Here is a 46,107-nt window from a genome sequence, read left to right on the forward strand (position 1 = left end):
GATTCCCGCTGCAATCTGCCGCGCAGTCGTACGACGTAAAGGACATCGTCGAATTGTTCAGCGCTAAGTTCGCGATAGGGGTCTTCAAAGACCTGCGCGGACGGGTCAGGCAGGTCAGACCAGTCTAACGCGGTTCCTGGCGTCGCAATGACAGGATGAGCACACCAAACCAACCCTGCGAATACTACGGAGCGGAAGCAATGTCGCATAAATACTCTCCGGCTGTTCAGACTGGTCAATCCAGTGTGTTTTTATAGATGACGCCGTCCTTCATGATCAGGCGGATCGTATCTGGGCTTTCAGGCCTCGGGTCGGCACCGAACCATTGATCACCCGTGCCAACAACCGAGAAGTCTTCAAGTGGGTTACCATCGATGAGCAGGATATCCGCATAAGCTCCTTCCTCGATAACGCCCAGTTTTCCGGCGGTATACGGGTTCATAAAGTCACCTGACAAAGCGACCACCTCACCACCCGTCGATGTCAACGTCACCATCGACGTGTAGGGTCCAAAAAACTCATTGTTCAGGTGCTTCTCGTAGGCAATCTGGATATTGCATGCCTCGACCGAACCAACACAGTCGGTCTGGAACCCTCGCTTCACCGGGCATTCCTTCATATTGTCGATGTAGCCCGCAAATGTGGCCGAGGCGGATTTTGCCTTAGCAAGACTCGACGGGACATTTGCCACTGCCGGAATATCTAGCAATCCGGGATCGAAGGCCGTCAGGTTGGTGGTAATGTATGCCCCTTTTTCGTTCATGACTTGGGCAATTTCACAGTCAAACGAGAAGCCATGTTCGATCGACATCACACCCGCATCTAGCGCGCTCAGGATTGCTTCCTTCCGATAGGAATGCGCCATGACATAGCTGCCATACTCGTTTGCCACCTGCACCGCAGCTTTGATTTCCTCAGGCGATCCAGCCAGCAACTGCCACGGATCGAAGGCCGATACGACGCCACCAGATTGCATGAACTTCAACTGCGTCGCGCCCATGCGGAAATTGTTGCGTGCGAACTTGTAAACGTCATCAACACCGCTAATTTCCTGCGCCAAGTTCAGCCTGCTCATGTTTGTTTCAGACCCGGGCGGTGCGGTGAAATTCGCAAAGTCAGCGTGACCACCCCGCGTTCCGATAAATGCACCAGATGGAAAGTAACGCGGGCCGTCAATTTGGCCTGCGTCAATTGCGCGACGTAACCCGCCATTGGCGCCACCCGCATCCCTGACTGTGGTGAAGCCCTGCATCAAATACATCTCGGCCATCCGCGCACCGTGTATGGCAAAATCCTCCCACGTAGTGTTAGCCTCCATCGCAGGTAACGTCGGCCCCATCAGCATGAGGTGCGCGTGCAGTTCAATAAACCCGGGGGTCAGTGTCCGTCCCTCTCCGTCAATGACCGTGGCGTTGGGGGCATCGATCGCTTCGGTTGATACGGCCTTAATCAGATTACCCTCGACCAATACGCTGGCATTCTCGATACGCTGTTCATTCACGCCATCGAAGACATGCACGTTGGTAAACAACGTTTGAGGTTCTTCTTGATCCTGAGCATGCGCGGACGTTGAAAAAGAAAGAGCTGCAGCGACAATTACCGTCGAGCAAAGGGACATTCGTAGGCCGGACATAAGTACTCCCTTCATATTCGTGTTTTGCAAACTGTAGTCCGGAAAAACTTGGCTCGGTTGCCATTTTTGAATTAGAATGTTCGAATGTGATCGCAAAAATGGCCACATTGTAAAACTAATCCAAACGAGGGTGACGAGCTTGCCTTTCAACTCCACCTCTCAAGAGCATAGCGAGGGCTTTATTCGCCTCTCCTTAGCTGCTCCGTTCCTGCAATATCTCACCGAACGTAAGATCAATCCGCAACCAGCATTGGATCAGGTCGGCCTGAAAGCCGGACTGTTGTCTGACCCAGCCGTGTTCGTGCACTCAGAGTTGGTCTACGGTTTGGTAAACGCCTTCTCAGAAGTGTCAGGAGATCGATACCTTGGACTGAAAGTAGGGGAGACGTTTGACCTGCAAGAGTGGCCTCCGTTCGCTCAGGCCCTGCAATCGACAAAGACGCTGTTCGAGTTCTTTACCCGTTTCGTGGGGCTTGTACCGCAGGAATCCAATTCTGTGCGACACAGCCTTGTCGTAGAAGCGGACAAAGCGACTTATCGAATCGAAAGACAACAAGAGCCTACTGTACCGCCGATTCAGGTGACCGGTTTTGGTGCCGCAATCTATGTACGCCTATTGCAGACCGTCGTCGGAGATGCCTGGGATTCTTCGCGTGTGCGATGGGAAAGCAGATACATCAACGGTCTGCCTATCGACTACAAGGGGATCGAGGTCGGCCTTGGGACCGATCCCGGAATGCAGATTAGTTTCCCTGTAGAATGGTTGTTTTTGCACCATGTCTCTGAGGGCTCTGCCAAGCCCATCGCCTCACCGCGACAAGATGAAGAAGTAACCGTAGTAGCTGCTTTGCGATCTGTTTTACGCGATAAGCTGGATGAAACCGATTTGGGACCAGAGGTTGTGGCCGGGTTGTTGGGAATACAGCCGGAACGGTTTCTTAAGGCGCTTCAGCAGCAAGGCACAACGCTGCCCCGCGAAATCAAACGGCTGCGTGTCGATGTCGCCAAGGAACACCTCGGAGAAGACAAAATGACAATAGCTGAGATCGGTCTAATGCTCGGCTACTCCGACAAATCCCATTTCACACGCTTTTTCAGGGGCCAGACCGGAATGACACCGACCAAGTTCCGCCTTGGCTCGTAATTATGTTGCAAATGCTTGGATCAGCTGTGCGAACTTGATCTCGGAACAAAAGCAAAGGCGCGACCAGACTGCCGTCCCGACCGCGCCTTAAACCATTCTATTCGAACGCCATTATTGGCCCGTGGTCTCTACGCACGTTCCCTTGCCCCATCCTGACTTGCTGCCCGAGGCAGAGTAGTCGAACGTGCCCTTCTCAGGGTGAACGTTGTAATTCAGCGTGTAATCCTCACCGACATACAGATAGGTCAGGGTGTCGAGACCGGGAAACACATCCACATCCTTGTCGATATCCCCGATCGTGATGTGGCCCTTTTGCTGGCCATCATACTTCACAAGCCGAGCGGCCATTTCCGGGTGTTCCGCATCCGGTGCCTCACATTCAAACACCCGCTCCTCAGCAACTGCGGCTGCTGGCAATAGGGCAAGAAGAAGAGCTGCCTTTTTCATTGATTTCCAATCTGTATTCGATCTGTTGCACTGCGGCGGCTATTGACGATTCTGGGCGGAATTTTGTCCAAACTCGGGTCGTTCTGCGGTCTCGTTGCACGCATCTCGTTAGACCAATTCACGTTTGGGTTTCGCCTGCGTTTTGAGGTGAGCCCTAAGCACATTTCCATCGCGTTTTGGGGAGTATCCAACCCAGCATTGAGGGCTCGAAGACAGAGACAATGGGTCTATGCGCCCATCAGCTGCTGAGAAATTTCTTAGGGTTCATCATGGCAGCCATTTGGAACCTCAATTTGTGAATTCCAATGCTGAAGGGGGCAGCGCGGGACCGGGCCAACTCTGCCCTATAGCTTTGCCCATAGCGGGACGTGCGGTCGCAGTGGGGTGAAAATCCCTGCGCGCGCTCCCATCTGTTCAGGACAGAAAAAGGAGAGCGTCTGATGCAATGTCCGATTGATGGAACTCAGCTGGTAATCACCGAGCGGAGCGGGGTCGAGATTGATTATTGTCCGCAATGTCGTGGCGTGTGGCTGGACCGTGGAGAGCTGGACAAGATCATCGATCGCTCTGCCGACCATACGCCGCCGCCACCGCCGCAGCGGGGTTATGATGACCGATCTGATCACGGATACCGTAAAAAGAAGAAACGCGGCGGCTTTCTGGATGAGCTGTTTGACTTCTAAGACGTTGGCACCGTGATCTGAGAGGGTTTTATCGGTTGTTGTATGGTCACGGGTGAGATGGGTGCGAGCACCCATCCTGCGCTTGCTAAAAAATCTCGAAGGATGAGCCCAGCCTTAACCTGACTTGACAATACGCTTAATGGCAACAGCGCCATTAAAAATGGCGTTACTAAGGCCATTAGGAGACGGAGAAATCTTGGCAATAACTTCCACTCGATCACCAATATGAAGGATTTCAAGAGTATTGGCCGCACTCTCTTCCCAATTATCCGTCATGACTATGGCAAGGCCGTCTTTCGTCGTCAGTTTGAGGGATAGGTTATCCAAGTCAATGATTTCACCGGTTAATTTGCAAAAATGAGTGTCGACAAGTTTATTGATTTCTTCACTCTTTTGCAAACTTGTATATCCCTCCAAGGCATCAAGAACTCCCTTGCCCCAAGCTTTCGAAAAGACAGCGTAACCATTTCGACCAAAGCGGGGGTCGCCAGGTTCGACGACTAATTCAAGTGACTTTCCCTTTTGATAATCTTGAGTCTCGCTTACGTCCTGCTGATGAGGCCGTGGGGGGAGCATCTCCGGCTCAGCGCTGACAACAGGCTTTGATGCATGGGCTTCGATCTTCGAAGCTTTAGAAGACTTCGTGTAAGCAACAAGACCCCATAGAACCGAGACTGAAGTGCCCTGCTCGGCAGACGCGTGCGCAAGTATCCAGACAACACCAGCAAAGATAGCGACAATAATAAGCCCTAATACTCCAAATGATGAAATCACTTGAGTGAAAAACTCGTCCAAGTTGAATTCTCCGGCGATTTATTGGGCATACTATACAGAGAAGCTGTCTTGTCTACCGCTTCCGCCGCTTCACATTTCCGCCCCTTTGCCCCGGCCTGCCAGCCGTTGACCTCCCGCGCGATTTCACGGCGTCTTCCGAGGCTTTCTCTACCGCCCATTGGCGCGCCATGGGGTCGTCGGCGACGGCCAGATCGACCGCTTCCAGACGCTTGATCTCATCCCGGATGTTGGCGGCCTCTTCGAATTCCAGGTTCTCGGCGGCTTTGCGCATTTGGTCACGCAACCCGTCCAGGTGAGCCTCCAAATTCGCGCCGTGCATCGGTTTGTCGATGGTGGCGGTGACGCGGTTCATGTCGACATCGCCTTCGTAGAGACCGGCCAGAACGTCCTCGACGTTCTTCTTCACGGTCTCAGGCGTGATGCCGTGTTCTTCGTTATAGGCGAGCTGTTTGGCGCGGCGGCGGTTGGTTTCGCCCAAGGCGCGCTCCATCGAGCCGGTGATCTTGTCGGCATACATGATCACCCGGCCATCCGCGTTCCGCGCAGCACGGCCGATGGTCTGAATCAGGGATGTTTCCGAGCGCAGGAAACCCTCTTTATCCGCGTCCAGAATGGCGACCAGCCCGCATTCGGGGATATCCAATCCTTCGCGCAGCAGGTTGATGCCGACCAGTACGTCGAAGGCCCCCAAGCGAAGGTCGCGCAGGATTTCGATGCGTTCCAGCGTATCGATATCCGAATGCATGTAGCGGACTTTGATGCCCTGCTCGTGCAAGTATTCGGTCAGGTCCTCGGCCATGCGTTTGGTCAGCGTTGTCACCAGCGTGCGGAATCCGTTGGCGGCCACCTTGCGCACCTCGTCCAGCAGGTCGTCCACCTGCATCGACACCGGGCGGATTTCGACCTCGGGGTCCAAGAGGCCGGTGGGGCGGATGACCTGTTCGGTGAAGACACCGCCGGTCTGTTCGATCTCCCACTTCGCCGGGGTGGCCGAGACAAAGACGGATTGCGGGCGCATTGCGTCCCATTCCTCGAACTTCAAAGGTCGATTGTCCATGCAGGACGGCAGGCGGAACCCGTGTTCGGCCAGCGTGAACTTGCGCCGATAGTCGCCACGGTACATGCCGCCGATCTGCGGGACACTGACATGGGACTCGTCGGCGAAGACAATCGCGTTGTCCGGAATGAATTCGAACAGGGTTGGCGGCGGTTCGCCCGGCGCACGGCCCGTGAGGTAGCGTGAGTAGTTCTCGATCCCGTTACAAACGCCGGTGGCCTCAAGCATTTCCAGATCGAAGTTCGTACGCTGTTCCAGCCTTTGAGCTTCCAGCAGCTTGCCCTCGCCAACCAGCTGGTCCAACCGGATGCGGAGTTCCTTTTTGATCCCAATGATCGCTTGATTCATCGTTGGCTTCGGCGTGACGTAGTGCGAATTCGCATAGACCCGCACCTGCTCCATCGTTGCCGCGCGTTCGCCGGTCAGCGGGTCGAACTCGGTGATGGTTTCCAGTTCCTCGCCGAAGAACGAGAATTTCCAAGCACGGTCCTCAAGGTGGGCCGGCCAGATTTCCAGGGAATCGCCACGCACCCGGAAGGACCCGCGCTGGAAAGCCTGATCGTTGCGGCGGTACTGTTGGGCAACCAGATCAGCCATCACCTGCCTCTGGTCATACTCATGACCCACCTTCAGATCCTGTGTCATCGCTCCATAGGTCTCGACCGAACCGATACCGTAGATGCACGAGACCGAGGCGACGATGATCACGTCATCGCGTTCCAGCAGCGCCCGCGTGGCCGAGTGGCGCATCCGGTCGATCTGTTCGTTGATCTGCGATTCTTTCTCGATGTACGTGTCCGACCGCGGCACATAGGCTTCTGGCTGGTAATAGTCGTAGTAGGAAACGAAATACTCGACCGAGTTCTCTGGGAAGAAGCCCTTGAATTCCCCGTACAGCTGCGCTGCCAGCGTCTTATTTGGCGCCAGGATGATCGCAGGCCGCTGCGTTTCTTCAATCACCTTGGCCATGGTGAAGGTCTTGCCCGTCCCGGTCGCACCCAGCAGGACCTGATCTCGCTCACCATCATTCACACCGCCTGCCAGCTCTTTGATCGCCGTCGGCTGGTCGCCAGCCGGGGCGAACTCGGTGTGCATGACGAACTCCTTGCCGCCCTCCAGTTTCAGGCGCGCGCGCACGTCGTCTGCGGTCAGTTGAGTCTTGTCGGAATGGGCATAAGGCATGGGCGGGCTCCGGGTCAGGCCCCTACATTTGTTCTTATTTTGTCCATCTGCAAGGGCTGATCTGGATTCATTTTCAGCTAAGCGGTCCGGGGTTGGGCGTCGGGGTGCGTTTGAACCTTCGCCGCCAAGGCCGACAGGTTCTCGGCCAGCACGCGGCCCATCATGATCTTCAACAGGGTTTGTCCCATTAACCAGCCCAACGGTCCATATTTCATACGAAAATCCATACTCCAGATAACACGGCTGCGCGTGTCGGACAGCCGTGTGATGGCAATCGCCGCCTGTGCTTCGCGCAGAGGCATCGCCATCTGCGACAACCGCACGGTGTAGCCGCGGTCAACCTGCCAATCCGTCACCTCTTCGACCAATGATGTGCCGTTCGCGAAGTGACACCGGCGCTGTGACCCAACACCATCCGATCCGGCAGTCAAAGCATCAACCGATGTCACCTGCGGGGCAAACTCATCGATATGCATAAAGCGGCGGAGGATGGCCCAAATCTCATTGGGTCGGGCGTTGATGTCGAGGTGGCGTTCTTGGTGAAGCATCCTGCTGTCCTTATAAGTCTGCGCGCTTTCTACCCCGAACTAATGACAATACCTGTCATTAGGCAGTCCATGCGACCCGCGACAATTGTCATCTTGTCCCGGCGCGCGCTCTGACGCATAAACAGCTTCAGCCAAGTGAGTAGGGAGAGGCGACATGCGCGCACGGATTTACCAGCCTTCGCGAAACGCGATGACCTCGGGGATGGCCAAAACCCGCAAATGGGTTCTGGAATACGCCCCGGCTTCTGCGCGTGAGGTCGATCCGCTGATGGGCTGGACCTCGTCCAATGACACCCAAACGCAGGTGCGTCTGAAGTTCGATAGCAAGGAAGAGGCGCTGGACTATGCCAAAGACAACGGCATCGACGCGCAGGTAAGCGAGCCGCACAAGCGCAAGCCGAACCTGCGGGCGCGCGGCTATGGTGAGAATTTCGCCACTGACCGGCGCGCTCCCTGGACCCACTGACAAGGCCCTGTGAATGATCGACATCCGCCAAGCAGACCCCGGCGCCAAGGATCTGCGCCCGATCATTCAAGCGCATCTCGCCCATAGCTGGGGCGCGACACCGCAAACCTCAAATCATACGCTGGACATTGATGCCCTGCGCGAGCCGGGCATTCGCTTTTGGGCTATTTATGAGGCGGGTAAGCCCTTGGGTTGTGGTGCGCTTAAGGCGCTGCCGGATGGCACTGCCGAAGTTAAATCGGTGCACGTGGTTGCTGCTGCGCGCGGCCGAGGATTGGCGCGTGTGATCATGAACCATCTTGCCGATCTGGCCCGAGCCGAGGGCGTTTCCGCACTTGTCCTGGAAACTGGCGCAAATCATCTCTCGGAATATGACGCAGCACGCAAGCTATATGAAACATTGGGATATTCCTATTGCGGTCCGATCTACGGCTATGACGCCGATCCAAACAGCGCGTTTATGCGGTTGGACCTTACGTCCAGCCCAAAACGCTGAGGGAAAAGCTGAATGCACCCGCTTGGTGCAGTCTGACCGACCGCTTTGAATTCAGATATAAGGGCCGTACCCTTGCCCCGTTTCGAAAAACATCTGAAAAAATGGCGAGCCGTGGAGGACTCGAACCCCCGACCTGAGAATTAGAAGTTCCCTGCTCTAATCCAGCTGAGCTAACGGCCCGGTCTTGTTCCGTTTGTATCAGTCAATCCATTAGGATTGTCAACTTGATAGGGGGCAAGCTTGTTCTTTCAAAAAGGTTATTTCCATCAGGGTATTGGCCGAATCTGGCAGACCTCTCGGCAAGAGACATCGAACCTACCTGCAGTTCAAACTTGCAGCCCAGCGCGCCCTGCGTCACGTTTGAAATCACAAATTGTGATTCCAAACGGATATGATGACGAACCCGGAAAACCTGCCCAGCCCTCAAGAGGTCCAAAACGCCATTCATCGGGTGCGCGGTGTACGCGTGGTTCTGGCAGAAGATCTGGCGCAGTTTTACGGAAAATCCGTCAGCGCCTTCAATCAGGCCGTCTCGCGCAATAAGGATCTGTTCGAAGGCTACCGCTTTCAGCTTTCCGACGCAGAGGTCGCGGATTTGCAATCACAGAATGTGATCTCAAAACCCGAAGGCCGCGGTGGCCGACGGGTCAATCCGTGGGTCTATACCGACTACGGCGTAGCTATTGCCTCGACTTTGTTTAAAGATCCGCGCGCGATCAGGATCACGCGGATGATCACCGAAGCCTTTGTTGACGGCACCAATGCGCTAGCGGAAACCCCGCGCAACCCGCCTGAGATTCTGCCACCGCAAAATGCCCCTACGCCGTTGCTTCCAAATGGGGATCAACTGCGTGATCTGGCAGAAAACATCCTTGATTCCGGACAGCAAAGCCTTGTGGACTACATCGCCAATCCCACCACCAAACGGCAGCAGGCGGTGGCAGTGATCATGAAGACCCTCGCGGAAACGGCGGGCGAAGAGGTTCGCACACAACGTGACCGTCTGCGCCTCAGCATCGCCGAACGGCTGGCCCGCGGAGACTATGCCGACGATGATGACCGGAAAAAACTGCTTGAGCTGCTGCACGCCATGAAAGACTGACCGCCTTAAAGGCCCAGCTCTGCCCGCGCCTTTCTGGTCAGCTTAGCTACGACCAGATCGTATGAGATTACAATATGATCTCGCAGCGACGCGTCGCTCATGCCACGTTCATCGTAAACCTGCAGCCATTTCATACCTCGCGATGCCAGATAGGGCGCTGGGCGGATACCTGGCTCATCTCCGAGGACCTCAAAGGCAAGATCGGTAGCCTTGAAGGTAAACGCATCCTTTCCGTCGTTCCAACCACAGATGGCAAAGACTTTGCCGCCTACTTTCCAGACATCTGCGTTGCCCCACTGCACGACATGGCTGGTGGCTTTGAGGTCCGAGCAAAAGGCATTGAATTCATCACGAGTCATCGCGGCGACTGTGGCGCTCTGGTCAGGACAAGGCAAGACCCGCTTTGCGGGCGCAACTTTCTTTACCCGGCATTAACCTAGCTGCGCCAAATCATAGATGATGTATAACTGCAATTCTCCCCTCTCGCCTGAGGTCTGGCTCAGTGATCTATTCGCCTCAAAGGCGGTGCAGCAAGGTGGCGTAATCCGTCGCAAGGCGCGCGATATAGAGCGATTTGCCGGGATGGAGCGTTTTATGGCCGAAATCAATCGTCGCGGTTATCAAGTGGCGGAAAACTCGGGCCAGATCGTAATCTTCTGCAACCGCGCACCCGTGCGTTGGCTCACCTGAGCCACGCAACGCTTTCTTGAAAAGAAAGCGCCCCGAAATCTTTTCAAGATTTCGCCCCCCACCGATTCAAGGCTTCAAAAACTTTGCCGTTCCGACAGTGCGCTGTTTCGGGGTCTGAAGATTCCGGGGATTGGCTTGGATATCTCCCGGCATCGCGACATTGCGTGGTTTCTGCAAGGCAAACGAGCCACAGGCGACACCATCGCCATCGGGGTCATTGCGCTTATGATATCCGGGCCTTCCTTCGCGAAAAGGCCCGAATCCCAGCATCTCCACAGCATCACACCCGGCCAGTGCCATCAGATGGATCACCGCTTCATGACGTTCGTAGTCTGAAACGCGCAGGTAGACACCGATTGCGATCATTCCTGTGGTTAAGGGCAAGGCCAGCACCATCAGTAGAATACGCACCGGAGACAGGGCCTGCCTGCGCAACGCGTCTGCCCGCCGTTGCCGCCGTGTAAGACGAGGGTTCGGATCGGTGTCTTTCGTTTGTTTCCCGGTTGTCATGCCATAGGTCTTACACGCGGTATGTGGCAAAGCCATGGCCGCAATCGGGGTCGGCTTGGAAAAAGCTCGACCTTATCGCACCACATGCACGGCACATTTGGCGTGGCGCACCACATGGGTCGCGGTTGAACCCAACAACAGGTCCTGCATCCCCGGGCGGTGCGAAGCCAAGATGATCAGGTCAGGCTTATTCACTTCGGCCCAGTCCAGAATCGTTCGCCCGGAATGGCCTTCAACCACCAGCCCCTTCGCATTCGGGACGCGCGCCGCCAGAGCATCAAGCTCGGTCTGGATGGCCTTGCGGGCTTCGGACAGATACTCGGCGGGCATGTACGAGATCGCATAATCCGGAATGTGCTCTACCACATGCAGCAGCGTAACCGCAGCCTCGGGCGTCGACAGTAGTTCTGCCAGCTTCAACGCTGCCGAGCTGTCCCGTTCGGCATCAAAGGAAATGGGAACAAGAATGTTATGATACATGGCTCGCGCCTCCGTAGTTGTGCCGCTATACTGCGCGACCGGTGGTGGCCGTGCATTGACTCAGATCAGGTCTCACCGAATGTCTCGGCGACGTCGTACATCACGGGTTCAAAGCTCTTGCACAGCTCGTTAACCCTGCGATTCCGCTCTCGCATTTCCGGTGTGCGCAACATCGCCAGGAAATCCTCCCGACGCTCCCATTGTGAATAATTGGCAATCCGCGTCTGGGCATCATTCACATGCAATCCGGCTGAAATGAAACCTGGCTGTTTCGAAATGAACTCGGCATACGCATCGGTCAGCGCCTCAAGAAGGTCCTGGCAGGTTCCGGGGGTCATCTCGAAGGTGGTGATGACAGTCTGATAGCTGTTGGTTTTGGAAATCTGCGGCATAAGGCTCCTCCTTTATAGCTGACCCGAGCCTAGCACAGCTTTTGAAAACGCCACCCTTTTCCTGCACATAGACAATGTTTTTGGATCAAAAAATCTTTCTCAAAGATGAACAAGAAACTAACCATCCTTTAACCATGTCTGCCGATGCTGCCCCCATGGCTCGTCTGGTTCTCGTCATTCCGCTGCTTTTTATGGTGTGCACTCCGGCATGGTCCGGTGCGTGGCTCCGCGAGAAGGGGTCAAGCTTCACCGCGTTATCTGTGACCGCTTTCAAAGAGGAAGACGTCTACAAGTACAAAACCTCGCTTTATACCGAGTGGGGATTGCGGCCGAAACTCACGATCGGACTGGATGCCGAGGAGCATCAGGATTTGTATGGGCACGCGCTGGTCTTTGCACGCGTGCCGGTTGCAGACATGGGGTCAGCAGGGCGTCTGGCGGCCGAGTTCGGCGTTGGCGCGCACCATCGCCAGTACAGTAGTTGGGCAATGTACAAAGCAACACTTTCATACGGCAAAAGCATTCAAACCGGATTGGGAGGTGGATGGATCAATGTCGACGCAGCGCTCGAAAACCGCACCCATGAGGCAGTGATCCGCAAATTGGATTTCACGGCCGGTCTGTCCTCGGGTCGACGGTTTGACCCGCTCCTGCAGATCGAAACTTCTTATGTTTCGGACCGACCATGGTACTGGAGGGTGCGACCTTCGCTGATGTATCGCCCAAAGACGGGCAGACTCACCTGGATTCTGGGTGCCGAGCGCAATTCGGCTGATGATAACATCGGGATCAAATTTGGATTGTGGCGCAGCTATTAAAGATGGGCCGCCTACATTCAGGCGGCCCACCGCATCAATCAGGTATCAATCCGCAGAATGGTCGAAACCGCACCACGCAAGCCTTCGGACCAGCGCAGGCGGATATCGCTCTGGCCCGATCCCTGTCGCAACTCGACATTTGGCGCGGTATAGCGCACCGCATTCAACGATGTCCTGAGGCTTCCCAGGGCAACAACCGCATCACACCCGCGCGCCCTGCCCCCGAACGGCAATTGGCCCTGCGAACTGACGGTCCAGGCTGATGACGGTGAGCTTTGCGTGTGCTGCAGCCGCAATGGATTGGCGCAAGGCGTATCGATGCCGTGAAACGTATTGTTCTCGAAACACACCCTCTTGTGCCTTTCCGGGTCGAGATCGGCAAAACTGGTATCGACCCGGTCCACTCGGTCGATCCGCACGTTGTTGACACGGAACTTGTTGCCGGTGACGGTCAGCCCGTTCAAGAAATGCCCTGTGCCATGGGGGCGGATCACCAGATAGCTGAACCAGGGGGCAACATCGCTGGCATAAAAGATGTTATCCGTGATGCTCAGCGCGCTGAACGAGAAGCTGGTGAAGTAATCCGGGTTGGCATCGTGCTCGTTGGTCCATTCGATAAAACAGTTATCGACATAGTTCTCGGCGATGGACGAACTGTTATAGCCGCCGATGATCACCAACCCGGCGTTGCGCACCCCGTTCGCGACGTTGTCGCCCTGGAAGAAGTGGTTGCCCAGCACCAGATTGTTGTCGCCGCTCAGCACCGCGAAATGATGGAACCGCGTGGCCCGGTTGTGGCGCAGCTTGACGTCGTTGGCATTGGCGTTCAGCGCGATTGAGCTTCGGTCCGGCACGTCCAGACTTTCCTCGGTCGATAGGAACTGACAGCCATCGATCAGCATCCCCTGACATCCGCGCCCGATTGATGTGATACCCCGGTCCTTCGGGCGACTGATGAAACAGTCTTTCAGTACAAAAGTGTTCCCGCCCGGAGACAGCCGGATCGCGCTGCACCGACCGTTACACTGGAACTCGATCCCTTCCATGTTGAACTTCTGCAGCGCACTGAAACCGCTGAAATCTAGCAGGTACTTGAACGATGTGAAGGTGAAGGTCTGCGTCCCTGCGGCATCATAAGTCGGCGCACTCAGCGTGATTTCACCGGTGCTTTCGTTTTTCGACCGCACATAAACCTCACGCCCGACCCCGCTGCCGGTGACCAGCGAACCCACCGGTATATTCGCCACATTGGCCACGTTGGTCAGCGTATCAGGATCAGACGGGCTGTAGGTCGCGATCGAGGTGAAGGTCTCGGTATCCCAATTCGAGCTACTTTTGACGTCAAACTGCCCGTTGCGCACCACTCGACGGGTGGCATAGCCCGTCCGGTTCGGCACTGCTGCCGCCATATCGATGGGCTCGGTTACTGCGATCTTGCGCCCGCCCAGATCCAGCGATTCATGGTCCGAGCTGTTCAGCAACGCCTGAAACGCCTTTTTAAACGCCAGCATTTCATCACCAAAGGCGGTGATATAGGTGGGCAGATCGAAATTCTTGGTCAGCAGCAGCATCTTGTCGACCGGCATCGTGACGGTCCCGTCAAACGAGACCTCGGACGCCATGTTGGTGTTCTCTTCCAGCCGGAACACTCCTCGCGGAATATAAACCTTGCGCCCATTCGCTGCCTGATCCGCTGCCTCAAACGCTGCCGAGTCATCGGTGACACCATCCCCGACTGCCCCAAAATCACGCACGTCGACCAGACCAATCAAATCGCGCAGGAAGACCGAGGTCACATCGGTGATCTCGATATCATCCACCCGCACCACCGCACCGTTGGTGCCTTCGATATCCAATCCAAAATGGCCATAAAGCACCGCATTGCCCCAGGGCATGTCCACGCCGGGCCGCAGGCCTGTGCCCACGATGGCCGTCACCTCATGCACAGTGCCATAGCCGGTCAGCTGCACCGCCGGACCCTGCTCGGCCAATCCGTCCACATGCGCATCTCCGGCTCCTCCGGCCCAGCCGGCAATCCGCACCTCGGGAAGCGGCCCGCTGATCGCCTTCACCCGCGCCTTGATCTGCAGATAGCAGCCCGGCAACAAAGGTGTTTGCCCCATATAGCGCAGCCGCTGCGGTTCTGCCGTCTTATAAATCTCCAGACAGCCTGCGAAATCCGCATCCGCCGGAACGAACACCCCCGTGCCCGACCCCTCATAGGTCGGAGAGCCCGGCGTGCCGTCGCCACTGGACCAGACCCCAAGACCAGCCGCATAGGCGGGCGGCATGAACACGATGCCGTCGGTGATTGCCTTGTTCATGTAAAATCCCTTTCCCAATCGCGCCAAGCACGCGCGCCAAAACCCGATCACGTCCGGGCCCTGAGCCCAAACGCATGGGTCTGAGTATCGAAAAGGAATTAAGCGCGGCTCTTACCACCGTGACGGTGGTGTTGCCTCAGGCCGCCGGGTCAGAATTGCCCAGCAACTGTACACCGTTGATCTTCCAGCCGTTTTCCTGCTGGATCATCTGGTAGTCCAGCAGATGCACCCGTCCGTCACCATCAGTGATCATGACCTTCTGCCACAGGGCTCCGCCAATCTCGCGCAGCTCCAGAAACCTCACATCCGCAGGCCGCCAGACCATAGGATAGCCGCGGCGCACCATGGTCCCGAAATTCTCCGGATCGCCGAACAGCCGCTGGATATTGGGGCTGGCAAAGGTGAAGGCGGTGGCAAAGTCATCCGCCTTGAAGGCCTGAATCTGCGCCGAGATATTGGCCTCAATCTCGTCACTCTGAGCAAAAGCTCCGGATGCCAGTCCGGCACTCAGGGATACAGCAAGCAATAGTCGACGCATGGGGCCACCTCCTGATGCAAGGGTAGCCCCACACTGGATCAGGTCAAATCAGACCAATTCCCCGGCCAGCGCCTTGTCGATCAGAGCAATCGTCTCCGGCACGCCATAAAGCGCGATGAACCCACCAAACCGAGGTCCTTGCGAGGCCCCCAGCAGCACTTCGTAAAGTGCCGTGAACCAGCCGCGCATCGGATCGAACCGCTCACGCCCGATGGAATAGACCACCGATTGCAGTGCCTCGTCTTCCATCGGCCCGTCATAGGCTTCCAAGGCCGCCCTCAATGCTTCCAGCGCCTCACGCTCCTGATCCGTCGGCGCGCGATGCTGGCGCGTCGGCTTGACGAAATCGTTGAAGTACCTCACTGCAAAGCCCGCCGCCTGATCCAGATCGGGATGGGTCTCGGCAGTGGCCTCGGGCGCATAACGGCGGATAAAGCCCCACAGCGCCTCCTTGTCCTCGGCCCCAGACACGGACGCCAGGTTCAACAGCATCGCAAACGGAACCATCAGGGTGGATTCCGGAACGTCGCCACCATGGATATGCCAGACGGGATTATTCAGCTGAGCCTTCAGGTCCTGTCCCGGATAGGCCCGCAACTGTTGATGATATTCATCATACGCCTTTGGGATCACATCGAAATGCATCCGCTTCGCCGTTTTGGGCTTCTGATACATGAAATAGGCCAGCGACTCGGTCGGTGCATAGGTCAGCCATTCGTCGATCGACACGCCATTGCCCGAGGACTTTGATATCTTCTGCCCGTTCTCATCGAGGAACAGTTCATACGAGAAATGCTCAGGCGCACGACCTCCCAAAGCCCGGCAGATCGCGTCATAGATCTTTTCGTTGGTGGCATGTTCCTTGCCATACATCTCGAAATCAACACCCAAAGCGGCCCAGCGCGCGCCAAAATCAGGCTTCCACTGCAGCTTCACATTGCCGCCAGTCACGGGCAGCGTCCATTCCTTGCCATCCTCGTCATCGAAGGTGACAGTGTAGGTATCGGCGCAAACCTTCTTCATCGGCACATACAGAACCCGCCCGGTCTCGGGATGGATCGGCAGGAAGATCGAATAGGTCTGCTGACGTTCTTCCCGCAGGCTTTTCAGCATGATGGCCATCACGTCGTCATACTTCTCAACGGCGCGCTTCAGGATCTCGTCGAACTGGCCCGAGCGGTAAAACTCGCGCGCCGAATAGAACTCATACTCGAACCCGAAAGTATCGAGGAACCGGCGCAGCATCGCATTGTTATGCTCACCAAAGCTGTCATATTCGCCAAACGGGTCCGGCACCGAGGTCAGCGGACATTGCAGATAATCCTGCAGCGCCTCGGGGTTCGGCACATTGCTGGGCACTTTCCGCATCCCATCCAGATCGTCCGAGAAACAGATCAGCTTGGTGGGGATATCCGACAGCGCCTCAAACGCGCGCTTGACCATCGTGGTCCGCGCGACCTCGCCAAAGGTACCAATATGCGGCAGACCCGAGGGGCCATAGCCCGTCTCAAACAGCACATATCCCTTCTCCGGAGCACCCTGCTTATACCGTTTGAGCAACCGCCGCGCCTCTTCAAACGGCCACGCCTTGGACGTCATCGCGGTTTCACGCAGGTCAGACATTTGGATACTCCATCGGGAAACGTGCCAGACACCCCATGCGCCCGGACCGGCCCCTGTTATTGTGCAGGTGCAGTATGAGTCAATAAAGGGTGGTGATTTTCATGCCTCTATGAGCATGAACGGCGTGCAATCCATATCTGGTCTTGGTTACAAGTGTCCGCAGCACAGAGCATTGCCGCATTCTGAAAAACGTAGTCTGTTGATCGCTCTCGCGGATTTGCAAGCAAGGCAAAAGATTAAATCGACATAAGCCATTTCCTGAAAATTCTCACGGTGACCCGTTCCTGATCGCCGGGGCGGCAGACGAAGTAGAGCCCCCGATCCAATGGAACCCGGCTTTCATCGAGGCGGATCAAGCGACCAAGTTTCAAATCCCTCTCCGCCAAGAGATGTCTTGCCAACGCTACACCTTGCCCGTCAATCGCAGCCTCCAACAGAACCGCGCTGTCCACGTACTTGATGCTCTGCGAATTGATCCGGTCAGCGCCCAGCCCGACCTGCGCAGCCCAGCTTTCCCACCCGACGTTGTAGGCATCATGCAAGAGTGGAAGATCAGCCACATTCTCGGCGGGCATCGGCAGTCGGGTTTTACCAACAAGGGATGGCGCTGCTACAACAATCAGGTCCTCTTGTCTTATCTGCTCATGATAGAGCCCGTCCCAACCGGGTTCCCCGAACCGCAGGGCGACATCGACCTCAGACGCATCAAAATCCGCAAATCGATCATTTGTGTCCAGCAGCAACGCGATACTCGGATGTTCTTGCTGAAATGAACTGAGCAACGGGACAAGCCATTTAAGCGCCAGCGATGTTGACAACGACACCGTAATCGACTGGCGGTGATGCAGCCGCTTCACCTCCATCACGCCCAGTTGCAACGCCGAAAATGCCCCGCGCGTCGATTGATGCAGAAGCTCCCCGGCACTGGTCAGTTCAACCCCATTTGGGCGGCGATGAAAAAGCGTTACGCCAAGATGCAGTTCCAGCAGCTTAATTTGCCGACTGATCGCCCCGTGGGTGACGTTCAGAACATCCGCTGCCTTGGTCAGGCTGGAGTGGGTTGCGGTTTCATCAAAGGCCTGAAGGGCACGTAGATGTCTAAGGTTCTCCGGCATGTGAGAAAACCTAACAGCATTGCCCCAAAAACTCGATAGGTCTGCTTTGTTTCCGGCAGTTACACTGACCACAGATCAATAAACCTCACACACTGTGCGCCCAAAGAAAGGACATACCATGCCCGATACCAAAGTTGCTTTGATGACAGGTACAGGACAGGGAATTGGCCGGGGTTGTGCCATTGAAATGGCGAAAGCCGGCTATAAGGTTTCGCTTATGTCTCCGTCCAACCGCTCGGTTGAATTAGCTGAGGAACTTGAGGGCATTGGCCGTCGCGGCTCTGTATTAGATGTCGATGATTTGCAAGCGATGGTCGACGACACCATGAGCAAATATGGACGGATTGATGCAATCGTCAGTAATATGGGTCACGGTGGAACGGTGCCTGAAGCCATCAAAACCGTCGGTTTCGATCCTGACTTTGACGGACCGCTATTGGAACTCAGCGACGAGTTATGGCACGAAAGTCTGGACATGTATGTGCTAAATGTCGTCAAGATCGCCCGTATCGTCACGCCAATTCTGATCGAACAAGGCGGTGGCGCATTCGTAAATATCTCATCCATGAACACAATCGAACCACGTGCGCCCTATCCCATGAGCATGCTGCGTGGGGCATTGCATAGTTTCTCAAAGCTTTACGGGGACCGATATGCACGGCACAACATTCGCATGAACAACCTGCTGCCGGGGTTCTGCGAAAACGTGAACCTGTCCGAACAGGCTCGCCGGGAAATCCCCGCTCAGCGGCCCGCAACGTTCGAAGAAATTGGACAAGCTTGCGTGTTTCTCGCCAGCGATGCAGCCCGGTATATCAACGGTCAGAGTATACTGTCCGACGGCGGGATGAACCGGGCGGTGCGATAGCAAAGAGGCGGTGAAGCGTGATTTTCGCGGCCCTCGATGAAATCCTTGACACAGATCGGGAGGCAACAGGTGATGCCTCCCGAGGTTTGTTTTCTACTGCGACATCCCACCTTCGGTCGATATCTGCTCTTCGACATGGCCCTGGTTGGTTATGTCCGACCCCCGCGGAGGATAGTCAATGAAGGTAGACAGGTGGTTTTGGACGAATTTGGCAGCAGGGCCAAAGGCCCACATTTTGTTGCCCATCCAACGGGTATACATCCCCGATTCCTCAGCTGCCTTTTCATAGGGATCGCGGCGCAGGTTGAACAGCAGGGGCGCGTTCAGTTCCTCTTTTGGACCTGCCCATCCTTCGGTTTGTATCGTGAAATGTGCTTTCCAATCACCATGGCGTACCGCTTGCAGGTCCGGACCTTCATAGTAGATAATCTCGTCCCGGTTGCTCTCACCCTCGCCAGTCAGGAAAGGCAGTTGGTTGTAACCATCCAGATGCACCTGATAGCCCTCATAGCCCTTCAGTAGTGATCCAGGCAGATCGTCAGGTCCTCCGGCGGCGGCGACGAGGGTAGGCATCCAGTCAAGACCGGCAAAAATACCGTTGCTTACGGTCCCGGCGGAAACTCTTCCGGGCCAGCGAATGATAGCAGGAACGCGGAAGCCGCCTTCCCATGTCGTACCTTTTTCGCCTCGGAACGGTGTTGTTCCACCATCAGGCCAAGTCATGGTTTCGGGGCCGTTATCCGAGGTGAAGACTACAATAGTGTTGTCCGAGATGCCAAGTTCGTCCAGACGGGCCAAGACCTTGCCCACGTTGTCGTCAAGCTCTTTCATTACGACATCCTGCAAACCGCGCCCGTCGCCCAGCATTGCCTCGTATTCGGGGCTCAGATGTGTCCAGACATGCGCTCGGGCCGGGGCCATCCAGACAAAGAAGGGCGTGTCGCTATCGACCGCGCGGTTGATGAAGTCCAGAGTATGGGCCGTCACCTCATCGTCGAGCGTTTTTTGCCGTTCAGGCGGAGCTGGGCCATCGTCTATTATACGCTGCTTTCCAACCAGCCCCCAGCGTGGATCTACGGTTTCATCAATTGTATCAGTGGCATAGGCGTGGATGATGTTCCGTGGGCCAAATGTGTCGTTGAATTTCTGATCTTTGGGCCAATCGGGGTCAGAGGTGTATTCCATCGCATTCAGGTGGTAGAGCCAGCCCCAATATTCATCGAAACCTTTCACAGTTGGCAGAAACTTGTTCATATCGCCCAAGTGATTTTTGCCGAATTGCCCGGTGGTGTAGCCTAGAGATTTAAGGATGTTTGCCAGAGTAGGGTCTTTTTCATTCAGACCTTTTTCCGGATCTCCGGGCAGCCCGACTGTGTGCATCCCCGTCCGAACTGGCAATTGTCCGGTGATAAAGGCAGATCGCCCTGCGGTGCAGCTTGGCTGTGCATAGTAGTCCGTAAGGCGCATACCATCCGCAGCAAGCTGGTCAAGGTTGGGGGTTTTGATACTTTTCACACCCTGATGATAGCTGCCCAGACTGGCCCAGCCGACATCGTCGGCCATGATGACAAGGATATTGGGCTGGTCGGTTTCGGCCAAAACTGGCAGGGCACAGACCGAAGCTGTAGCCAGCGTGGCGGAAACCACAATAGATCGAAAAATGAACATTTTTACCTCTGCGAACGTAGAAGACGATACCGGTGAAGGGAGTATCGAAAGTCCGATCAGGGATAGCGGTCGAAACTTTCGCGTCGCAACAGAGCTTTACCGGAATTTCATATTGTGAAATCTAAAGAACAAAACCTGAAATGTGGTTGACGGCATGATGAACGAAAACTCTTTGACCGCTTTTCTTACATTGGCTGAAATCGGCAGTTTCCAAAATGCTGCCCGTGCGATGGGTGTGTCCAACGCATCATTGTCCCGCTATGTCGGGCAGGCCGAGGACTATACGGGGCTTGTTTTGTTTCATCGAAGCCGAAACAGCAGCACTCTGACACGCGCAGGGCAGGAGTTCTTGCCAATCGCCCAGGCGCTGCGCGAAGACCTGAACCAGTATGCGACGCGCGTGGCCGCTTTGCGCGAAACCGGGCCGGGCACTTTGCTGATCGGTTGCGGGCCTCTGACCACGAGAACCCTGATCCTGCCCGCCCTGCGATCAGTGCGGCAAGTGATGCCTGATCTTCGTTTCCGAATTCTGGTAAGCGCCTACGCACGACCGCTTGATTTGTTGCAGGCGGGAAAGTTCGACATGTTCCTCGGTGACCTGACCTACACTCCCGAAGCTGACAACGTCGAGATTATGGTGATGGAGAAACAACAAATCCAGTTTGTGGCACATCGCGACCATGAGATTCATCAGCGTGGCCCGCAAACGATGGCAGGCATATTCGATTTTCCCTTTGCATCTCCGCATCTCCACAAACACTGGAAAGCCGCTTTGACAAAAGCACTTGGTGGCGGTGCTGAAGCCATCGAAAAGGTGAATGCACAGCCGCATATCGAATGCGACGACTACAACCTCCTGACCGGATTGTTGGCAGAACCGGACTACATCGTGGGAGGGATGGCGGACACATTTGCGGATCTGATCCATGCAAAGACGGTGAAACCCGTGTCTATGGCACAGAACCTTACGTGGAACATCTGCGCAGCGCGTAAGTCACAGAACACTTCGGATGCTGTAGAATTATTCTGGAGTGAGCTTGCTAAATATCGGGCATGACCGGCGGTGCAAGGCATAGAAAAACGCCCAACTGAAACGCATCTTAGCTAGTGCCTGGTCGTTTCCGTATGGCCAATTAACTTGGCGAAGTTCTGCTTTGGAATGCTGGCGGTGAAAGTCCGAAACGCTTGGTTCGCGACGCGCAGCACATGCAAAGAATAGAAGCCTGGTCGACGGCAGGTGTAAGCTCTCAACGGACGTTTACATCGCAGCCGAAATCACCCGCCCTCATCGATCGCATTCATTGCACCCCAAAACTACCAGTTGAACCTCCTTGCACCCGCTCCTATCGTGCGGCAACAAACGTTTCATTCAGGACGACACCATGACCGAGCAAACCCCACATCCGATGTCCCCGCAGGATTGCCTTGTGGCGATCATGGTGGCGATTTCCGCTTCGGACGAGAACATCCGAACCGCAGAGCTGGTCAAGATCGAAGGCGCGGTCAACATGCTGCCGGTATTTGCAGGCTACGATATTGACCGTACCCGCCGCGTGTCGCAGATCGTGTTTGATCTGTTTGAGCAGGTGGACGGGCTGGATGCCCTATTCGGACTGATCCGCGACAACCTGCCTGAACGCCTGAACGAAACCGCCTACGCGCTTGCATGCGACGTCGCCGCCGCTGACGGCACATTGGCCGAGACCGAACTGCGCCTGCTGGAAGAAATCCGGTACGAGCTCAGCATCGACCGCCTGCACGCCGCCGCCATCGAGCGCGGGGCACGGGCGCGGCATACAACCTAGCTACCGTAGAGCGCACCCCAACGCTCAATCAGATTGCGTTGCAATTTGCGGGACCGTCGGTTCCAGGCCCGCGCGCCGTCCGGGCGCTCGCGCGATGCACGCGGGATCGTGGCACGGTGCGCGGTATCGGCGGTGAAGATCGCAAACGCCAGATCCACCCCATCTGCCGTTGTCATATAACCGCCAAGACCCGAGACGAAGTTCAACGTCCCCGTCTTTGCGTCGACCTTGATCGGATGATCCTTGACCGGCTGCCCATTTTTGTCGGCCAGCGTGAAGGACCGAAGCAACGGCCGCAGCTCCTCTGATTGTCCTACTGCCACCAGCGTCTTGACCAGGCCGGTGGGGGCCATGCGCGAGGAACCGCTGAGACCGGAATGATCGACCATCGCGATCCCATTCGCGCCAAAACGCTCTGCCGCCCATAGGTTCATTTCTGCAGCTGACTCCTCAAGGCCCTGCGGCGCAACTCCGCGCGCCTTGGTGGCCGCCAAACCCACCATTTCGGCGGTTATATTGGTCGAATATCTCAGCATCCCCTTCAGGATGCTTTCCAACGGATCGCTCTGATGCACCACCAGTTCGGTCCCCTGCGGTGCTTGCCGCGTCACCTGCACCCGGCCCAGCACGATCCCATTCACGCGTGCCAGCGTGCGGAACACATCTCCGGCATAAAGCGCAGGCTTGCGTACCGGCAGCCAGCGTGCCCCGCCATTGCCTAGCGCGCCTTTGGCCACGGTCCAGCGATCCTGCCGCGCGCTTGGCTGATAGGTGTAGATCGGCAGGCTGCGGTTCTCGACCCGCATTGATGCGATATCCACCGACGGCCTGTAACTTGCGCTGCGCGCATCCATGGTCACGTCATAGCCGGTGCCCTCGCGTTTCCACTCGAAATGCACACGGTTGAAATTCAGGGAAATCCCGCTGATCGACGGGCTATAGCCCAGATGATCCGGCTGCCCCGGATCAATGCTGAAGACGTAGGGCAGCGCACCATCATAGACCTTGAACGCGCCCTTCACCTCGGTGATCCCGGCCTTGCGCAGATTGGCTGCCATTGTGGCCAGCGCGTCTGTATCCAGCAGCGGATCACCGCCACCCGCAAGGATCAGGTCGCCTTTCAGAATGCCATTCTCGACCGGTCCATCCGCGATCAAGCGCGTTTCGAACCGATACTCCGGACCCAGCACATCCAGCGCATAAAGCGCGGTCAGCGCCTTGGCGACGCTGGCTGGTGGTAGGCTTTGGCCCTCGCCGAACACCTCCAGCGGCGTTCCGGTTTCCACGTCGGCCACGGCAAAAACAACCTCGCCCTTCAGCCCCGCCGCCTGAACCAGTCGCTCAGCCCCGCTGGGCTGCGGGCCACGCAGCACAGGGCGCAGAGACACCGAAGGCGCCTCGGCCAGACCTGTGCCCGGAACCAGAGACGCCCCTAATCCACCCAGAAACAAACGACGCGAAATTCGATCGACCATGGGTCTATTAGAATCCCAGAGCTTAAATGCAGACAATCACTTGATTAAGATTATGCGCCAAGTGGAGTCATTCGGGCAACACCCCATCGCTCCAATTCCCGCGATTGCGCAACTCGGTCGAACTGACGTCAACCATCGGCACGTTCACAAAACACCACGCCGGAGCCTCCGCCCGCCCCAGCAAATGCCGCGCCTGCCCGTCGATACGGTACTTGGCATAAAGCCGAGCCGCCGGGGACATCCGAGCAGAAATCCGGTCCCCAGGCCGCGCCACAACGCCCACCGGCACGCTGTCCATGATCTGTCGCCAATCTTTCCAGCGGTGAAACTGCGCCAGATTGTCGGCCCCCATCAGCCAAACGAACCGAACCTTAGGATAAAGCCTCCGCAACGCCGCCAGCGTATCCGCCGTCGCCCGCGTCCCCGTCAGAGCCTCAATATCCGTGACCTCAACGCGCGGATGCTGCATCACATCCCGCGCCGCCGCCATCCGCCGCGCCAAAGGCGCAGGCCCCCGCTCCTTCAACGGATTGCCCGGCGACACCAGCCACCACACCCGATCCAGCCCAAACGCCTTCATCGCCTCACGCGTCACATGCACATGGCCTTGATGCGGAGGATCAAATGACCCTCCGAACAACCCCACGACCTGCCCGGGCCCCGCATATGGAATGGTACTGCGTTCCATCCTCTGCTGATGTTCAGAACTGAGAGGTGTTGTCAATCAATCGGCTGCACCACATCGCCAAGCCTGACTTGCCCCGGTTGCACTACTTCGGCACACCATCCCCCATGCCCCCGCACAGCAGAATAGCCGCCTTTGCCCAACGCCTCCTCCATCCGACTGCACGGAGCGCATATCACGGTAAAGCGCAAAACGGCCTCCCCGACCTGCACCTCCCGCCCCTTTAGCGCCGCCAGATTGATCCCCGAAACCACCAGATTGCGCCGCAGGATCTCAGGCTTAACCGATCCTTGCCCCAGATAAGAGCCAATCGCCGCCAGATGTTCCTGCTGGATCAAAGTCACCGCCCGCTTGCCCGCCCGGCTGCGGTCGCCGTCGAGCCCATCGGCTGAGACCCAAACCTCGTTGCGCCCATCCAATTCCGCTCTGCGGCCAGGACGTACACCGATCCATGTCACCCGGCCCGGTTGCGCCCAACCGGCAATCAGTTCCGCAAGTTCTGCCAAAACCCCACCACTCCTTGTCGTGTTGGTTCTACCGGATCAAACGACCACAGAAAATTCACAAAACCACCAGCTTGCCCCGCCCGCTCGCCTCGGATATCCAGCGTTCCAACTTGATTTCCCCGACCCAGAGGACGCGACATGGCTGCCTATCAATATGTCTACCACATGCAGGGTGTCTCCAAGACCTATCCCGGTGGCAAAAAGTGCTTTGAAAACATCCACCTGAGCTTCCTGCCCGGCGTGAAAATCGGTGTCGTCGGCGTCAACGGCGCGGGTAAATCGACGCTGATGAAGATCATGGCAGGCCTCGATACGGACTTCACCGGTGAGGCATGGGCGGCCGAAGGCGCCAAGGTCGGCTATCTGCCGCAGGAACCTCAGCTGGATGAATCGCTGACCGTCCGCGAGAACGTCATGCTGGGCGTGGCCGCGAAAAAGGCCAAGGTCGACCGGTTCAACGAGATTGCCATGGAGATCGCCGAGAACTACTCGGACGAGTTGATGGAGGAAATGACTACCCTGCAGGATGCGATCGACGCGGAAAACCTGTGGGACCTCGACAGTCAGATCGATGTCTCGATGGAAGCGCTGCGCTGCCCGCCAGACGCTGCCAACATCGCCAACCTTTCGGGCGGTGAGAAACGCCGTGTGGCGCTTTGCAAGCTGCTGCTGGAAGCGCCCGACATGCTGCTGCTCGACGAACCGACCAACCACCTGGACGCCGAGACCATCGCGTGGCTGCAACAGCACCTGATCGACTACAAGGGCACCATTCTGATCGTCACTCACGACCGTTATTTCCTGGACGACATCACCGGCTGGATCCTCGAACTCGACCGCGGTCGCGGCATTCCGTACGAGGGGAACTATTCCGCATGGCTGGAACAAAAAGCCAAACGGCTGGAGCAGGAAGCCCGCGAAGACAAGTCCAAGCAGAAGACCCTGCAACGCGAACTGGAATGGATGCGTCAGGGCCAAAAGGCCCGTCAGGCCAAATCCAAGGCCCGGATCAACGCCTATAACGAACTGGCCGAGCAGTCCGAACGCGAAAAGCTGACCCGCGCCCAGATCGTCATTCCCAACGGCCAGCGCCTTGGTGGCAAAGTGATCGAGGTTGAGGGCCTGTCGAAACACATGGGCGACAAGCAACTGATCGAAGGGTTGGACTTCGCCCTGCCCCCCGGCGGCATCGTTGGCGTCATCGGCCCCAACGGTGCCGGTAAATCGACCCTGTTTAAGATGCTCACCGGGCAGGAACAGCCCGACAGCGGCACCATCACGCTGGGCGACACGGTCGAGCTGTCCTATGTCGACCAATCCCGCGATGACCTCAAAGACAACGACACCGTGTGGGAGGCGATCACCGGCGGCGCCGAGATCATCCAACTGGGCGACGCGCAGGTCAATTCCCGCGCCTATTGCTCGTCCTTCAACTTCAAGGGCGGCGACCAGCAGAAAAAGGTCTCGTTGCTGTCAGGGGGTGAACGCAACCGCGTCCACATGGCCCGCCTGCTGAAAGAGGGCGGCAACGTCCTGCTGCTCGACGAACCGACCAACGATTTGGACGTGGAAACCCTCCGCGCGCTGGAAGACGCGCTGGTCGATTTCGCCGGCTGCGCCGTGGTGATCTCCCACGACCGCTTCTTCCTTGACCGGATTTGCACGCATATTCTGGCCTTCGAGGGCGATGCCCATGTGGAGTGGTTCGAGGGCAACTTCGAGGACTACGAAGAGGACAAAAAACGCCGTCTGGGACCGGACGCGCTGGAGCCCAAACGGTTGAAGCATAAGAAGTTTGCGCGGTGAACTAGTGTTGAGTCTGATTACCCTCAACGCAAGTTTCGATATGTAATTTGTGTTGAGGGGCGTGAAAATACCACCGTAGCATCATAAAATCCACCAACATTACTTTCAAACTCAAATAGAAAACTAAACGATTCGAGCCCCCCTCCAACAACCCTCCTGCAATCCGGTCCAATACCTACTTCAGTTTTTTTACCTTCTTCTGAAATAGCGTACGCGTGAGGTGTGGATTGACAAACATCTAAAGTTTTGTCGGTCCTGTTGCGCAGTGTCAGACTCAAATCTGCAAACGCACCTCTAATTCTTGAACTATCAACACAAACCTCAAAATTCTGTGTTGATTTACAATCAAATAGCCCGGACGAATTCCCGTAATCTGAAGTAAGCTGAGCTTTTTCCGCTACATCAGTCTGGTCACTCGAATTAACGCCGGAAACAATATCGCTCCAAATTTTCAGACGGCAAGCTCTGTTATTCAGTATTTCTTCACCAAGTTCTTCCCTTAGTACCCCTACATATTCCTCGGCTGAAAAGTCACCATCGCCTTCCAGACCAAGATCTGCCAATATTCGAGCCAGATTTTTCAATTCGACTCCCGCAGCGCCACTTGCGTTTATTTCACTCGAAGAACCGCCTTGCGCGAATTCGCCACAAACGACTACAACTGCCTCTCTGACTCTCCTTAGATCTTCGTCTTCAAGCGATTGTGCCTGCATAGAGCTGGCAAGCAACAACACTATTCCGATAATCAATTTCAAAAGAACATCCATCAAACAAATTCCAAACTTTTTCGGACAACTATCAACCAAGTTTATTCAACAGGCTAACGACTGGAAACGTTTTTTTTAGCAAGTGTAGAATGTGTGCTCTCACCCATCACTCCTCAATTCTCCAATATCCCACCACATAAATTGATGGGTGAAATCACCCATCCTACGGTTCCCCAAACGCTCCTTCGGTGACAACGCCACTCCATACCGGATCAACCCGGCCTGCGCGGATATCACGATAAATCGACGAATACGGCCAATCGGTTGGATGCTCCACCAACCCATGTTTGACCGGATTGCCCCAACAATAAACCACATGATTGCGGTAATCTCGTTCGTCCCGAATGGTGTGCTCCCAAAACCGGCGTTGCCAAATCCCGCGTTCCTGTTTGACAACCTTGGACTCGCTTCGCGGACCGAATTCTCCGACGGCACGCACAAATCGGCTTTTGATTAACCGCCACCGCGTCGAATAATCCGCATCCCCCGGCGGCAAGGTCCAAACCGCGTGCAGGTGATCCGGCAATACAACAAACGCATCGCACCAGAACGGCCGCTCTATCTGCGTTGCTGCAAAGGCCGCCCGCAGATGCGCTACCTCACGCACCAGCAAATCCGACGACCGGTCGGCCAAAGACACGGTGAAAAAATACTTGGCTCCGGGAACGCGGACGTGTCGATAATCGCTCATGCTGTAACTTGATCATGACGAGGGTTAACGGATTCTGAATGCCACTCCGACGCGCCAGATAAATAACCGGACCTTATCAAAGCTCCGCTAACTAATAACCAAAACCATCGGCGGATTCTTGTACAAGTCGGACGATTGCCCCTCAAACCCCTGTACAAACCGTACAATCCGCCCTTGCCACACCGCCTGACCGATGCCATATCCATGAGGCTTACGTTTTTCTATTTCGACCTGCAGTCTCCTTCTACGGCGCTCAGTCTATCGATCCAGACAACGACGCCGGGCTGCCGCATCCACGTGGGCAGCACTAAACAGGAGACAACGGATATGCCCGCAGGCACCGTAAAATGGTTCAACACCACCAAAGGCTACGGCTTTATCGCACCCGAAGATGGCGGCAAAGACATCTTCGTACACATCTCGGCTGTCGAGCGTTCGGGCCTCACCGGTCTGGCCGACAACCAGAAAGTCACGTACGAGCTGCGCGCTGGTCGTGACGGCCGCGAAAGCGCCGACAATATCGAACTGGCCTAAGCCGTTCAAAGGGCGGGATTTTTCCCGCCGCACTCCGCTATGCCCTCGTTGATTGTGTGGCATAGGGAATACATCACAATCGGGTTATTCCTCCCCGGTGATTGACCAAATCCGCTATCATTTCAAAACTAGCGTTATGATTTCTTTGGTCATTTGAGGGATGTCACCATGTTCACACGCCGCGTATTTCTGGCCGGTACTGCCGTCAGCCTGCTTCCGGGCGTTGTCAGCGCCAAGAAAGCGGTCGAGTATGATCCCACGCCACAATTCGTGCGGGTCAAAAAGCAATTCCTACCCGGTCAGCTGCTGGTCGTTCCCCGTTCCTTCTACCTTTATTTCATAACCGAACCCCGCAAAGCGATCCGCTATGGCTGCGGCGTCGGCAAGGCCGGACTGGAGTTCACAGGAACCGCAACTATCGACGTCAAGAAGGAATGGCCCACCTGGCGACCGACCGATGAGATGATCGAACGCGACCCGGTGGCCTATGGTCGGTTTAAGGACAACGACTATGTCCAACCGGGAGGGAGCGATAATCCACTGGGCGCGCGCGCTTTGTATCTGTTCCAAAACGGAGTCGACACCTATTTCCGCATCCATGGCACCACACAACCGCAAACCATCGGTCGCGCGGCCTCGAACGGCTGCATACGGATGCTGAATGAGCATGTAATCGATCTGTACAACCGGGTGCCGATTGGAACCGTGGTGACCGTGGTCTAAGCCGCCGACCAATCCACATCGTCGGCTTGTTCAATCCTCAGGCGACCTTTTGGCCATGGGCGCATCAGCTTCTGTGCCTCTTCTTCGGATCCATGTAACCAGCAATCCACATCCTGCGACCCCAGCAACACACCCATACGGTGGTGGATCGGCTTTACATCGGCATTTGGCTCGCAGGTGACTGCGGCGACCTGATCCACACGCTGCCCACCAGGGGCCTCCCAACTATCCGTAATTGCAGCAAATAACAGCGGTATGCCATCCTTCGCTGCGATACGCCATGCAGTTTTGCGCCGTTTCTCTCCGGTCCACTCGTACCAGCCATCAACTGGTATAACTGCGCGCCCAACACCTTCGAATGCGCTTTTGTCAAAAACCGTTTCAGAGCGAGCGTTGATAATGGTCTCCATCACCGGACGTCCGCGCGCATTGACCCTGCCGACCGGGATCATCCCCCATCGCATCATCTTCAAGCCTTCACCGGTCAATACCGTCACCTCCTGACCCGGTTGAATATTTCTGCGCGGGGGCTGAGGCCCTACGTTATCTTTCACATTCAGGAACTTAACTATCTCGCCAATTGGTCGTGTGAGAAAAAACCGGCCTGGCATAGGACCCCTCCTAATCGGTAGCGCGCTCCGCTAAAGCCAGTACAAAAGGTCCTAGCGCGTCAACGATCAGCGCAACGCCTTGGGCATTTGGATGGATGCCATCAGATTGCATGAACTGGCGCGCGACTGCAGGATCGCCCTCGGTCGTGAGCCCGTCAAAGAAGCTTTCCGCATAGATCGCGCCATACTGCTGCGCCAGTTCCGGATACATGGCATCGAAACTTTGCTTGTAATCCGACCCATAGTTCCCGGGGGCTTGCATGCCGATCAGCAGAACTTCGACATTCGCAGCTTCAGCGGTGTTCAGGATTGCCTCAAGATTGGCGCGCGACACATCCGGATCGATACCGCGTAACAGATCATTGCCGCCGAGGGCTACAATCATGCCATCGACCTCTGGCGTCAGAGTCCAATCAACGCGGGAGGCTCCTCCTGCGGTCGTATCCCCGGAAACACCGGCGTTGATAAGCTGAATATCCGCCCCTTCCTCCTGCAACCAGCGTTGCAGTTGGGGCACAAACCCGTCTTGTTGCGGAAGTCCATATCCTTGTGTCAGGGAATCTCCGAGCGCCGCAATCACCACCGACTCAGCCGTCGCGGCAAATCCGCAACAGATGAACACGCCTGACATCAAACCCTTGCGCAGCTTCTGTATCGCGCCATATCCCAATGGACTGTACCCCTCTTGATGGCCTGATCGATGACGACACCCGTTCTCACCCTCCAAGATGCCGCATTATCGCTGGATGGCAATGCCGGAAGAGTGGATATCCTGCACGACATCACTTTGACTGTGAGCAAGGGTGAAACTCTGGGGCTGATCGGTCCCTCTGGTTCCGGAAAGTCTTCGCTACTGATGCTGATGGGCGGCTTAGAACAGGCAACCGGCGGACGTGTTACCGCATTGGGTCAAGATCTAACGAAAATGAGCGAAGATGCGCTGGCACGGTTCAGAAGAGATGCCATGGGCGTAGTGTTTCAGAATTTCCACTTGATCCCGACGATGACCGCGCTTGAGAACGTGGCGACCCCGTTAGAACTCGCGGGACACAAAGATGCTTTCCAGCGCGCCGCGGCCGAGTTGGAGGCCGTGGGCCTTTCACATCGTATCGATCACTACCCGGCGCAGTTGTCAGGCGGCGAGCAACAGCGTGTGGCGCTGGCCCGCGCTTCGGCCCCGCGCCCGCATATATTACTGGCAGATGAACCAACGGGAAATCTGGATGAAACCAACGGTTCAGCAATCATTGATCTGTTATTCGGACTGCGGGACCGTCACGGGGCAACTCTGGTTCTGGTCACGCACAGCCATACGCTGGCTCAGAAATGCGACCGCGTTGTGCGCTTGCGCGATGGGCGTATCGCCGAGGAATCCCAGCGTGAGGCCGCCGAATGAGCCTGCGTCTGGCCGGTCGCCTGGCCCGGCGCGAACTGCGCGGTGGGTTGCGCGGGTTTCGGGTGTTTCTGGCCTGCCTGGCTTTGGGTGTTGCAGCAATTGCTGCGGTTGGCATGGTGCGCCAAGCCATTCAGACCGGATTGCAACAAGAGGGCGCGTCGCTCTTAGGCGGCGATGCCCAGTTGGAGTTCACCTATCGCTTTGCAAACGATGAGGAACGTGACTGGATGGCGGACACCGCGCAAGCAGTGTCGGAGGTCGTCGATTTCAGGTCCATGGCCGTCACGGGTGATGGCGCAGGCGCGCAACGGGCGTTAACTCAGGTGAAGGCCGTGGACGGGGCCTATCCGCTGTTGGGATCGGTGGCTCTGGAACCCGCAGTTTCTTTGCCCGAGGCCTTGGCGGGCGCCAATGGGCTGCCCGGCGCCGTGATGGCTCCGTCCCTGATCGACCGCCTGAACCTTGCGATTGGGGACCAATTTGATCTCGGCACGCAGAGGTTCGTTTTGGTGGCCTCGCTGGAACACGAACCGGATGGTGCGGCAGATGGGTTCTCGCTGGGACCGCGCACGTTGGTTCGAACCGAGGATTTGCAATCATCGGGCCTGCTGGCTCCGGGTACTTTGTTTTCCACCAAATACAGGATGAACTTGCCGCAAACCGCCGAGTTGGAGGCGCTGTCGCAGCAGGCCAGGCAGGCCTTCGAGGGAACCGGCATGCGCTGGACTGATGCCCGCAATGGTGCGCCCGGGATATCCGAGTTTGTAGGGCGCCTCAGCGCGTTTCTGGTGCTGGTTGGTCTGTCCGGATTGGCGGTTGGGGGGATCGGCGTATCGGCTGCCGTGCGCGCCTATCTGTCCCAGAAAACGGAAACCATTGCGACATTGCGGACTTTGGGCGCTGATCGGGCCACAATCTTTCAGACATACATGATCCAGATCGCCGTTCTTTCAGGCGTTGGTATCGTCATGGGTTTGAGCCTGGGCGCGGCGCTTCCAATGCTGCTGGCACCGGTTATCGAAACCCAACTGCCGATCCCTGCTGTATTCTCGCTATATCCGCAGCCCCTGTTCGAGGCCGCACTTTATGGTGTGCTAACCGCGTTCCTGTTTACGCTTTGGCCTCTGGCCAGAACCGAGGAGGTGCGTGCGGCAACATTGTTCCGGGATGCGCTGACTTCGGCAAACAGCTTCCCGCGGTTGATCTATGTAATTGCGACTGCAATTGGCCTGGCCGTACTGATCGGAGCCGCCGCTTGGTTCAGCGGTTCAACCCGGTTGACCCTCTGGACAAGCGCAGGTCTGGCGGGGGCGCTCACTTTGCTGACCCTTTCTGCCATTGCCATTCGCAAATTGGCCCGCGCGGGCGCTCCTTGGGCCAGAGGGCGTCCAGCCCTGCGGTGGGCGTTGTCCGCCATCTCTGACCCACGCGAAGGCGCAGCATCGGTGGTCCTGTCCCTTGGGCTCGGCCTTTCGGTCCTTGCGGCGGTGGGGCAGATCGACGGCACGCTACGCAATGCGATTTCGGGCAACTTGCCCGAGGTCGCACCCTCCTATTTCTTCGTCGATATCCAGAAGGATCAGATGCCCGGGTTCAGCGAACGTCTCGACACCGACCCTGCCGTCAGTCGGGTAGAAAGCGCTCCGATGCTGCGTGGGATCATTACCAAAATCAATGGGCGACCTGCGCGCGAGATTGCAGGCGATCACTGGGTTCTGGACGGCGACCGGGGCGTAACCTACTCTGCCCGCCCCCCACGGAATGCCCGCGTGACTGACGGGGTTTGGTGGCCAGAGGACTACAGCGGCCCACCGCAAGTCAGCTTTGCCGCAGAAGAGGCCGACGAGATGGGCCTGAAACTGGGCGATGAGCTGACCGTTAATATCCTGGGCCGCGATATCACTGCTGAACTCACATCGCTGCGCGAGGTTGATTTCTCTACTGCAGGAATGGGTTTTGTCATGTCGATGAACCCCTCTGCATTGGCTGGTGCCCCGCATAGCTTCATCGCTACCGTTTATGCCGAAGAACAGGCCGAGGCCGCCATTCTGCGTGATTTGGCCGGTCAATTCCCCAACATCACGGCAGTCCGGGTCAGAGACGCCATCGACCGGGTATCAGGCCTGCTGGCAGGGCTTGCGGCAGCCACGTCATATGGCGCAGGGGTTTCTCTGTTGACCGGGTTTTTAGTGTTGATCGGTGCGGCGGCAGCGGGCGAACCGGCGCGTAGGTACGAGGCAGCGATCCTCAAGACTCTGGGTGCCAACCGTGGGCGCATATTGCGCAGCTTTGCCCTGCGGGCAATCCTTTTGGGAGCAGCTGCAGGTTGCGTTGCTTTGCTGACCGGAATTCTGGGCGGTTGGGCCGTGGCTACTTATATATTCGACACAGAGTTCGCGGTCATCTGGCCATCCGCGCTTGGGATCGTCATCGCCGGTGTTGGCGTTACCTTAGGCGCGGGGATGGTCTTTGCCCTGCGCCCGCTTTCAGTACGCCCTGCGCGCATACTGCGCGCCAGCGACTGAGTTCAGCGCATACAAGCGACAGGCTGCAATATTTTCAGCAATTGGTCATTGTCGCACACCAAAGCATCGAGCGTGATTTCGTCCAGCGACGCATAAAACACCTCAGCCGCATCCCGCAGCGCCAACCGGAGGCGGCAGGCATCGGTCAGTGGGCAGGTGTTGTCAGCATCCGCAAAACACTCGGCAATCGGCAACCCGCCTTCGACATGGCGAAACACGGACCCGACCCGGATCTGATCCGCCGGGCGCGCCAGGGTCATGCCGCCATTGCGACCGCGTTGTGTGCTGAGATAGTCTAGCTGGCTCAGTTGGTTGATCACCTGCGCCAGATGGTTTTCTGAAATATTACAGACATCGGCGATCTCGGCCTTCGTGACCAGCCGTTCCTGATGTGCGGCGCAATACATCAAAACACGCACCGCGATATTCGTCCGTTTGGTAATCCGCATTAGGGCCTCCCGAATCTCAAGGTGAAGCTTTATTGCATGTCTCGTAAAAAGACTGTTTGACATACATCAATCGTCAAAGAAGGACGCGACCCGCATGGCAGACCCTTATTTCTTCGGCTATGGCAGCCTCGTGAACCTGTCGACGCATGATTTCCCCGACCCGCGCCCAGCGCGACTGAAAGGTTGGCGACGCGCATGGCGGCACACGGATCTGCGCCCGGTGGCGTTTTTGACCGCTGTGCCGGATGCTGATTCCGAGATCGATGGTATGATCGCCCATGTTCCTAAAAACGACTGGGCCGCGTTGGATGAAAGAGAATGGGCCTATGACCGCGTTCCAGCCACACGGTCGATCACGCACACTCTGGCGCAAGAGGTGGAAATCGCTGTCTACGCAGTCCCGCATGATCGACACACCGCGCCCAGCAATCACCATCCCCTATTGCTCAGCTATATTGATGTTGTCGTGCAAGGGTATCTGCGGGCTTTTGGACCAGAGGGCGCCGATCGCTTCTTTGCAACAACCGATGGTTGGGATGCTCCGATTTTGAACGACCGCGCCGAGCCCCGTTATCCCCGTCACCAACAATTGAAGCAGGCCGAGACCGAATTCGTGGATGACCGACTGCAACGCGTTTCGGCGCAAGTTTTGCGACCCGGAGAACAAAGAAAGGCAGGTGATTTACCTGCCTCCTTCGTATTCTAAGCACTGACCCTGAAGTCAGCCGCGAGCGCGGATCACCTGCAACAGCGGCAGCAAGGTCGCCATTTCGGGCCCGCGCTCCATCCCCGTCAGCGCTTTGCGCAGCGGCATGAACAGGCCTTTGCCCTTGCGGCCTGTGGCCTCTTTCACGGCCTTGGTCCATGTGCCCCAAGTTTCCCCATCGAATGGGCCTTCGGGCAGCAACGAGACAGCCTGAGCAATGAACTCACGGTCCTCGTCAGCGATCAGGGGTTCGGCCCCATCACGGCACAATTCCCACCATCCCTCCAGATCGCTCAGCGTCGTGATGTTTTCGCGCGCCATGGTCCAGAAAGGCTCGGCCAGTTCAGCAGGTACACCTGCTTTAGCAACGGCATCGGCCACATCGGTCAGCGGCAGCGATTGTAGATGCTTCGCAGTCAGCGGGAACAGGTCCTGCACGTCGAACTTGGTTGGGGCTGCACCGAAGCGTGTAACATCAAAGCCGTCGATCAACTCTGCCATATCCGAGCGCAGCTCAACCGGATCTGACGACCCCAGACGCGCCATCAGACTCAGTAAGGCCATTGGCTGCACGCCCTGCTCTCGCAGATCGCGCAAGGCCAGAGTGCCCAAGCGTTTCGACAACGCCTCTCCCTGCGGGCCAGTCAGCAACGAGTGGTGCGCAAAACGCGGACAGGTCCCGCCCAAGGCCTCGATGATCTGAATCTGCGTTGCGGTGTTGGTGACATGGTCCGAGCCGCGCACGACATCGGTTACGCCCATTTCGGTGTCATCGACCACAGAAGCAATCGTATAGAGAACCTGACCATCGCCCCGAATCAGCACCGGGTCGGATACTGAAGCTGCATCGATCGAGATGTCGCCCAAAATGCCATCGTTCCATTCGATACGCTCGTGGTTCAGTTTGAACCGCCAGACGCCATTGCCACGCTCAGCGCGCAGGGCTTCTTTCTCGGCATCGCTGAGGTTCAGCGCGGCACGGTCATAGACCGGCGGCTTGCCCATGTTCAGTTGCTTCTTGCGCTTAAGGTCGAGCTCGGTGGGCGTCTCGAACGCCTCGTAGAACCGGCCCATCTCGCGCAGCTTGTCGGCGGCCTCGGCGTAGCGGTCCAGACGCTCCGACTGTCGCTCGACCCGGTCCCAATGCAGGCCCAACCACTCCAGATCCTGCTTGATCGCGTCGACATATTCTTCCTTCGACCGCTCGGGATCGGTGTCATCAATGCGCAGAATGAACGTACCGCCAGCCTTGCGGGCGATCAAATAGTTCATCAGGGCGGTGCGCAGGTTGCCCACATGGATGTAACCGGTGGGCGACGGGGCAAAACGGGTCGTGGTCATGGAAGTCTCCTGTTGGCGCGGCTCATCTCACATGGGCGCGTTTTTGTCCAGCAGGGGCTTTCAGGTTGGTTCAACCGGCCAAATGCCATCTAGGCGTTCGAGCCCGGCTTTGATGAGTTCACCAAGCACGTCGAGATCGATATCCGGTAGCTTATTCACGTAGAGGCAGGATTTCCCCAGCTTGTGTTTGCCCAGTCGAGACAGGATATTTTCGAAATCAGCATAACCCGGCATGATGTAGATAGAATGCGCCGCCTTACGCGGAGAGAACCCAGTTGCGAGAAAGTCGCCCTCACGCCCTGACGCATAGCGATAATGATATCGACCATAGCCAATGATCGACGGGCCCCACATTACGGGCGCATAACCTGTGGTTTCACGAAACAGCCTGTCCAGCACGTGCGCCTCTTCCGCCTTGCGGGTCGGCTGAATGCTCGCCAGTAAATCAGCAACGTTTTGCCCGGTGGGTACGGTTTTATTCGCAGATCGCGGCATGAACAAAAATTAACACGTAATGTTCAACCACGCAGCCCATATAACAGTGCCATAGTATGGCCACAGGCCCAGACTGACCTAATTCAGTCAAACATGCTCTGACAGGGAGAACGACCATGACCATCAGATTGACTCGCCGGGCGGCGCTTGGAACGGTTGCGGCTCTGCCGCTTGCGGCAGCTACTTCGCCTGTTCTGGCCGCAGGTACCGAGACCAAAGCCAACTCTACAATAGCAAAATCGTTTCAACTGGGCGATTTCATCGTCACCACCTTGTTGGATGGCAGCCTGCCTCGTGATGGTGCGCAAGACATTTTCGGCGGCGGCGCCTCGGATGAAGATTTCGCCCGTGTATCGGCTGACAACTTCATCTCGCCAGATGTTGCGCAGTTCTTCTTCACACCAACGCTGGTTAATACGGGGTCCGAGATGATCCTGTTTGATACTGGGCTTGGCCAAGGTGGAATTCAGGCCGCGTTGGCCGACGCCGGCGTAACGCCTGATCAGATCGATGTGGTGGTCATTACCCACATGCATCCCGATCATATCGGTGGTATGACAACCAATGATGCCGCGACTTTTGCCAATGCGCGTTATGTAACAGCAGCACCCGAATACGACTTTTGGTCAGCGCAAGACGCGGGCAACCGAGTGGGTGATATGGTTGCAGCCAAAGTCACCCCGATGGCAGAGAAGATGACCTTTATCGGGGATGGTGGTGAAGTCGCATCCGGCGTCACCGGTATGGCAGCGTTTGGTCATACTCCGGGCCATATGGTCTATCACCTAGAAAGTAACGGTCAGCGTCTGGTCCTGACGGCGGATCTTGCAAATCACTATGTCTGGTCATTTGCACATCCTGAATGGGAAGTGCGATTCGACATGGACAAAGCCGCTGCAACGGAATCGCGCCGGAATGTGCTGGGCATGTTGGCTGCGGACAAAGTGCCTATGATCGGCTATCACATGCCTTTCCCAGCCGCTGGGTATGTCGAATCCCGTGGCGACGGGTTCCGGTTCGTGCCGGTCAGCTATCAAATGATGGGTTAGAGGCTAAAAACCAGCATCCGGCCGCACTTTTAACCCATCCGTGAAACGGGACAGGCGAAAGGCGGTCGGATCAACGCAAGGCGTACTTTCCGTAACAAGGTCCGCCACTAATCGACCGGCGGCAGGACCGATGCCAAAACCGTGGCCAGAGAAACCGGTCGCAATATGCAGGCCCTGCACCGCGTCCACTTTCGAGATGACCGGGATCGCATCCGGGGTCACATCGATCAGGCCGGCCCAGCTTTGCACGATCTCCGCACTATCAAGCGCAGGCAACGCCTTGCGGGCGTTGGCCCACGCCCTTCGCAACACTTTCTGGGAAGGTTCCGGGTCGAGTACTCGGCAATGTTCAAACGGTGTCACATCGGTCGGCAGCCAGCTTCGGTCTTCATTCGCCTCGACCATCCAGCGTCTCGAAAGGCGAAACCTTAAGGACCGCCACTCTTGCCGGAATGCGGGCAGAAACTGCAACCCGAGTCGGAAACTGTCAGGAACGATGTCCACTGTATTCTCGTGACCCGAAGCTATGGTGTATCCCCCGTCCGAGCGCTTTCGAATGGCAAAATCATCACTCCAAAGCGACACCTCTGGCCCTTCTGCAACCGGAGAGGTCCGCATGACCGTATTGAGCACTTTGAGCTGTGGCAGAGCGATTCCAGCGTTCCCCGCAAACAGCCGAGACCAGGCTCCGCCTGCAAGTACGACTTGACTACACCTTACGCGGCCGCGTTCGGTGAAAACACCTGCGATCCGGCCCGCAGCAACATCGACACTTCGCACCGCGCATTGCGTCATGATCGCGGCCCCACGGTCGCGCGCCGCCTCGGCGATTGCGGGAGCCGCCCATTGCGGCTCGGCCCGCCCGTCCTGCGGCATGTAAAGCGCTGAGCGCAGTTTCATACTGTTATCCAAAAGCAACCCGCCCAGTTCAGGGCCGGATACCATGCGAGCACCTGTTTGCAGCCCTTCAACATGGTCCAGCCATCGCGTCAGGTTTTCATCGTCTCGTGCGCCAGATGCGCCAAACACGATTCCTGATTGAACATAGCCTGTGGCGCGTCCCAATCGCGCATCCAGCCCTTGCCAGATTCTAAGCGCCTCTTGCATCAGGGGGATCTCGCGCGGATCACGTGTCCCAACGCGCACCCAGCCCCAATTGCGCGAGCTTTGCTCGCCCGCAATCCGGCCCTTCTCGCACAACAGAACGGAAACACCTCGCTCAGCAAGCTCGAAGGCAGCCGAAGCCCCGATGATTCCACCACCTATGACGACAACATCTACGTGTTTGGGAAGTGTGAGATCAGATTCGACGGGTGTCGGTGTGGGGCCTGGCATTAACCGCTCGGTGCTCGTTCATCGGAGCGACATCCAGCCTGAAGGCGATTTCACTGGCAATGTAGAAATCGGTTGGTCCCGGGCAATTGCCGGAACCTGTGGCCAATTGGCCAATGCGCGGCGAATTACGCCGCGCAGATGCGTTCAGATTACGCCGCCCCGGAAAGTTGCGCCCATTTCTGGCGCAGTACCGTGCTGAGCTTGGGATCGGACTTTGATGCAAGCGATTCCTGTGGCTGCAACACCGGAAATTCCGATCGCAACGGAACCGGGCCTGCCACCGCGCCGGGCGTCGGCTCTTCCTGGCTCATAATGTCTGCAATCGCAGCATCCAGCGCCTGTTCATCCAACTTGCGAGGCGCTGATTCCATAGGCTTCAACTGCAACGGAGAATGAAGCGGCTTATCGTATCCATTCGTCATTTGACCACCAATACCTTTACTGACATCCCAAACACGGATGCCTTTTCCCAGTTCCACAATCCCGGTCATCGGCTCTGAAAATGGCAGGCCAACCTACCGGATTGCGTCACATCCGCCCCATATGAGGCAGACCCCTGTCGTAAATGTGGCAAAAAAAGGACGCGCGTACAAGCGAAACATAGTCTTTTCATCGCACAACTGGCTGAAATGGATAAACAAAATGCCGCAGAAATCCGCATTACCATGCACTTTCGAAACAATGGTAAATTCTTCAATCAGAGCGGTGCTTACGTTCTATCCCGCCAGCGATTTACAATCGGATAGCGGCGATCCAGCCAGAAGGCCCGCGGTGTCAACCGTGTGCCAGGCGCGGACTGGAAGCGCTTGTATTCACTAATGTAAATCAGATGTTCGACCCGCCGGGCCTCGGCCTCGTCAAATCCGGCTGCAACGCAGTCGGCGATTGAGCCATCCTGATCCACCAAAATATCAAGAATCGCATCGAGAACGGGGTAGTCCGGCAGGCTGTCGCTGTCTTTCTGGTCTTCACGCAATTCAGCACTTGGCGGCTTGTCGATCACCGAAGGGCGTATGACCTCACCCTCGGGACCCATCATCCAGTCGCGATGATTGGCGTTGCGCCAGCGGCAGGTCTCGAACACGCGAGTTTTGTACAGATCTTTGATCGGGTTATAGCCGCCGTTCATGTCTCCATAAATGGTGGCATATCCCACTGCGACCTCGGACTTGTTGCCGGTGGTCAGCAGCATCTCGCCAAACTTGTTCGAAATCGCCATTAGCAGAAGACCGCGCAGGCGAGACTGGACATTTTCTTCGGTCAGGTCCTCATTCCGCCCTGCAAAAAGCGGAGCCAAAGTGTTGGTTACCGCTGCGCGTCCCTCAGAGATCGGCACAAAGTCGTAGTGCACTCCCAGCGCCTTGGCGACGGCTTCGGCATCATCCAAAGAACTTTGGCTTGTATATTCCGAAGGCAGCATTACGCAGCGTACATTTTCCGCACCGATCGCATCCACGGCTATTGCGGCCACCAGCGCCGAGTCGACGCCGCCCGACAACCCCAGCACAGCTTTGCCAAACCCCGTCTTGCCCATGTAATCGCGCAGAGATTGCACCATCGCGCGATAATCCTGCTCCCATTCGTCGGGTTGCGGCACGACTTCACCAGCCACAATACGCCATCCGTCATCTTGGCGCGACAGATCGATATGGCTGACGGCCTCATCGAAGACGGGCATGCGGAACGCAAGCTCTCCACCCGGGTTCAATCCAAACGTAGCACCGTCGAAAACCTGATCATCCTGCCCGCCGACCATGTTCAGGTAGATTACCGGCAGACCCGTTTCGACCGTGCGAGCCACCATGTGGTTCAACCGGATATCGTATTTGTTTCGAAAATAGGGCGAGCCGTTGGGGATCAGCAGAAACTCGGCCCCGGTTTCTTCCAGTGTCTCGGCGACATCCTCGTGCCAGCCATCCTCGCAAATCGGGCTACCGATACGAACATTTCCAACCGCATAGGGGCCGCCCATAGGACCCGCATCATAAAGGCGTACTTCATCAAAGACGGTTTCATTGGGCAAATGATGTTTAAGAACTTTGCTGACAATCCGCCCACCTTTAAGGATCAGGTAGGCGTTATAAAGCTTCCCATCTTCAACCCAAGGACCGCCGATGGCCAACGCCGGGCCGTCGGCACAGTCTTCAGCCAACGCCTGCACCGCATTCATCGCGGCCCGATGAAACGCGGGCTTCATCACCAGATCCTGGGTATTGTAGCCGGTTATGAACATCTCGGGCAGCGCCACAAGATCGGCCTGCGCCGCGCGCCCTTGCTGCCAGGCTGCAGCAGCCTTGGCGGCATTACCGTCGATATCCCCAACCGTTGGGTTCAATTGCGCCAGAGTGATGCGGAAACGATCGGCCATTTTTGCCCTCTTGCCCTCATGTCTTTCAGGGATTTAGCAGATCACACCGCGAGTGAAAGGCAAATGCGCCAAAAGCCGTTGCTCTGCCCTCGGCGGTATCTTAGTTTTGCGCCAACACAAACACCGCAGGCAGGTACAAAAATGAAAGCGATCCGCACCTCCCTTACCGCTGCAACGCTTACAATGCTGGCGTCTTTTGCGATCGCCCAACAGGACGGTCAGATTGTCATCGCTGATGATGATGTCGGAGGTGTTTACGAGGGCACGTTCGAAAACGGGCTGCGCCATGGCACCGGCACTTACCGCCTGCCGAACGGTTTTGAATATTCCGGTCAATGGGTCGAGGGCGAGATTCAAGGGCAAGGCACCGCGCGCTACGCCAATGGCTCTGTCTATGAAGGGACATTCACCAAGGGCCAACCAGAAGGGCGCGGCAAAATCGTCTATTCTGATGGCCAGTCCTACGAGGGCGAGTGGGCCAACGGCACGATAAACGGTACCGGTATCGCGACATATTCCAACGGCTCAAAATACGAGGGCGGCTTCAAGGACGCCAGATATCACGGTCACGGAGTGCTGACCGGCCCGGATGGCTCGGTTTATGAGGGCGACTGGGTAAACGGCCAGAAAACCGGCAGCGCCAAGATCACCTACGCCGATGGAAGTACCTATGAGGGCGACTTGAATGGCGGGCAACGGCATGGTCAGGGCAGTCAGGTCTGGGTCGACGGCATGACTTATGCTGGGTCCTGGGCCAACGACCAGATGGCCGGAACAGGCCGTTTGGTTCAACCAAACGGAGATGTCTACGAAGGCGAAATGGTCGAAAATCGCCGACAGGGCAAAGGCAAGTCCATATACGCCAACGGTGCGACCTATGAAGGCGACTATTCTGACGACCAGCGCCATGGTCAGGGCACCTACAAGGGCAGCGACGGGTTTGCGTACACAGGTGCCTGGCAAAAGGGCCAGATTGAGGGCCTGGGCGAGATGCTCTATCCCGATGGTTCGGTCTATATCGGCGACTTTCTGGATGACCTGCCTCATGGCAAGGGGCAAACGACATACCCCGACGGATCAGTTTACGACGGCAACTGGATCGCCGGGATTTTTGAGGGCACCGGCACGGCAACCTATCCCAACGGAACGGCTTATACGGGCCAGTTCAAAAACGCCCGCTTCGACGGCAAAGGTATTCTGACCTTTGCAAATGGCTATCGCTATGATGGCGATTGGGTAGACGGCGTCCGACAGGGGAAGGGCAAGGCTACGTTTCCGGACGGGATCATTTACGAAGGCGATTTTCTGAATGGCAAGCGTCACGGCAAGGGAACACTGACCCGACCGGGCGGATACAGCTACACAGGCGACTGGGCCGACGGCAAGATCACTGGCTTTGGAACCGCCACCTATGAGACCGGGGATGTCTATGAGGGCAATTTCCTGGAAAACAAACGCCATGGTGACGGCACGATGCGTTTCGCAGGCGGCGAGGTTGAGACCGGCGTCTGGGAAAATGACACGCTGGCGACCGAAAAAGAGACTGCCCCCGAAACCCCCGCTGCGGGTGCTGAAACCACTGAGCCAGACTCTACCCCCGACGCGCCCGCCCCTGACGCGACAGACCCGGATATAAACGACGGCTAAATCAGCCCTACCAAGGCACGCGCTTGCCAGCCCAATCGTAAAAACTGCCCGAGTCAGCGGGGGTGAGTCCATTGATGACGGACAGCAGATTGGCTGCGGCCTCATTGGGTTCAACAGCCGGGTGGCGGGCAAGGTACTTTTCGGTAAAGGCCGTTTTGACTGTTCCGGGGTGCAAAGCGACACAAACGGCTTGTTTGTGAGTGCGCGCCAATTCGATGGCAGCCGTATGTACTATCTGATTCACAGCCGCCTTGGCCGCACGATAACTGACCCACCCACCCAGCCGGTTGTCCCCGATTGAACCAACTCGGGCCGACAGCACGGCGATCACCGATCTGCGGTCGCGTGGCAGCAGGCGGTGCACGTGCTTCAACACCAAGGCCGGGCCAACTGCGTTCAGTGCGAACTGGTCCATCATCGCCTTCGCGGACAAGGCGCGCATAGATTTTTCCGGACCCATACCGTTAATCTCAAGCGCCCCTGAGGCCACCATGATCAGATCAAACGGATCAGAAAGGGACGCCAGCATACGCTCTGCGCCATCCGGGTCGGTCAGGTCAAACCCATCCGTTGATCTGGCCAGTCGGGTGACTTTGACACCATCCGTTGTCAGGTGATCGTTCAAAGCGCGCCCGATACCGCCAGAAGCTCCGATGATTAATGCAGTTTTCATGCTCGAGAAGTTAGCCGAAAGCTTCATCGCTTCAACTCCACCGTCATTTTTGTTCCCCCGTAAATTTCCCGCTTTTCATTCGCCGCGCGCCCTGTATAAGCTGATCCCCATGATCAACCGCGCAGATATCGCTTTTGCAAACGCCGCACTCAGCGGCGCGTTGCTGCGTGGTCTACTGATCCTAATCCGCCTCTGAGCGTGCCATCCGGCGCGCCCGCTCAGAGGAGGACGCCCGCGCGCCAAGAGGCTTTAGGACAGAAGAAGAAAGAGAACCCCATGACAAACGTGACCGACCAAGACCGCGTCGTGATCTTCGACACCACCTTGCGCGACGGCGAGCAGAGCCCCGGCGCGACCATGACCCACAACGAAAAGCTCGAAATTGCCGAGCTTCTGGATGAGATGGGCGTCGACATCATCGAAGCCGGATTCCCCATTGCATCGGAAGGCGACTTCAAAGCGGTGTCCGAGATTGCCGAGCGGTCGAAGAACAGCCGCATCTGTGGTCTGGCCCGCGCCAATTTCGCCGATATCGACCGATGTTGGGAGGCCGTGAAAAACGCCGAGAAGAACCGTATTCACACCTTCATAGGCACCTCTCCGCTGCACCGGGCGATACCAAATCTGACGCAAGACGAGATGGCCGACAAGATCCACGAAACGGTCAGCCACGCGCGCAACCTTTGCGAAAACGTGCAGTGGTCGCCGATGGATGCGACCCGGACCGAATGGGATTATTTGTGCCGTGTGATCGAGATTGCAATCAAGGCTGGCGCCACCACGATCAATATCCCCGATACTGTCGGTTATACTGCCCCGGTCGAGTCTGCAGATCTGATCAAGCGCCTGATCGAGACGGTTCCCGGCGCGGATGAGGTAATCTTTGCCACCCACTGCCACAACGACCTTGGCATGGCGACAGCGAACTCTCTGGCAGCGGTCGCAGGTGGTGCGCGTCAGATCGAATGCACCATCAACGGGTTGGGTGAACGCGCAGGCAACACCGCGCTGGAAGAAGTTGTGATGGCGTTGCGCACACGCAACGACATCATGCCGTGGCATACTGGCATCGACACCACCAAGATCATGCATATTTCACGCCGGGTCGCGACCGTGGCCGGATTTCCGGTGCAGTTCAACAAGGCCATTGTCGGCAAGAACGCTTTTGCCCATGAAAGCGGCATCCATCAGGATGGCATGCTGAAGAACCGCGAAAACTTCGAGATCATGCGCCCTGAAGACATTGGGCTCTCTGGCACCTCTTTGCCGCTGGGCAAGCATTCGGGTCGCGCTGCACTGCGCGATAAGCTCGAAACGCTGGGGTATGAGGTTGGTGACAACCAGCTCAAGGACATTTTCGTGCGCTTCAAGGATCTGGCCGACCGCAAGAAAGAAGTCTTTGACGATGACCTCATCGCGTTGATGAGCGTCGACGACGAAGCGGACGATCATCTTCAGCTGGTGTCGATGAAAGTGACCTGCGGTACCGGAGGTCAGGCCGAAGCGACGGTCGAACTGGAGGTAGAGGGTGCAGACAGGATCGCCACGGAAAACGGTGACGGCCCAGTCGACGCAACCTTCCGGGCGATCCGGGCGATCTATCCCAACACTGCGCGGCTGCAACTGTATCAGGTGCATGCGGTAACCGAAGGTACGGACGCGCAAGCCACGGTTTCGGTCCGTCTGGAAGAGGATGGTATGATCGCCACCGGTCAGTCTGCAAATACAGATACGGTGGTTGCGTCGGCCAAAGCCTATATCCACGCGCTGAACCGCCTGATCATGCGTCGTGAAAAGGCTGGTCCGGGAGCAGATACACGCGAGATCAGCTACAAAGACCTGACCTGATTGAAGGGTAAGGCGAATGGCTCCCGCACCCGCGGCGGCCCGGCTTCGCCGACCCTTCTTGGGTTGTGGGCCCGGCAGCGCGCCTCTGGCGCG

The 46,107-nt window shown here is 56.9% G+C and carries 49 protein-coding genes and 1 tRNA gene (1 of these 50 cut by a window edge); 20 read left to right on the forward strand and 30 right to left on the reverse strand.

Features of this window, described 5'->3' with window-relative positions; genetic code table 11:
* Positions 1-209 carry the beginning of a DUF3299 domain-containing protein gene (locus ACR0A1_RS19625; protein WP_480772042.1) on the reverse strand. It extends 556 nt beyond the left edge of the window, so 209 of the gene's 765 nt are visible here — the first part of the coding sequence; its start codon is at positions 207-209; its stop codon lies off the left edge, out of view.
* A 26-nt stretch (positions 210-235) separates the two neighbouring features.
* Positions 236-1,633, reverse strand: a complete 1,398-nt coding sequence (locus ACR0A1_RS19630) for an amidohydrolase family protein (protein WP_480772041.1) — start codon at positions 1,631-1,633, stop codon at positions 236-238.
* Between the two features lie 139 nt (positions 1,634-1,772).
* On the opposite strand from ACR0A1_RS19630, the gene ACR0A1_RS19635 reads away from it, so the two are divergent.
* Entirely contained in the window at positions 1,773-2,777 is a 1,005-nt protein-coding gene (locus ACR0A1_RS19635) for an AraC family transcriptional regulator (protein WP_480707198.1), read from the forward strand.
* Positions 2,778-2,888: 111 nt separating this feature from the next.
* Here the strand turns inward: ACR0A1_RS19635 and ACR0A1_RS19640 are convergent, their stop codons facing one another.
* Positions 2,889-3,224: a hypothetical protein gene (locus ACR0A1_RS19640; RefSeq protein ID WP_170514092.1), complete on the reverse strand. Its 336-nt coding sequence runs from the start codon at positions 3,222-3,224 to the stop codon at positions 2,889-2,891.
* A gap of 440 nt (positions 3,225-3,664) precedes the next feature.
* Here ACR0A1_RS19640 and ACR0A1_RS19645 point away from each other — a divergent pair, with 440 nt between their 5' ends.
* Positions 3,665-3,907: a TFIIB-type zinc ribbon-containing protein gene (locus tag ACR0A1_RS19645; protein WP_170408258.1), complete on the forward strand. Its 243-nt coding sequence runs from the start codon at positions 3,665-3,667 to the stop codon at positions 3,905-3,907.
* 114 nt (positions 3,908-4,021) lie between these two features.
* Here ACR0A1_RS19645 and ACR0A1_RS19650 read toward each other — a convergent pair whose 3' ends face one another.
* The 3 genes from ACR0A1_RS19650 to ACR0A1_RS19660 form a co-directional block, all read right to left on the reverse strand.
* Positions 4,022-4,702 carry a hypothetical protein gene (locus ACR0A1_RS19650; protein WP_170566446.1) on the reverse strand — a complete coding sequence of 227 codons (681 nt, stop codon included), beginning with the start codon at positions 4,700-4,702 and terminating at the stop codon, positions 4,022-4,024.
* 52 nt (positions 4,703-4,754) lie between these two features.
* Positions 4,755-6,941: an excinuclease ABC subunit UvrB gene (gene uvrB / locus ACR0A1_RS19655; protein WP_170664073.1), complete on the reverse strand. Its 2,187-nt coding sequence runs from the start codon at positions 6,939-6,941 to the stop codon at positions 4,755-4,757.
* 77 nt (positions 6,942-7,018) lie between these two features.
* A complete protein-coding gene (locus ACR0A1_RS19660) occupies positions 7,019-7,489 on the reverse strand; it encodes an SRPBCC family protein (RefSeq protein WP_170647074.1) in 471 nt (156 codons plus the stop codon).
* A 154-nt stretch (positions 7,490-7,643) separates the two neighbouring features.
* On the opposite strand from ACR0A1_RS19660, the gene ACR0A1_RS19665 reads away from it, so the two are divergent.
* Positions 7,644-7,955 (forward strand): ETC complex I subunit, encoded by a 312-nt coding sequence (locus tag ACR0A1_RS19665; protein ID WP_170544393.1) that lies wholly within the window; start codon positions 7,644-7,646, stop codon positions 7,953-7,955.
* 13 nt (positions 7,956-7,968) lie between these two features.
* Positions 7,969-8,451 (forward strand): GNAT family N-acetyltransferase, encoded by a 483-nt coding sequence (locus tag ACR0A1_RS19670; RefSeq protein WP_480868926.1) that lies wholly within the window; start codon positions 7,969-7,971, stop codon positions 8,449-8,451.
* A gap of 102 nt (positions 8,452-8,553) precedes the next feature.
* Here ACR0A1_RS19670 and ACR0A1_RS19675 read toward each other — a convergent pair.
* Positions 8,554-8,631, reverse strand: a tRNA-Arg gene (locus tag ACR0A1_RS19675).
* A gap of 214 nt (positions 8,632-8,845) precedes the next feature.
* Here ACR0A1_RS19675 and ACR0A1_RS19680 point away from each other — a divergent pair.
* On the forward strand, positions 8,846-9,553 hold the full coding sequence (locus ACR0A1_RS19680) for an ORF6N domain-containing protein (protein ID WP_170512946.1): 708 nt from the start codon (positions 8,846-8,848) through the stop codon (positions 9,551-9,553).
* A 5-nt stretch (positions 9,554-9,558) separates the two neighbouring features.
* On the opposite strand, the gene ACR0A1_RS19685 is transcribed toward ACR0A1_RS19680, so the two are convergent.
* Entirely contained in the window at positions 9,559-9,912 is a 354-nt protein-coding gene (locus tag ACR0A1_RS19685) for an MmcQ/YjbR family DNA-binding protein (protein ID WP_170423840.1), read from the reverse strand.
* 97 nt (positions 9,913-10,009) lie between these two features.
* Here ACR0A1_RS19685 and ACR0A1_RS19690 point away from each other — a divergent pair, with 97 nt between their 5' ends.
* Positions 10,010-10,243, forward strand: a complete 234-nt coding sequence (locus ACR0A1_RS19690) for an aspartate aminotransferase (protein ID WP_480868928.1) — start codon at positions 10,010-10,012, stop codon at positions 10,241-10,243.
* Between the two features lie 66 nt (positions 10,244-10,309).
* Here ACR0A1_RS19690 and ACR0A1_RS19695 read toward each other — a convergent pair whose 3' ends face one another.
* From ACR0A1_RS19695 to ACR0A1_RS19705, 3 genes are all read right to left on the reverse strand, one after another.
* On the reverse strand, positions 10,310-10,753 hold the full coding sequence (locus ACR0A1_RS19695; protein ID WP_480868930.1) for an excalibur calcium-binding domain-containing protein: 444 nt from the start codon (positions 10,751-10,753) through the stop codon (positions 10,310-10,312).
* Between the two features lie 72 nt (positions 10,754-10,825).
* Positions 10,826-11,233 carry a universal stress protein gene (locus ACR0A1_RS19700; protein ID WP_170395959.1) on the reverse strand — a complete coding sequence of 136 codons (408 nt, stop codon included), beginning with the start codon at positions 11,231-11,233 and terminating at the stop codon, positions 10,826-10,828.
* Between the two features lie 65 nt (positions 11,234-11,298).
* A complete protein-coding gene (locus tag ACR0A1_RS19705) occupies positions 11,299-11,625 on the reverse strand; it encodes an antibiotic biosynthesis monooxygenase family protein (protein WP_170395957.1) in 327 nt (108 codons plus the stop codon).
* A 155-nt stretch (positions 11,626-11,780) separates the two neighbouring features.
* On the opposite strand from ACR0A1_RS19705, the gene ACR0A1_RS19710 reads away from it, so the two are divergent.
* Positions 11,781-12,443: a hypothetical protein gene (locus tag ACR0A1_RS19710; RefSeq protein WP_170396100.1), complete on the forward strand. Its 663-nt coding sequence runs from the start codon at positions 11,781-11,783 to the stop codon at positions 12,441-12,443.
* A gap of 38 nt (positions 12,444-12,481) precedes the next feature.
* On the opposite strand, the gene ACR0A1_RS19715 is transcribed toward ACR0A1_RS19710, so the two are convergent.
* The 4 genes from ACR0A1_RS19715 to ACR0A1_RS19730 all read right to left on the reverse strand — a co-directional run bounded on the left by ACR0A1_RS19715 (position 12,482) and on the right by ACR0A1_RS19730 (position 18,043).
* Entirely contained in the window at positions 12,482-14,767 is a 2,286-nt protein-coding gene (locus ACR0A1_RS19715) for a glycosyl hydrolase family 28-related protein (RefSeq protein ID WP_480868932.1), read from the reverse strand.
* Positions 14,768-14,903: 136 nt separating this feature from the next.
* A complete protein-coding gene (locus ACR0A1_RS19720) occupies positions 14,904-15,305 on the reverse strand; it encodes a DUF4864 domain-containing protein (RefSeq protein ID WP_480868934.1) in 402 nt (133 codons plus the stop codon).
* Between the two features lie 48 nt (positions 15,306-15,353).
* The gene (locus tag ACR0A1_RS19725; RefSeq protein ID WP_170423836.1) at positions 15,354-16,928 is read right to left on the reverse strand and encodes a lysine--tRNA ligase; all 1,575 of its coding nucleotides are present in this window, start codon (positions 16,926-16,928) and stop codon (positions 15,354-15,356) included.
* Positions 16,929-17,164: 236 nt separating this feature from the next.
* Positions 17,165-18,043: a LysR substrate-binding domain-containing protein gene (locus tag ACR0A1_RS19730; RefSeq protein WP_480868936.1), complete on the reverse strand. Its 879-nt coding sequence runs from the start codon at positions 18,041-18,043 to the stop codon at positions 17,165-17,167.
* Positions 18,044-18,161: 118 nt separating this feature from the next.
* Between ACR0A1_RS19730 and ACR0A1_RS19735 the strand changes: the two genes are divergently transcribed.
* Positions 18,162-18,911 (forward strand): SDR family oxidoreductase, encoded by a 750-nt coding sequence (locus ACR0A1_RS19735; protein ID WP_170395947.1) that lies wholly within the window; start codon positions 18,162-18,164, stop codon positions 18,909-18,911.
* Between the two features lie 93 nt (positions 18,912-19,004).
* Here ACR0A1_RS19735 and ACR0A1_RS19740 read toward each other — a convergent pair whose 3' ends face one another.
* A complete protein-coding gene (locus ACR0A1_RS19740) occupies positions 19,005-20,579 on the reverse strand; it encodes an arylsulfatase (protein ID WP_480868938.1) in 1,575 nt (524 codons plus the stop codon).
* 154 nt (positions 20,580-20,733) lie between these two features.
* Here ACR0A1_RS19740 and ACR0A1_RS19745 point away from each other — a divergent pair, with 154 nt between their 5' ends.
* Positions 20,734-21,636, forward strand: a complete 903-nt coding sequence (locus ACR0A1_RS19745) for a LysR family transcriptional regulator (RefSeq protein WP_480868940.1) — start codon at positions 20,734-20,736, stop codon at positions 21,634-21,636.
* A 325-nt stretch (positions 21,637-21,961) separates the two neighbouring features.
* Complete coding sequence (locus ACR0A1_RS19750) at positions 21,962-22,384, forward strand: tellurite resistance TerB family protein (RefSeq protein WP_170395941.1); 423 nt, start codon at positions 21,962-21,964, stop codon at positions 22,382-22,384.
* On the opposite strand, the gene dacB is transcribed toward ACR0A1_RS19750, so the two are convergent.
* The 3 genes from dacB to ACR0A1_RS19765 form a co-directional block, all read right to left on the reverse strand.
* The gene (gene dacB / locus ACR0A1_RS19755) at positions 22,381-23,859 is read right to left on the reverse strand and encodes a D-alanyl-D-alanine carboxypeptidase/D-alanyl-D-alanine endopeptidase (RefSeq protein WP_480868942.1); all 1,479 of its coding nucleotides are present in this window, start codon (positions 23,857-23,859) and stop codon (positions 22,381-22,383) included. The two genes, ACR0A1_RS19750 and dacB, sit on opposite strands and share 4 nt — an antisense overlap.
* Before the next feature lie 67 nt (positions 23,860-23,926).
* Positions 23,927-24,547, reverse strand: coding sequence for a nicotinate-nucleotide adenylyltransferase (locus ACR0A1_RS19760; RefSeq protein WP_480763436.1), 621 nt, complete (start codon positions 24,545-24,547; stop codon positions 23,927-23,929).
* A 32-nt stretch (positions 24,548-24,579) separates the two neighbouring features.
* Positions 24,580-25,050, reverse strand: coding sequence for an MOSC domain-containing protein (locus ACR0A1_RS19765; protein WP_170395935.1), 471 nt, complete (start codon positions 25,048-25,050; stop codon positions 24,580-24,582).
* A gap of 138 nt (positions 25,051-25,188) precedes the next feature.
* On the opposite strand from ACR0A1_RS19765, the gene ettA reads away from it, so the two are divergent.
* Entirely contained in the window at positions 25,189-26,856 is a 1,668-nt protein-coding gene (ettA, locus tag ACR0A1_RS19770; protein ID WP_480868944.1) for an energy-dependent translational throttle protein EttA, read from the forward strand.
* A 23-nt stretch (positions 26,857-26,879) separates the two neighbouring features.
* Here the strand turns inward: ettA and ACR0A1_RS19775 are convergent, their stop codons facing one another.
* Together ACR0A1_RS19775 and ACR0A1_RS19780 are read right to left on the reverse strand one after the other, a co-directional pair.
* A complete protein-coding gene (locus tag ACR0A1_RS19775; protein WP_480754190.1) occupies positions 26,880-27,623 on the reverse strand; it encodes a hypothetical protein in 744 nt (247 codons plus the stop codon).
* A gap of 163 nt (positions 27,624-27,786) precedes the next feature.
* Complete coding sequence (locus ACR0A1_RS19780) at positions 27,787-28,314, reverse strand: REP-associated tyrosine transposase (protein WP_480868947.1); 528 nt, start codon at positions 28,312-28,314, stop codon at positions 27,787-27,789.
* A gap of 327 nt (positions 28,315-28,641) precedes the next feature.
* Between ACR0A1_RS19780 and ACR0A1_RS19785 the strand changes: the two genes are divergently transcribed.
* Together ACR0A1_RS19785 and ACR0A1_RS19790 are read left to right on the forward strand one after the other, a co-directional pair.
* Entirely contained in the window at positions 28,642-28,848 is a 207-nt protein-coding gene (locus ACR0A1_RS19785) for a cold-shock protein (protein WP_010442474.1), read from the forward strand.
* A gap of 168 nt (positions 28,849-29,016) precedes the next feature.
* Positions 29,017-29,571, forward strand: coding sequence for a L,D-transpeptidase (locus ACR0A1_RS19790; RefSeq protein WP_480868949.1), 555 nt, complete (start codon positions 29,017-29,019; stop codon positions 29,569-29,571).
* Here ACR0A1_RS19790 and ACR0A1_RS19795 read toward each other — a convergent pair.
* Together ACR0A1_RS19795 and ACR0A1_RS19800 are read right to left on the reverse strand one after the other, a co-directional pair.
* Positions 29,568-30,182, reverse strand: coding sequence for an SOS response-associated peptidase (locus ACR0A1_RS19795; protein ID WP_170733614.1), 615 nt, complete (start codon positions 30,180-30,182; stop codon positions 29,568-29,570). The two genes, ACR0A1_RS19790 and ACR0A1_RS19795, sit on opposite strands and share 4 nt — an antisense overlap.
* A 10-nt stretch (positions 30,183-30,192) precedes the next feature.
* Positions 30,193-30,813 carry an arylesterase gene (locus ACR0A1_RS19800; protein WP_480868967.1) on the reverse strand — a complete coding sequence of 207 codons (621 nt, stop codon included), beginning with the start codon at positions 30,811-30,813 and terminating at the stop codon, positions 30,193-30,195.
* Between the two features lie 69 nt (positions 30,814-30,882).
* Here ACR0A1_RS19800 and ACR0A1_RS19805 point away from each other — a divergent pair, with 69 nt between their 5' ends.
* Positions 30,883-31,578, forward strand: a complete 696-nt coding sequence (locus tag ACR0A1_RS19805; protein ID WP_170395925.1) for an ATP-binding cassette domain-containing protein — start codon at positions 30,883-30,885, stop codon at positions 31,576-31,578.
* Positions 31,575-34,103, forward strand: coding sequence for an ABC transporter permease (locus ACR0A1_RS19810; protein ID WP_480868951.1), 2,529 nt, complete (start codon positions 31,575-31,577; stop codon positions 34,101-34,103). The genes ACR0A1_RS19805 and ACR0A1_RS19810 overlap by 4 nt, the downstream gene beginning before the upstream one ends.
* 2 nt (positions 34,104-34,105) lie before the next feature.
* Here ACR0A1_RS19810 and ACR0A1_RS19815 read toward each other — a convergent pair whose 3' ends face one another.
* Positions 34,106-34,552, reverse strand: a complete 447-nt coding sequence (locus tag ACR0A1_RS19815) for an Rrf2 family transcriptional regulator (RefSeq protein WP_170423813.1) — start codon at positions 34,550-34,552, stop codon at positions 34,106-34,108.
* Positions 34,553-34,646: 94 nt separating this feature from the next.
* Between ACR0A1_RS19815 and ACR0A1_RS19820 the strand changes: the two genes are divergently transcribed.
* On the forward strand, positions 34,647-35,258 hold the full coding sequence (locus tag ACR0A1_RS19820; RefSeq protein WP_480868953.1) for a gamma-glutamylcyclotransferase family protein: 612 nt from the start codon (positions 34,647-34,649) through the stop codon (positions 35,256-35,258).
* Positions 35,259-35,273: 15 nt separating this feature from the next.
* On the opposite strand, the gene gltX is transcribed toward ACR0A1_RS19820, so the two are convergent.
* Positions 35,274-36,599, reverse strand: coding sequence for a glutamate--tRNA ligase (gltX, locus tag ACR0A1_RS19825; protein ID WP_170395918.1), 1,326 nt, complete (start codon positions 36,597-36,599; stop codon positions 35,274-35,276).
* 60 nt (positions 36,600-36,659) lie between these two features.
* Complete coding sequence (locus tag ACR0A1_RS19830) at positions 36,660-36,998, reverse strand: DUF1801 domain-containing protein (RefSeq protein WP_480754182.1); 339 nt, start codon at positions 36,996-36,998, stop codon at positions 36,660-36,662.
* Between the two features lie 212 nt (positions 36,999-37,210).
* On the opposite strand from ACR0A1_RS19830, the gene ACR0A1_RS19835 reads away from it, so the two are divergent.
* On the forward strand, positions 37,211-38,143 hold the full coding sequence (locus ACR0A1_RS19835) for an MBL fold metallo-hydrolase (RefSeq protein WP_480868955.1): 933 nt from the start codon (positions 37,211-37,213) through the stop codon (positions 38,141-38,143).
* 3 nt (positions 38,144-38,146) lie between these two features.
* Here ACR0A1_RS19835 and ACR0A1_RS19840 read toward each other — a convergent pair whose 3' ends face one another.
* The 3 genes from ACR0A1_RS19840 to ACR0A1_RS19850 form a co-directional block, all read right to left on the reverse strand.
* On the reverse strand, positions 38,147-39,478 hold the full coding sequence (locus ACR0A1_RS19840; protein ID WP_480868957.1) for an NAD(P)/FAD-dependent oxidoreductase: 1,332 nt from the start codon (positions 39,476-39,478) through the stop codon (positions 38,147-38,149).
* A 149-nt stretch (positions 39,479-39,627) separates the two neighbouring features.
* Positions 39,628-39,969 (reverse strand): hypothetical protein, encoded by a 342-nt coding sequence (locus tag ACR0A1_RS19845; protein ID WP_170395910.1) that lies wholly within the window; start codon positions 39,967-39,969, stop codon positions 39,628-39,630.
* Between the two features lie 218 nt (positions 39,970-40,187).
* Positions 40,188-41,846 (reverse strand): NAD+ synthase, encoded by a 1,659-nt coding sequence (locus ACR0A1_RS19850; protein WP_480868959.1) that lies wholly within the window; start codon positions 41,844-41,846, stop codon positions 40,188-40,190.
* A 141-nt stretch (positions 41,847-41,987) separates the two neighbouring features.
* Here ACR0A1_RS19850 and ACR0A1_RS19855 point away from each other — a divergent pair, with 141 nt between their 5' ends.
* Positions 41,988-43,493 carry an MORN repeat-containing protein gene (locus ACR0A1_RS19855; protein WP_480868961.1) on the forward strand — a complete coding sequence of 502 codons (1,506 nt, stop codon included), beginning with the start codon at positions 41,988-41,990 and terminating at the stop codon, positions 43,491-43,493.
* A gap of 7 nt (positions 43,494-43,500) precedes the next feature.
* On the opposite strand, the gene ACR0A1_RS19860 is transcribed toward ACR0A1_RS19855, so the two are convergent.
* Complete coding sequence (locus ACR0A1_RS19860; RefSeq protein WP_170408292.1) at positions 43,501-44,166, reverse strand: SDR family NAD(P)-dependent oxidoreductase; 666 nt, start codon at positions 44,164-44,166, stop codon at positions 43,501-43,503.
* On the opposite strand from ACR0A1_RS19860, the gene ACR0A1_RS19865 reads away from it, so the two are divergent.
* Positions 44,147-44,362, forward strand: coding sequence for a hypothetical protein (locus ACR0A1_RS19865; protein WP_480868963.1), 216 nt, complete (start codon positions 44,147-44,149; stop codon positions 44,360-44,362). The two genes, ACR0A1_RS19860 and ACR0A1_RS19865, sit on opposite strands and share 20 nt — an antisense overlap.
* 80 nt (positions 44,363-44,442) lie before the next feature.
* Complete coding sequence (locus ACR0A1_RS19870; protein WP_170597303.1) at positions 44,443-46,014, forward strand: 2-isopropylmalate synthase; 1,572 nt, start codon at positions 44,443-44,445, stop codon at positions 46,012-46,014.
* Positions 46,015-46,107 lie beyond the last annotated feature (93 nt).

This window comes from Ruegeria sp. D6 (assembly GCF_056534365.1).

Coding starts and splice junctions, on each gene's coding strand:
- ACR0A1_RS19630 (WP_480772041.1), bottom strand. CDS start 1,633: ATGTCCGGCCTACGAATGTCCCTTTGCTCGACGGTAATTGTCGCTGCA.
- ACR0A1_RS19640 (WP_170514092.1), bottom strand. CDS start 3,224: ATGAAAAAGGCAGCTCTTCTTCTTGCCCTATTGCCAGCAGCCGCAGTT.
- ACR0A1_RS19645 (WP_170408258.1), top strand. CDS start 3,665: ATGCAATGTCCGATTGATGGAACTCAGCTGGTAATCACCGAGCGGAGC.
- uvrB (WP_170664073.1), bottom strand. CDS start 6,941: ATGCCTTATGCCCATTCCGACAAGACTCAACTGACCGCAGACGACGTG.
- ACR0A1_RS19660 (WP_170647074.1), bottom strand. CDS start 7,489: ATGCTTCACCAAGAACGCCACCTCGACATCAACGCCCGACCCAATGAG.
- ACR0A1_RS19665 (WP_170544393.1), top strand. CDS start 7,644: ATGCGCGCACGGATTTACCAGCCTTCGCGAAACGCGATGACCTCGGGG.
- ACR0A1_RS19670 (WP_480868926.1), top strand. CDS start 7,969: ATGATCGACATCCGCCAAGCAGACCCCGGCGCCAAGGATCTGCGCCCG.
- ACR0A1_RS19680 (WP_170512946.1), top strand. CDS start 8,846: ATGACGAACCCGGAAAACCTGCCCAGCCCTCAAGAGGTCCAAAACGCC.
- ACR0A1_RS19685 (WP_170423840.1), bottom strand. CDS start 9,912: ATGACTCGTGATGAATTCAATGCCTTTTGCTCGGACCTCAAAGCCACC.
- ACR0A1_RS19690 (WP_480868928.1), top strand. CDS start 10,010: ATGATGTATAACTGCAATTCTCCCCTCTCGCCTGAGGTCTGGCTCAGT.
- ACR0A1_RS19695 (WP_480868930.1), bottom strand. CDS start 10,753: ATGACAACCGGGAAACAAACGAAAGACACCGATCCGAACCCTCGTCTT.
- ACR0A1_RS19700 (WP_170395959.1), bottom strand. CDS start 11,233: ATGTATCATAACATTCTTGTTCCCATTTCCTTTGATGCCGAACGGGAC.
- ACR0A1_RS19705 (WP_170395957.1), bottom strand. CDS start 11,625: ATGCCGCAGATTTCCAAAACCAACAGCTATCAGACTGTCATCACCACC.
- ACR0A1_RS19710 (WP_170396100.1), top strand. CDS start 11,781: ATGGCTCGTCTGGTTCTCGTCATTCCGCTGCTTTTTATGGTGTGCACT.
- ACR0A1_RS19715 (WP_480868932.1), bottom strand. CDS start 14,767: ATGAACAAGGCAATCACCGACGGCATCGTGTTCATGCCGCCCGCCTAT.
- ACR0A1_RS19720 (WP_480868934.1), bottom strand. CDS start 15,305: ATGCGTCGACTATTGCTTGCTGTATCCCTGAGTGCCGGACTGGCATCC.
- ACR0A1_RS19725 (WP_170423836.1), bottom strand. CDS start 16,928: ATGTCTGACCTGCGTGAAACCGCGATGACGTCCAAGGCGTGGCCGTTT.
- ACR0A1_RS19730 (WP_480868936.1), bottom strand. CDS start 18,043: ATGCCGGAGAACCTTAGACATCTACGTGCCCTTCAGGCCTTTGATGAA.
- ACR0A1_RS19735 (WP_170395947.1), top strand. CDS start 18,162: ATGCCCGATACCAAAGTTGCTTTGATGACAGGTACAGGACAGGGAATT.
- ACR0A1_RS19740 (WP_480868938.1), bottom strand. CDS start 20,579: ATGTTCATTTTTCGATCTATTGTGGTTTCCGCCACGCTGGCTACAGCT.
- ACR0A1_RS19745 (WP_480868940.1), top strand. CDS start 20,734: ATGATGAACGAAAACTCTTTGACCGCTTTTCTTACATTGGCTGAAATC.
- ACR0A1_RS19750 (WP_170395941.1), top strand. CDS start 21,962: ATGACCGAGCAAACCCCACATCCGATGTCCCCGCAGGATTGCCTTGTG.
- dacB (WP_480868942.1), bottom strand. CDS start 23,859: ATGGTCGATCGAATTTCGCGTCGTTTGTTTCTGGGTGGATTAGGGGCG.
- ACR0A1_RS19760 (WP_480763436.1), bottom strand. CDS start 24,547: ATGGAACGCAGTACCATTCCATATGCGGGGCCCGGGCAGGTCGTGGGG.
- ettA (WP_480868944.1), top strand. CDS start 25,189: ATGGCTGCCTATCAATATGTCTACCACATGCAGGGTGTCTCCAAGACC.
- ACR0A1_RS19775 (WP_480754190.1), bottom strand. CDS start 27,623: ATGGATGTTCTTTTGAAATTGATTATCGGAATAGTGTTGTTGCTTGCC.
- ACR0A1_RS19780 (WP_480868947.1), bottom strand. CDS start 28,314: ATGAGCGATTATCGACACGTCCGCGTTCCCGGAGCCAAGTATTTTTTC.
- ACR0A1_RS19785 (WP_010442474.1), top strand. CDS start 28,642: ATGCCCGCAGGCACCGTAAAATGGTTCAACACCACCAAAGGCTACGGC.
- ACR0A1_RS19790 (WP_480868949.1), top strand. CDS start 29,017: ATGTTCACACGCCGCGTATTTCTGGCCGGTACTGCCGTCAGCCTGCTT.
- ACR0A1_RS19795 (WP_170733614.1), bottom strand. CDS start 30,182: ATGCCAGGCCGGTTTTTTCTCACACGACCAATTGGCGAGATAGTTAAG.
- ACR0A1_RS19800 (WP_480868967.1), bottom strand. CDS start 30,813: ATGTCAGGCGTGTTCATCTGTTGCGGATTTGCCGCGACGGCTGAGTCG.
- ACR0A1_RS19805 (WP_170395925.1), top strand. CDS start 30,883: ATGACGACACCCGTTCTCACCCTCCAAGATGCCGCATTATCGCTGGAT.
- ACR0A1_RS19810 (WP_480868951.1), top strand. CDS start 31,575: ATGAGCCTGCGTCTGGCCGGTCGCCTGGCCCGGCGCGAACTGCGCGGT.
- ACR0A1_RS19815 (WP_170423813.1), bottom strand. CDS start 34,552: ATGCGGATTACCAAACGGACGAATATCGCGGTGCGTGTTTTGATGTAT.
- ACR0A1_RS19820 (WP_480868953.1), top strand. CDS start 34,647: ATGGCAGACCCTTATTTCTTCGGCTATGGCAGCCTCGTGAACCTGTCG.
- gltX (WP_170395918.1), bottom strand. CDS start 36,599: ATGACCACGACCCGTTTTGCCCCGTCGCCCACCGGTTACATCCATGTG.
- ACR0A1_RS19835 (WP_480868955.1), top strand. CDS start 37,211: ATGACCATCAGATTGACTCGCCGGGCGGCGCTTGGAACGGTTGCGGCT.
- ACR0A1_RS19840 (WP_480868957.1), bottom strand. CDS start 39,478: ATGCCAGGCCCCACACCGACACCCGTCGAATCTGATCTCACACTTCCC.
- ACR0A1_RS19845 (WP_170395910.1), bottom strand. CDS start 39,969: ATGACCGGGATTGTGGAACTGGGAAAAGGCATCCGTGTTTGGGATGTC.
- ACR0A1_RS19850 (WP_480868959.1), bottom strand. CDS start 41,846: ATGGCCGATCGTTTCCGCATCACTCTGGCGCAATTGAACCCAACGGTT.
- ACR0A1_RS19855 (WP_480868961.1), top strand. CDS start 41,988: ATGAAAGCGATCCGCACCTCCCTTACCGCTGCAACGCTTACAATGCTG.
- ACR0A1_RS19865 (WP_480868963.1), top strand. CDS start 44,147: ATGATTAATGCAGTTTTCATGCTCGAGAAGTTAGCCGAAAGCTTCATC.
- ACR0A1_RS19860 (WP_170408292.1), bottom strand. CDS start 44,166: ATGAAAACTGCATTAATCATCGGAGCTTCTGGCGGTATCGGGCGCGCT.
- ACR0A1_RS19870 (WP_170597303.1), top strand. CDS start 44,443: ATGACAAACGTGACCGACCAAGACCGCGTCGTGATCTTCGACACCACC.